Genomic DNA, 57,671 nt, shown 5'->3' with positions numbered 1-57,671 from the left:
TGACGACCCGTTTTCCTTCGACAACACCGCGGACGGCGGACAGCTTCATTCTGACGCCTTGCTCACGGAGAGCCTGTGACGGCTGGATAAACGTTCTGCCGACATAACGGTTTTTAATGAGACCGAGTTCGTACGGGATGCCCGTCGCCTCGGCATAGCCGATGGCCGCAGAAATACTGGAATCAGGCACGCCTGTGACGACATCCGCTTCAACCGCGGACTCCCGGGCAAGCATTTTCCCGAGGTTTTTCCGGGCGCTGTGCACGTTAATGCCGTCGATATTGCTGTCAGGTCTTGAGAAATAAATGTACTCCATGCTGCAGATGGAACGGTTGATATTCATGGAAAAACGCTCTGATTTCAAGCCTTCATCGTTGATGATCAGCATTTCGCCCGGCTCTACCTCACGAAGGTACGTTGCGCCGACAACATCAAATGCGCACGTTTCTGAAGCGACCACATAAGCATCGCCCATGATGCCGATTGACAGCGGTCTGAGTCCGTTCGGGTCAAGCGCTACGATCATCTCTGTTTCAGTCATGATTAAAAAGGCATAAGCGCCTTTCAGCATAGATAGCGAATTTTTGATTTGATCCTTCAGCGAAAAGTGTCCGCTGCGTTTAATCAGATGAGCCAGCACTTCCGTATCGGAGGAAGTCTGAAAAATGCTCCCTTGGTTTTCAAGCTGCTGCTTCAGCTGTGTGGCGTTGACCAGGTTTCCGTTATGGGCGAGCGCGAGGCTGCCGTTGTTTTGCGAACGGAACAGGAGCGGCTGAACATTTTCATATCCGCCTCCTCCAGCCGTTGCGTAACGAACATGCCCGATCGCGCCTTTTCCCTTTACTTTGCTGAGCTCGCCGTTTTGAAATACTTCAGTGATCAGCCCTTGGCCTTTGTGCGCCGTCAGTTTTTCACCGTCAGTCGCGACAATTCCCGCGCCTTCCTGTCCTCTGTGCTGGAGGCTGTGGAGGCCGTAATACGTAATTTGCGGGGCTTCTTCATGTCCCCAGATGCCAAACACACCGCATTCTTCATTCAGGCCTTTGATTTCAGCAAGCATGGAATAGCTCCTTTCCACGCGCGCTCAAGTTCTTTCGTTTGCGCGTGAACCAATTGTTGTCCGTCCTGGTTTTGAATCGCCAGAAGTCCGTCAGCCGTTACCTCACCGATATGAACCGCATCAGCCGCAGCCGCTTCAAACGCCGCTTGGTGTTCTTTTTTGACCGAAACGACGAAGCGTGATTGAGATTCAGAGAATAATAATGCCGCTTCCCCTTCAACAGTCACGTTGGCGCCAAGGTTTTCCGTCGTCATGACACTTTCTGCAATCGCTACGCCTAAGCCGCCTTCAGATACGTCATGCGCGGATTGAACGAAACCTTTTTTAATCGCGTCAAGCAATGCTTTTTGGCGTGACAGCTCTATATCAAGATCGATTTGCGGCGCTTTGCCGTAAATGCGGCCTTCTGTCATTTTTTGCAGTTCGCTTCCGGCAAACTCAGGTTTTGTTTCGCCGATCACGTATACAAGATCTCCCGCTTGTTTGAAATGCTGTGTCGTAATATGAGCGGTATCTTCAATTAAGCCGACCATGCCGATAACAGGCGTCGGGTAGATGGCCGTTCCGTTCGATTCATTATAAAGTGATACGTTACCGCCGATGACGGGTGTGCTGAGAACATTGCACGCCTCGCTGATGCCGTCGGCCGCTTTTTCGATCTGCCAGAAAATTTCAGGTTTTTCCGGGTTTCCGAAATTCAGATTATCCGTGACCGCAAGCGGTTCGGCGCCGGAGCATACGATGTTGCGCGCCGCTTCGGCAACGGCGATTTTTCCGCCTTCTTCTGGATCAAGATATAAATAACGGGCGTTGCAATCCGTCGTCATCGCCAGCGCTTTTTTCGTGCCGCGGATTCTGAGCACTCCCGCGTCAGAGCCCGGAGCGACCACCGTATTTGTGCGCACCATGTAGTCATATTGATCATACACCCACTCTTTGCTGGCAATTGTCGGCTGCTGCAGCAGGGCAAAAAGCGTCTCTGTCCCATCTTTTACTTCAGGCGCGGGAACTTCTGTTTCCTGAAACTCGCGGTAGTACGCGGGTTCTGCTGACGGTTTGTGGTATACAGGCGCTTCTTCCGCCAGTGCGTCGACCGGAAGTTCGCAAACAACCTCTCCGTTATGGCGGAGGCGGAGCATTTTATCATCCGTCACATGACCTACGGAAACCGCTTCAAGGTCATATTTATCAAAAATATCGACAATTTCCTGTTCACGTCCGCGTTCAATGACGAGAAGCATGCGTTCCTGAGACTCGGAAAGCATCATTTCGTAAGCGGTCATACCCGTTTCCCGCTGCGGAATGAGATCAAGGTTCATTTCAATGCCGGAGCCGGCTTTGCTTGCCATTTCAGCACTCGAACTTGTCAGACCGGCCGCCCCCATATCCTGAATGCCGACTAAGGCATCGCATTGGATGACTTCAAGGCATGCTTCCAGGAGAAGTTTTTCCATGAAAGGATCGCCGACCTGCACCGCGGAACGTTTTTCTTCAGATGAATCTGACATTTCTTCTGATGCGAAAGTAGCGCCGTGTATGCCGTCGCGGCCCGTTTTAGCGCCGACGTACATGACCGTGTTGCCGACACCTTTCGCCTGGCCTTTTTTAATATCTTTATGATCAATCAAGCCGACGCACATTGCATTGACAAGCGGATTGCCCTCATAGCTTGCGTCAAACTGCACTTCTCCGCCGACCGTCGGGATGCCGATACAGTTTCCGTATCCCGCGATTCCCGCCACTACTTCTTCAAACAAGTACTTCACACGAGGTGAAGTGAGTTCACCAAATCGAAGAGAGTTTAATACAGCTATCGGACGGGCGCCCATTGAGAAAACGTCACGGATAATGCCGCCCACTCCCGTCGCAGCACCTTGGTATGGCTCAAGCGCTGACGGGTGGTTATGAGATTCAATTTTGAACACGACCGCCTGATTGTCACCGATGTCAACGATTCCCGCGCCTTCTCCGGGACCCTGCAGCACGCGTTCGCCGCTAGTCGGGAATTTGCGTAAAACCGGTTTTGAGTTTTTATAGCTGCAGTGCTCTGACCACATCACGGAAAAAATCCCGATTTCCGTGTAGTTCGGCAATCTTCCGATAATAGATTCAATGAGTGCGAACTCGTCATCACTGACACCCATTTGCTGATAGAGTTTCTCTTCTTTTATTTGTTCTTTACTTGGTTCAAGCAGTAGCGACATGAGTTTCCCTCCAATTTTTCACGATAGACCGGAACAATGTAAGACCGTCTGCGCTGCCGAGCAGTTCATCGACTGCGCGCTCAGGGTGAGGCATCATGCCTAATACGTTGCCTTTCTCATTCACGACGCCGGCAATGCCGCTGACGCTTCCGTTAATATCGCCGCCGTATGTGAAGGCGATTTGATTGTTTTCTTTTAATCTTTCAAGCGTTTCGTCATCACAGTAGAAATTGCCTTCGCCGTGGGCAACCGGAATCGTAATCGATTGTCCTTTTTCATAGGAAGATGTGAATAACGTATCGCCGTTCTGTACGATTAATTCAACCGGGCGGCATATGAACTTTAAATCTTTGTTGCGTCTCATGGCGCCGGGCAGAAGTCCGAGCTCCTGCAGAATCTGGAATCCGTTGCAGACGCCGAGAACCGGTTTTCCTTCGGCAGCCGCTTTTTTCACGGCCGGCATGATGTTTGCGAATCTGGCGATGGCGCCGCATCTCAAGTAGTCGCCGTATGAAAACCCGCCGGGGATGAGCACGCCGTCAAATCCGTCAAGGCTTGTTTCCTCGTGCCAGACATACTCGACTTCTTCGCCGAGTTCGTCCTTTACGGCGTGAAACATATCAATATCACAGTTGGAGCCGGGTAACACAATCACCGCAAATTTCACTGTGCGACAACCTCCTCAACTTCATATCGGTAGTCTTCAATGACTGTATTGGCAAGGAGCTTTTCACACATTTCTTTCACGAGCGCGTCAAGATCGCGGTCAGATTTTTCGATCGTCAGCTCCATGTATTTTCCGATGCGCACATCCTGCACTTCATTGTAGGTCATGCTGTGCAATGCATGCTGCACTGCGCTTCCTTGAGGATCGAGCACACTTTCTTTTAAGCTGACATAAACTTTCACTTTATACATGATGAATGCCTCCCAGTCTTTTGAAAATCTCTTCATATGCGTCGGTTAAGCTTCCCAGGTTCCGTCTGAACAAATCTTTATCGAGCTTTTCGTTTGTGTCTTTGTCCCACAGACGGCACGTGTCAGGAGAAATTTCATCCGCTAAAAGCACCCGTCCCTCTGCGTCTAAGCCGAATTCCAGCTTAAAATCTATTAATCTGACCCCGCAGTCTTCAAAAATATGCTGAAGTTCTTGATTCACCTGGTTTGTAATCGATTTGATCGTTTCGACATGCTCAGGAGCCGCCGCTTTTAAGAGCCGGATATGATCTTCTGTGATGAGCGGATCGCCGAGTGCGTCATCCTTATAGTAAAATTCGATAATCGGCTGCGGGAGCTCTGTTCCTTCCGGGATGCCGAGACGTTTCGACATGCTTCCGGCGGCAATGTTTCTGACCACGACTTCAAGCGGAATGATGCTCACTTTTTTGATGAGCTGCTCTGATTCTGAAACACGCTCCACAAAGTGGTTGTCAATTCCTTTGGCATGCAGATGTTTGAAAATCAGGCTTGAAATTTCATTGTTCAGACGGCCCTTTCCGCTGATCTCCGCTTTTTTCTCACCGTTAAAGGCTGTTGCGGAATCCTTGTAGACCACGCGGAGAATCTGTTCGTCTTCAGTTTGATAAATTCGCTTCGCTTTTCCTTCATAAAGAAGATTATTGTTCACAATATTCACGGAAGGCCTCCTAACCCGAATGTTGGGAATATTCAATCTACGGCGGCTGAAGAAGCCGCCTCCGGCTGGCTTCTTCTATAAACCTAAACGCTCAAAGATCAAGTCGACGTTTTTCAGATGATAATTGTAGTCAAAGCAATCGGCAATCTGTTCCGGTGTGAGGCGGGACGTGATTTTTTCCTCCGCTTCGACAAGCTGGCGGAACGGAACTTGTTTTTCCCACGCTTCCATCGCTTTCGGCTGAACCGTGTCATATGCTTCTTCACGAGGCAGACCCGTGTCAATTAAAGCGAGCAGCACGCGCTGAGAATAGATTAAACCGAGTGTGCGGTCCATGTTGCGTTTCATATTTTCCGGGAATACCGTTAAGTTTTTGACGATGTTGCTGAATCGGTTCAGCATGTAATTCAGCGCGATTGTCGCGTCAGGAAGAATGATGCGCTCAGCTGATGAATGAGAAATATCACGCTCATGCCATAACGGTACATTTTCGTATGCCGTCAGCATGTACCCGCGGATCACGCGCGCCATGCCTGTCATATTTTCCGACCCGATCGGATTCCGTTTATGAGGCATAGCCGATGAGCCTTTTTGTCCTTTAGCAAAAAACTCTTCCACTTCACGTGTTTCACTCTTTTGGAGACCGCGGATTTCCACTGCGAATTTTTCAATGCTCGTCGCGATCAAAGCCAGTGCCGCCATGTAATCCGCATGACGGTCGCGCTGTAATGTCTGAGTGGAAATCGGCGCCGCTTTCAGCCCGAGTTTTTCACAGACATACTGCTCTACGAACGGATCAATATTTGCATATGTGCCGACCGCGCCGGAAAGCTTCCCGACTTCGATCCCTTCTTTTGCCTGCTTGAAACGTTCAAGGTTGCGTTTCATTTCTTCGTGCCAAAGCGCGAGCTTCAGGCCGAAAGTCGTCGGTTCCGCGTGTACGCCGTGCGTGCGGCCCATCATGACCGTGTATTTATGTTCTTTCGCTTTTTCTTTTATAATGTCAACAAATCTCTCAATGTCCTTGAGCAAGATCTCATTCGCCTGTTTTAATAGATAGGAAAGAGCGGTATCCACGACATCTGTTGACGTCAGGCCGTAGTGAACCCATTTTCTTTCTTCGCCTAATGATTCTGAAACCGCGCGGGTAAATGCAACGACGTCATGGCGCGTATCCTGCTCGATTTCCAAAATGCGGTTGATGTCAAAAGACGCGTTTTCGCGCATGACCTTGACGTCTTCTTTCGGAATGACGCCAAGCTCAGCCCAGGCTTCACAGGCTAAAATCTCGACTTCCAGCCATGCCTGGTATCTGTTTTCGTCCGTCCAGATCGCGGACATTTCAGGTCTTGAATAACGTTCGATCATTATGCTCGTCCTCCGTCTCTTTTCATCCATATGTTCGTGATGTCCTGAATCCATGTTTCATCAGGCTTCCGCAAAAATGTCATATGCCCCATTTTGCGGCCTTTTTTAATCTCATGTTTTCCGTACAGGTACAGTTTGGCTTCTTTTAAAAGCTCCGTATGCTCCTCCGCAAGCTTCACTTCCTCACCGAGCAGATTCACCATCATTCCCGGTTTGAGAAGATCGGTTCTGCCGAGAGGAAGTCCGCAGACCGCTCTGATGTGCTGTTCGAATTGGCTCGTTTCACAAAGGTCGAGCGTATAATGCCCGGAGTTGTGAGGACGCGGCGCCAGTTCATTGATCAAAAGGTCTCCGTCTTCTGTGACGAACATTTCCACCGCAAGCGGCCCGACAAGCTCCAATTTCTCCGCGAGCTGAACGGCAAGCGCCTCTGCCCGCTTTTGAACCGTTTCCTCCGCTCTCGCGGGCACGATGCTTTGGAACAGAATATTATTTTTGTGGATATTTTCAGCAGCCGGAAAGGTTGAAATCTCACCGTGCACCGATCTCGTCACGATAACGGAAAGCTCCATCCGGAACGATACCCAGCTTTCCAGTATGCACGTGCCGTTTTCTAGCAGGGCGGCCGCTTCGTCTGTCTGTCCTTCTTCCTTAATGACAAATTGGCCTTTGCCGTCATATCCGCCGCGGCATGTTTTCAGCACCGCCGGGAGCCCCAGTGCCTGAACAGCTTCCTCAAGCTCCCGTCCGCTGTTTACGATCCGATAAGGAGCGACTTGACAGCCTGCTGACTGAATCGCCTTTTTTTCCGTTTCCCTGTTTTGGGTGATAAGCAGCAGCTCGCTTCCCTGGGGAAGATATGCATGTTCTTTGAGCCAGTTGAGCGCCTCGTAATCGATATTTTCAAATTCGTACGTAATGATGTCACTGACTCCGGCCAATTTTTGAATCGCTTCACGGTCATTATACTGGGCGGTAATCTCAATATCGGCGATCTGTCCGCATGGCGAGTCTTTCACGGGATCGACGACTGCGACTTTATAGCCCATCTGTTTTGCGGCGACAGCCATCATTTTTCCGAGCTGTCCGCCTCCGATAATGCCGATGACGGCGCCGGGATAAATCGTTTTTTTATCAGACAAGCTGATCACTGCTTTCCAGCACCGTTTGTTTTGTCGCATTTCTTCTCGCCTCTAGTTTATCCGCAATGTCACCGTCAAATGCCGACAAAATCTGCGCGGCTAACAGACCCGCGTTCACTGCGCCCGCTTTTCCGATCGCCGTCGTCGCGACCGGCACGCCTCCGGGCATCTGTACGATAGACAGAAGAGAATCAAGCCCGTTAAGCGATTTTGTCTGAACCGGTACGCCGATCACCGGAAGTGTCGTTTTGGCCGCCGTCATACCCGGCAGATGCGCCGCTCCACCGGCTCCGGCAATAATGACTTTTAAGCCTCTGTCTCTGGCGCTTTCTGCATATTCAAACATCAAATCAGGCGTCCGATGCGCGGATACTACCTGTTTTTCATAAGGAATGTGAAGTTCGTCAAGTATGTCGCATGCATGTTTCATTGTCTCCCAATCGGAGGTGCTTCCCATGATGATTCCTGCTAGCGGCTGCATTCTGTTCCCACCTTCTCATGCTTTGTTTTTCAGAAAAAAAAGCCCGGCTTATATTGCAACTATGAGGAAGCAATACAAACCGGGCATGGCGCGCGTATCGTCAGTCGTTCGCTTCTGCGATATCCATGTCAGCTGTTTATCACTTTCCTGCATAGTCCGGCCGTTTACGGCAGCCGGGTAGAAACTTATGGGCCATATTCCCAAGATTATATGAGGTCGTGTTTTGATTTCATGTTTATCTTAACAACGGACTTGGATAATGTCAACGACATTATCGAACGATATAAAAATTCTTTCTTTTAATGTTCGTGTTTAGATCAATTTCCCTTCAAATACGATTTTTTTCCCGCAAGGAACGACTTGAATTGATCCATTTTCTTTCTTTTCTGTAAAGATGGGCTCTTCCATCCGCCTGACGGGCATATAACCCTCTTCCTTCATTAAAGTGAGAATGGTGTCAATCGTTTCATGTTCCGTTACTTCAAACCGTTTCTTTTTTGGCTTTGTCATTCCTTAATTCTCCTCTTCTTCACTGCTTTCACCCAGAATCCGCCGTGGATCGTTTTCGGCTCAAAGGCGATGATAAACGCTTTTTCATCAAGCGTTTTAATCGTATCATACAGCTGAAGCTCATATTTGCGCGGCGTCAGAATCTGCATGGCGGTCCGGTCTCCTTCAAGTCCGCCCGCAACCCAGCTTGTAACACCGTATCCTTTTTCCCGGAGCTGTTTCGGCAGGTCCAGATCAAGCTCCTTCGTAATGACGTTGACTGTTATGTAGCCGAGCGCCAGTTTTTCTTCAATCTTCATTCCCACTATGACGCCGAGGCCGTAGCCGAGCGCATAGGCAATGACGTTTTGAATTTGATTCAGATTGTCGAGCACAAGACTCAGACCGGTCACATACACAAGGATTTCAATTGTACTGATGCCTGCGGCGAAATAGCGCTGTCCCTTTAATGTCAGAATCATCCTGATCGTAAAGAAAGAGACATATATAATGTTAATGATGAGAATAATGAGAACCATACCTATACTGTTGGATAAAATTGTCTGCATCACTGATTCCCCTCCTCTGACTTTGAAAAGCCAATCTTTCAATTAAGGATAGTTTACCCTCTTTTCATCATTTTCAAAAGAAAAAAAAGCCCGCCCCGCAAGGCAGACTCTCAAGCTCTTATCAGTGAAGCTCGGCTTTTTTCAATCGTTTGACGGCTTCATATTCCTTCTCAAGTTCACTCAGCGTGTACCCGGACAGTTCCTGAACATGGTCTTGATAAAACCCTGAGCGGATCAGTTTTGTCCTCAGGTGCTGTTTTTTCCGATTAATGGCTTCTCGCAACAACGGGGCCATCTTCATCATCCCTTTCCGAATCATAAAGAGTAGTGCCGCTTTCGAATTGCTGTTGCTCTCATCATATCTCGGCCGGGTCCTCAAAACAACACGCTTCATTAGAAAAATTTGTAAACATTGTGAAAGACAAATTTCGACTTATAAAGGAATCAGCGAAGCAGTAAAGTACTCGGAAATGAGCGGCCATGTCACAGCCGTAAAAACGAGCATGATGATGACCGCCGCGGAAATACAGTACATCACGTCAGCCGCAGGCTTTTCAGCCGATTTGTATAGAATCTGCACAAACTGCACCATCGCCGAGGCGGCCAGAAACAAGGTCAGCGCCGTAAACACCACGGTGATGACCGGCAGATTCAATATCGCGAAAATCATCCACACGATAGAGCAGGCGACAGCCGGAACCAAAAGCGATCCGACCCCCGCGGCCGCATCCCGCATCGTAATTTTCTGCTTCATCATATAACGTGATACAAGCCAGACCGCGCCGGCCGCAGCGGCAAAAAAGACGAGCGTATACACGAGAACGACGGTAAAGCCGTCAAAAAACGTATGATGCCGCTCCCCGTATCCGAGAGGCCTTTGCTGGCTTGCCCTCAGCTGAAACCAATTTCCGATTGAGAAAAAGATACTGAATACAAGCATTGAAATAAGAGCATATTTAAAGCGGGAAAAGCCGTCTTCCCCAACGACCTTCACCGGTGATGTCAAAATGCGCAGCGCGAAACGGCAATAACGTTTGACCGCGGCCCATGCAGAAGCGAGTTTTTCCGTAAAAGCCGGAGCCGGGCGCCGTTCCTTTTCTTTTTTCTTTTGCTTTTGATAACGTCCCGCATTTCTGGACATTCTCGACAGCGGTTCTTCATCAGTTCCCTGATGCTGTTTTTCTTCTTCCAACGTTTCTTTTCTTTCTTCCGTCATGTCAGCAACTCCTATCAAAAAAATACGGCGGAATTTGTTTAGCAAGAAAATAAAACACTTATATAAGGTACCGAAGCGGCCTTAAACAGTCAAGCGGTTTTCTTCACCCGGACACCCACATGACGTTTTATATTATGTATTGGTTTTACGGAATAGGACAAAAACAAAAAACCGGCTTTCCCCAGCCGGTTTTTCCGTTATTTCAAGAAGATGAAATACAGGATAAAGATGACGAACAGCCCGTACATAATCGGGTGAACGCTTTTTCCTTTTCCTTTGCAGATCATTGTAATCGGGTAGAAAATAAAACCGATCGCAATCCCCGTCGCAATACTGTACGTCAGCGGCATCATAATCATCGTTAAAAATGCCGGAACAGCCACCTCGAATTTATCCCAGGCGATCTTACCGAGCGGCGCCACCATCAGCGCGCCGACGATAATTAAAGCCGGAGCCGTCACATTCGTGGTGACAACTGACAGAAGCGGCGAGAAAAACATCGCCAGCAAAAAGAGAATGCCCGTCACAACAGCCGCGAAGCCGGAGCGCGCCCCCGCCGCAACGCCTGAGCTGGATTCAACATAAGAAGTCGTTGTAGACGTACCGAGCACGGCTCCGATAACGATTGATGTTGAATCCGCCAAAAGCGCTCTTCCCGCACGCGGAAGTTTGTTTTCCTTCATCAGCCCGGCCTGTGTCGCTACAGCTACCAGCGTACCGGCCGTATCGAAAAATCCGACGAACAGGAAAGTTAAAATGACAATCAGCATTTGTACGGAGAAGATATCCGGAAGGTGCATCCACGCCTGTCCGAAAGTCGGCGCAAGACTCGGCACGCTGCCGACAATGTGTGTCGGAACCGGAATCAGCCCGCAGATCATACCGGCAACCGCCGTCAAAAGCATTCCGATAAACACGCCGCCGTTTACGCGAAGCACCATCAGAATGACCGTCACAATAACACCGAAAACCGTCAGCAGCACAGGGCCGCTGTGAATATTGCCGATAGACACCAAAGTCGATGAGTTCGCTTCAATAATGCCCGAACCCTGCAAACCGACAAATGTGATAAACAAACCGATACCCGCGCCGACCGCCAATTTCAGCTCAGGCGGAATCGCATTAATGATTTTTTCCCGCAATCCCGTCAGTGAAAGCGCCACGAAGATAATTCCGGAAATCAAGACGCCGGAAAGCGCAGCCTGCCATGAAATCCCCATGCCGAGTACGACAGAGAAGGCAAAAAACGCATTTAATCCCATACCCGGCGCAATCGCGATCGGATACTTTGCAATAAGCCCCATTAAAATACAGCCGGCCGCAGATGCCAAGGCTGTAGCGGTGAACACCGCGCCCTGATCAATTTTTAATGCTTCGGGAAATCCTTTCACACCGTTTAAAGACAATGTCAGCGGATTGACGAACAGAATGTACGCCATTGACAAAAAGGTCGTTAAACCGCCGATGATTTCATTACGATAGCTTGTCCCCAGCTCATCAAACTGAAAAAATTGCTTCAAGCCAATTGCCTCCTTCATTCTCTCCCATTTATTCTGCCCGTTATCCGCCAAATAAAAAACGCCCCAAATACATTTGGGACGCTTGACTACATACGTTCAGTCTGAATAAATAAGAATGGATTATTTATATCAAACGATTGAGATTGATCCGTAGTCAAGCCATTTACGGTAGCTTGGTAGAAACTTGCGGGCCATATCCCCGCCATTATACGATATCTGCATATTTGATTTCTGAGTCTATTGTATCAATTCAATTTTGAAAACTCAATAAAAAAACGAACAATCCAGTTAAAAAAAATTGGTTTATTCGTTAATTGACCAAAAATGGAAGACGGCAAGGGCCGCCTTCCCGGCATCATTTTCCGTTCGCAGGCCGAACCGGCACCGCGAATGTGATCCCCTTGTCATCCGCCAGCAAGTTCATAACCGTTTGATTGACGTACAAAGCATATGAATCGAATGAGAAATCGCGCAATGAATAGTCTTTATCGGATGAATCATCTAATTCAAAAACGGATTCCATTTCACCCTTTTTAAGATTCGTGACTTTCGCCTTATTCCCTTTCAGATAATAGCCTTTTTCATACTCATTAAGCGATGGCCAAGTTTTCATTTTTTTCGTATTGCCGAGACCGATTGATTCACCGACATTCATCAGCTGATCTTCATCCGCCTTGCTTACATCAATTCCGCTGAATTGATAATCGACAATTACCCGTCTGTCTTGCTGTTTGATCTTTTTGATGGTGATGCCGACATGATGATGTTTCGTTTTATAACTGACGGGCAGTTTTGTTTTCAGAGGCACGATTTCTCCCGGCTCTGATTCTGTTTTTATATCGCCCGTTATGAAAAGTGTTTTCGCTTTCGGGTCTATCGGTTTGCTGAATTGAGTTTGGCCGCGTATTCTTTTCCCGCCGCCGGGAAGATTCTTCCTGCCGCCAAGTTCAATATTCGACATCGTCATTTCATAATGGTTTCCAGCATCATCCGTTGCTTCGTCAATCGAGATGGCATCATTTTTGGCTGCATCATAGAAGTCGATAGAATACAGGAGGGCCGATCCCATCGTTCCGTTTTCCGCCCGGATATCGAAAAAGCGGTATAATCCGTGATTTACATTCACAGCTTTCGTTCCTTCAAGAGAAACGGACTTTTGTTTTTTAATAGGGAGTGTAAAGCGCCAGTTTCCGGGGATATCCTTGATTTGTGTAATGACAAGCGGAAGCTTATCACCGTCTTTCAGCTTTGAGCCGTCCGTGAACAGGCGAAGCTGCCCCGCGTACCGCCCGTCTTTCATTTTTTTCATATCACTGCTGTCATAATCCTCTGCTAACATATTCCGTGGATCTTTATAATCGACTTGAAAAGAGATGCTCTCCTCATCTGATTTCAAATTATCAACGATAAAGTTATAAACGAGCTGTCCGCTGTCGTAATACACACTTTTCACTTTCACCGTGATTCCGCGTGATTCCGCTTTTTCGTTCAGTTTTGTCACCAAATTGCTTTTAAACAGCGCAGAACCTGCCTTATCCTGAAACAGACTGTAAATTTGTCCGGCAACAGGAATGTTTCCCATAGCGGTGTTAACGGAGGGCATGAACAAGCCTGAGGACAGATACAGAATAAACAGAGCAGCAGCAACCGCGAGGCCGTTTATCACTTTTCGTCCCCATCTCCGTCTGACGGCGCCTTCTTTTCCGGCACGGACAGCAGCGCTGTGTATCACGTTTTTCAACTCAGCTTTCGGCACGTCAATGTCCTGATACAATTGCTTCATTTGATGCTTTTCCATATGTGTTTATCCTCCTTTTCCAGTTCCTGCTTCAATGCTTTTCTCGCCCTGTGGAGATGCGTTTTTACAGTGCCTTCCGCCATACCGGTCTGTTCAGCGATCATACCAATCGAGAAATCTTGAAAATAATAAAGCTGAATGGTCAGCTGTATATGTTCGTCAAGCGTTTCCAGAGCATTCCGAAGATCTATGTATTCTTCAATGTTCTTATTCTCCGCGCGCGTATCGTGCTGCGGCTCAAACGGAATGACGTCTCCGTGCTTTTTCCTCATCGCAAAAATCGTATGAAGCAGAATCCGGATCAGCCACGTTTTAAAATATTTCGGCTCCTTCAGCTGTGCGATATGAAGAAAAGCCTTGTAAGCCGTTTCCTGAACAGCGTCCAGTGTATCTTCCTTGTGATGCAAATAAAGATAAGCTGTTTTATATAAAGTCTCCTGATGGGTTGTGATCAGTTTTTCAAAGGCTGCGGCATCACCTTTTTTCGCCTTTTTGATCAATCGTTCTTCCTTCACCTTATCCACCTCCTATGCTGTTAGATATGAATCGGGGCAAAACGGTTTCAAAAAGATGAAAAAAAAACGCCTCTTTTTTAAAAGAGACGTTTTTTATCTTCATTTATTCCCACTCAATCGTTGCAGGCGGCTTGCTCGTAATGTCATACACGACGCGGTTGATGTGTTTCACTTCGTTGACGATCCGTGTTGAAATCACTTCAAGCACATCCCAAGGGATACGCGCCCAGTCAGATGTCATGCCGTCAATTGATGTTACGGCACGGATACCGATTGTGTAATCATACGTTCTCGCATCTCCCATGACGCCGACGCTGCGGATGTCAGGAAGAACCGTGAAGTACTGCCAGATGTCGCGCTCAAGGCCGTGGTTCGCCACTTCTTCACGCAGAATCGCGTCTGATTCACGAACGATCTCAAGTTTTTCTTCCGTTACTTCACCGAGTACGCGGATGCCAAGTCCAGGGCCCGGGAACGGCTGACGCCATACGATATCATCCGGAAGGCCGAGCTCTGTGCCAAGCGCGCGCACTTCGTCTTTGAAAAGGGTGTTCAGCGGCTCGATCAGTTCAAACTGCATATCTTCAGGAAGTCCGCCGACATTGTGATGCGATTTGATCGTTTGCGCCGTTGCAGTACCGCTCTCGATAATATCCGTGTAAAGCGTTCCTTGCGCAAGGTAATCGATGCCTTTCAGCTTGTCCGCTTCATCATCAAATACGTAAATGAATTCGTTGCCGATGATTTTGCGTTTTTGCTCAGGATCAGAAACACCTTTCAGCTTGTTTAAGAATCTGTCTTTCGCATCAACTTTAATGACATTCATATTAAAGCCTTCGCTGAACGTTTTCATGACGCCTTCAGCTTCGCCTTTACGAAGCAGGCCGTGATCGACGAAAATACAAGTCAGCTGGTCGCCGATCGCTTTATGAATTAAAGCAGCCACAACAGAGGAATCAACACCGCCGCTTAGCGCGCAAAGAACCTGCTTGTCTCCGACTGTTTCGCGGATTTTTTGCATTTCGATTTCGATAAAGTTTTCCATTGACCATTCGCCTTTACATTCACAAGGCCCGAAGACAAAGTTTTTCAGAAGGTCATTTCCGTATTCTGAATGACGGACTTCCGGATGGAACTGCACACCGTACCATTTTTTGTCTTTTTTGCTCATCGCCGAGTTCGGGCAGTGATGGCTCGTCGCGTCTACCGTAAATCCTTCCGGCACTTGTACGACTAAGTCGCCGTGGCTCATCCAGACAACTTGTTCTTCCGGAAGATCCTTGAACAAGTCAGGAGTTCCTTGAATCTGAATGTTCGCTTTTCCGTATTCGCGCTGGCTTGCCGCCTCGACTTTCCCTCCGAGGTAATGAGTCATCAGCTGCATGCCGTAGCAGATGCCCAATACAGGAATATCGAGTTCAAAGATTTTTTCATCACAGCGGAAAGATCCTTCATCATATACACTGTTCGGTCCGCCTGAAAGGATAATTCCTTTTGGATTCATTTCTTTGATTTCCTCAGCTGTCAACGTATGGGGATGCAGCTCGCTATATACGCCAAATTCACGGATCCGGCGGGTAATCAGCTGGTTATACTGACTGCCGAAATCAAGAACAAGAATCATTTCATTCACTAACTTCGTCATGGTTGTCACCTAATCTCCTCTAAGTTTTTGACACAGAAAAAACGGAGGACACACGTTCAGCCCTCTGTCGGCAAGACTTGTCCGGAAGCCCGGCTTTTTAACGCTCCCGGGCTCCCATTTAACATTCATATATTCTAACAACAGGACGATATGCGGTCAAGACTATCTTCTTTTAATTATATTTTCCCACAACTGTCCCGATTCATTCCAAAGCTTTGCGGCATTATCGCTGCGGTATAAAGCACGCTCATAGCGCAGCGTCAGCTCGGACATGTCGTTTGTATGGTGCGCCTCGTCAACCCTTGCGGCAAAATCGCGGAGCGTTTCTCCGTCTCCCCTGCTGAACCCTTTTCGTTTCAGCTGGCGGAGCAGCGCGGCATATGCGTCGAAAAAGACGTCTTCATCCGTTCGCCGCTTCAATCTGGCTGCTGTAACGTGCGGAATCCAGCGCGCCCGGAACAGCCAGGCGAGTGCCGCCGCGGCTGAAATTACGATGACGATGGCTGCATACGGCCACAGGTGTGCCGCGGTTTTGTTGCGGATCACAGGCTGCGGTGCCGCGCTGTGATCCCGCTTTTTCGGTGTTTCTTCTTTTTCCGGCTTTGTTTCCTGACGCTGCTTGTCAGACGGTGAATCCGAATTCCCCGCTGAGCCTCCGCTGTCTTTTGCCGCGGTATGATTTTGCTCTGACGTAAACTCCGTCGGATTGGTGAAGCCTTTTGTCGGCTCAAACGTCACCCAGCCCTGATCGGGAAAATACACTTCTACCCACGAATGGGCGTTGTTGTTTGTGACTTCATAAATGTGGCCGTTATGGTCGCCTGCCCCTTTATATTCACCGGATGTATAGCCCTTCACCCAACGGGCGGGAATTCCCGCAGAGCGGAGCAGCACGGCCATTGCCGATGAAAAGTTATCACAATATCCTCTTTTCGTTTCAAACAGAAATTGATCGACATAATCCTGATTGTGCTCCGGAACCGCGACATCCTGTGTATTATACGAAAATGCGGAAGATCCGAGATAATCCTCGATCGCCTTCGCTTTATCGAACATATTATGATGATTCCGCGTCAGTCTGTCCGCAAGCTGTCGCACTCTTTTCGGAAGGCTGTCGGGGACCTGTAAATACCGGTCATTGAATTGATTCTGCTCACGGTATCGTTTCACTTTCACTTTTCTGAGATCATTCAGCTTAAAGACGGGCGCCTGAAAAGTCACCGTGTACCGTCCCATATTACGGATGTTGCCCACTTGTTCACTGACCGGCGTAATTTGCTCGGTGTTTCCGTTCATTTCAAGCAGAATCGAGTGCTTCGGTTTAATATTGGAGACGCCGATCGGATACATGACGTGATTATAGAGATAATTCTCATCAATGGACACCTGTGCCGTATACCGTCTCGTCTGCACACTCCGGTCAAACCATATATCTTCCACATTGCCGCCGTTCAGTTTATAGGACATGCCCTGATCGGTCTCCACCCAGCCTTTCCCCGTGTATGTATCTTTCGTTTCCACCCGGAAGTACGCCCGTTCTTTTCCCTTCCATGTAAAAACCGGCGTATCATCCTCCTGAAAAGGACCGCCCAATGTTTCATCATGATTGCCGTAGCCGATTTTGCTTTCGGCGGCGGGCACTTCTTTGTGGTTTGTGATTTTTTTTAGAAACGGCACGGGATCCGGCCAGTTCGGGTCTGATTTCGGAGCCGCCAGACCGAACACGACGGAAGCGCAGATAAACAGCATCAGCGGCAGAAACCATTTGAGTATCAATCTTTTTTTAAACGCTATGTGTTCCGTAAGCCGGATGCGCTCCATATACAAAAGCCCCATCATCAAAAAGCCGATAAAGACGATCCGGATGACGGCGTACGCGGCATCATAAGGAGTAAACGTATCAAGCACGGTGATATACGCCACCGTCATGATAAAAAAGAATAATATTTTCCGCTGATAGATCACCCAGTAATGCAGCAAATACACGAGCAGCCATAAAAGCACAAAAAACAGCAACGTGCGGAATGACGGATTCATATCATTCCATCTTCCGGTCCCGATGTGGCGGGCATTTTGCATCACGTCCCGCAAAAAAGAAACGAGCCATTCCGGCTGAAAAATAGAACCTTTATAAAACAGGATGTGAATACTGATCAACGTAAACAGAATGCAGGACGGCACGGTGACGTACCACCTCATCCGGAAGAATGACAGCAGAAATGCCAAACCGATAAAAACGATGAAAAAACCGGTATGTTTTGTATCCGTAAAATTGTGCAGCGGCCTGAGCCATTCCCATAACAATAAAAAAGCGAGAAAATAAAACAGCAGTAGACTCAGCCTGCTTCCCTGGTTCTCGTCATGCGGCATGGCGCGCCACCTCTCTTTCTAAACAACATGGGACACCCGTTTGTCCCTGATCATTTGCACCTTAATATTTTTCTGAGCGAAGATGAGAGCGAGTTTCCGTTCTTTCTCCGAAAGCGCGGCATTCGTTTCTTTCGCCAAAAACACCGTCATGTCAGCACGGCCGGGCTCAGCCTGTTTGAGAAGGTCTTCTGTAAGACTGCCCGTCACGACGGCAACGGAAGCTTTACCCAGTTCTTTCCCTAAACGCCCGCCTGCATCGGCTTCTTCCGACTCTGAAGCTGATGCCAGGTAACGCAGCATCTGTCTGAAATGCCGCTCTCCCTCCCGGACGGGAAATACAGTCCGGTCGCTCCCCAATGAAATAAATCCTGCGGGAGAGCCCTTCACAAGCGCCGTGTAAAGCAGGGATGCCGAAGCTGACACCGCGGCTTCAAACGAAGGGGACGGCCTGCAGTCCAAAAGGAGAATCATATTCATACTCTGCAGCGGGTCAAATTCCTTCGTCATCAGCTCATTTCGACGCGCCGATGTTTTCCAGTCAAGTGCGGAAAACCGGTCGCCCGGCTGATAATTTCTGACGCTCGCAGCCATTGCTGTGCGGTGTACCTGAAACGGAGCACCGGCACCCGCACCCTCTTCTCCGGATGCAGCCTGCGGCTTATAGTGAACAGGCCCGTACGCCGGGAAAACCAGAACCGTATCCGTTACGGAAAACGACGCTGTCTTGTCCAAAAGCCCGAGAACATCTCCCGTCCGCACTCTGATCGTATGTAAATGATGCTCTCCGCGCGGCACCTGCGGCAGCTCATATTGTAACGTCAGCTTCCTTTGAAACCACGGAAACACAAGCTGTTTCGCACTGCGCCTCTCACCAAGCGTTTCCGGCATCACATCTTCAATGACCATATATGTCAGCGGAAACGGCAGGCGCCTCGTCAGCCTGATGGTGACAGACAGCCTGTCGCCTGAGGTTAACTGGGCGGAGGACACGTCACGCGTCACCTGAAACGCCCGCAGCGGGTACACAGCGACCAGCCCGGCGTAAACGGTAAACGGCAAAAACGCATAAAATAAAAACCAGCTCACAAATCCGCCCTGAAACATGGCATAAGAAAAGACAGCCGCCGTCAGTACGGCCAACATAAGCAGCTTCCAGCCATATAGAAGCCAATGCATCTTCTTTCTCATTAGCGGACCGACATCCTTTGAACGGGAACTTTTTCCGTTTGCATGATGTCTTCTATAACCGCTTCCGGCGTCACATCGTTAAATTTCGCCTCGGCGGTCAAGATCATTCTGTGCGGCAGCGTATACGGAGCCAAATACTGGACGTCATCAGGAATGACGTAATCGCGGTCATGAAGCAGCGCGTACGCCTGCGCGGCTTTCATTAATGAAATTGAACCGCGCGGGCTGACGCCCAGATGTACGGACGGATGCCGGCGGGTATGCTGAGTAATGCCGACGATATACGCTTTAATTCCATCATCCACCCGCACCTGCTCCAGTTTTTGCTGGAGGGTGATGAACTGTTCTTTAGAAATGACGGGCTCGATTGTTTCAAGCGGATTGCGCCCTTCCTGCAAAGACAGAACCCGAAGCTCCTCCTCGGCAGTCGGGTAGCCCATGCGCAGCTTAAATAAAAACCGGTCAAGCTGGGCTTCGGGAAGCGGATACGTTCCTTCATATTCAACCGGGTTTTGTGTGGCCATGACGAAAAACGGCTCAGCCAGCCGCATTGTCTTTCCGTCAATCGTGACATTCCCTTCCTCCATCGCCTCAAGCAGGGAAGACTGAGTTTTCGGAGAGGTTCTGTTAATTTCATCAGCCAGCACGATATTCCCCATGATCGGTCCCGGGCGGTATTCAAATTCCATTGTTTTCGTATTATAAATAGAGACACCCGTCACATCTGACGGCAGAAGATCCGGCGTGAACTGAATCCTCTTAAAGTCAGCTCCGATCAGCTTGGCCAAAGCCCGGACCATCATCGTTTTTCCGACTCCCGGCACGTCTTCCAGCAGCACATGCCCTTTTGCGAGAATGGCGGCCAGACTGAGTATGGCGATATCCCGTTTTCCTATGATGATGTTTTCAATATGCTCAACGGCTTTCTCCAGCAGCGGATGCAGCTCTTCTTTATAAGCCATTCTTCTCCTCCTAGTCATCTCTCAAATTTCAATTATCGTAACCTAACTTTACCACAAAATATAAACAGTATAAAAAAACGTTTCCAGCGAATTGTTTCCAGTCCGAAAAAGGAAAAAAGCTCCCTTTAGAAAGGAAGCTTTATTTCAGCTGGAGAGGCTCCATATGAACGTGTGAATGGTCAATGGCATATTCCTCTTTCATCCCGGCACTACTGCTGTACGGATGAGAAAAAAATGTCATATTTTCTTACATCATTTTCAACTGTCTGTGGCATTTATGATAGAATAATACTTGTCGGAATATTCAGCATAAACAAACCAAAAGGAGGCAAAGAATGAATCAGCCTAACTCTTTATCTAAGGGATTAAAAACCCGGCATATGACCATGATTTCAATTGCCGGCGTGATCGGCGCCGGATTATTTGTCGGAAGCGGATCAGTCATTCATTCCACCGGACCCGGAGCGATTGTCTCCTACGCTTTAGCAGGATTATTAGTGATTTTTATTATGAGAATGCTGGGGGAAATGTCCTCCGTCAACCCGACAAGCGGTTCGTTTTCACAGTACGCGCATGACGCCATCGGTCCTTGGGCCGGTTTTACGATCGGATGGCTGTATTGGTTTTTCTGGGTCATCGTCATTGCCATTGAAGCCATTGCAGGCGCCGGAATCATACAGTACTGGTTCCCGGGCATTCCGTTATGGCTGACGAGTCTGCTTCTGACCGTGCTGTTAACACTGACGAATATTTATTCAGTTAAATCGTTCGGCGAATTTGAATACTGGCTTTCCTTAGTGAAGGTAGCGACGATCGTTGTCTTCTTAATCGCGGGATTTGCGTTCATTTTCGGAATCGTTCCCGGCAGCAAGCCGGTCGGGCTGGAAAATCTGGCGGGCAGCGGCGGATTTTTCCCTAAAGGTCCAAGTTCCGTTCTGCTTGGCATCGTCGTTGTCATTTTTTCTTTCATGGGATCTGAAATCGTCGCAATCGCAGCGGGAGAAACGTCAAATCCGGTCGAATCCGTCACAAAGGCGACCCGCTCAGTCGTTTGGCGGATCATTATTTTTTACGTCGGCTCCATTGCGGTTGTGGTCACACTGCTGCCATGGGATTCAGCCAATATTTTGGAGAGCCCCTTCGTTGCCGTTTTGAGCCATATCGGGGTTCCCGCAGCCGCTCAAATCATGAATTTCATCGTCCTGACAGCCGTTCTGTCCTGCCTGAACTCCGGGCTCTATACGACGTCACGGATGCTGTATTCACTGGCAGAGCGAAATGAAGCGCCGCGGCGTTTTATGAAACTGAGTAAAAGAGGCGTACCGGTTCAAGCCATTATCGCCGGCACCTTTTTCTCCTACATTGCCGTTGTTATGAATTACTTTTCTCCAGACTCCGTATTTTTGTTCCTGGTCAATTCATCAGGGGCGATCGCACTGCTCGTCTATCTCGTCATCGCCGTCTCACATCTGAGAATGAGAAAGAAAATCGAACGGACAAACCCTGAATCTCTTAAAATCAAAATGTGGTTCTATCCGTACTTAACCTACCTGACGATCATCGCCATTTGCGCCATCTTGTTATCTATGCTGTTTATCAGTTCAATGCGGTCTGAATTTCTGCTGACAGGATTTATTACTCTGCTGGTACTTGCCTCATATGTATTCCGCAAAAAACAAAAACCGAAAGAGAGCGCTTCCGAAAGCCGGGTTGCGCAATAACCGCAAACACCCCCCCCTCAAAAAAGGGCGGGTGTTTTTTTAACCAACCTGTTCCAGGCAGCATTAACTGTAGTACAGGATTTCAATAAATGATAAGGACAGGATGAAAAATGGCACTAGAAAAATTTGCAGATGAACTGCCGATTATCGAAACACTCCAGCCGCAGAAGAAATCAGACGGCAGCACGTATTATGAAGTCACCATGAAGGAATGCTTTCACAAGCTGCACCGCGATCTCCCGCCGACCCGGCTTTGGGGGTATAACGGTTTGTTTCCCGGCCCGACGATCGACGTGAACAAAGATGAAAACGTCTATATTAAATGGATGAATGACCTGCCGGATAAGCATTTTCTGCCCGTGGATCATACCATTCACCATTCAGAAAGCGGCCATCAGGAACCCGATGTCAAAACCGTCGTCCATTTACACGGAGGAGCAACGCCGCCGGACAGCGACGGCTACCCGGAAGCCTGGTTCACAAAGGATTTTAAGGAAACGGGTCCTTATTTTGAGAAAGAGGTATACCATTATCCAAACAAACAGCGCGGGGCTCTGTTATGGTATCACGATCACGCCATGGCGATTACGAGGCTCAATGTGTACGCCGGGCTTGCCGGGATGTATATCATCCGCGAGCGAAAAGAAAAGCAGCTGAAGCTTCCCTCCGGAGAGTACGACGTACCGCTTATGATTTTGGACCGCACGTTAAATGACGACGGTTCCTTGTCTTATCCAAGCGGACCTGCTAATCCTTCCGAAACGCTGCCCGACCCTTCCATCGTCCCGTTTTTTTGCGGAAATACCATTCTTGTCAACGGAAAAGCATGGCCGTATATGGAAGTTGAACCGCGGACATATCGCTTCCGCATTCTTAATGCCTCCAATACGAGAACATTTTCTCTCTCGCTCAATAACGGCGGGAAGTTTATCCAAATCGGTTCTGACGGCGGACTGCTTCCCCGCTCTGTCAAAACACAATCTATCAGCTTAGCCCCGGCCGAGCGGTATGATGTGCTCATCGATTTCTCCGCCTTTGACGGAGAACATATCATTTTAACGAACGGCACCGGCTGCGGGGGCGACGTCGATCCGGATACAGACGCCAATGTGATGCAATTCCGCGTCACAAAACCGCTGAAGGGAGAAGACACAAGCCGGAAGCCTAAATATCTTTCAACAATGCCTAATGTAACATCAAAAAGAATACACAACATCAGGACACTTAAACTCACAAATACGCAAGACAAATACGGCCGGCCCGTTTTGACGCTGAATAACAAGCGATGGCATGATCCTGTGACAGAAGCGCCGAAGCTCGGCGCAACGGAAATCTGGTCGATTATCAATCCGATGGGGGGAACCCATCCGATACACCTGCACCTTGTTTCCTTCCAAATCCTTGACCGGCGTCCCTTTGACTTAGAGCGTTATAACAAATTCGGCGACATTGTGTATACAGGCCCCGCCGTCCCGCCTCCTCCAAGTGAAAAAGGCTGGAAAGACACCGTGCAGGCGCACTCGGGGGAAGTCATCAGAATCGCGGCGACTTTCGCTCCTTACAGCGGACGCTACGTATGGCACTGTCATATTTTAGAGCACGAAGATTACGACATGATGAGACCGATGGACGTCACGGATAAGCAGTAAACAAACATCCCCCCCTTTCTCCAGAAGGGGCTTTTTTTATTTATCCAAAAAGAAAAAATAAGAAGGCGCTTTTTTGCATATACTGTAATAACAGGAAGACGATGCACCCTCATTGGAAATCTGGATAGAAAAAGGAATTAGGAGATTAGGGAAAAGTATGAGACAATGAAGGAGTGCACGAAAATTCATAAGGGAAGAAGTGACTTTATGTCTTACTACAACAAACGTAATCAGGAACCGCTGCCTAAAGAAGATGTCAGTACGTGGGAATGCACAAAAGAGGACTGTATCGGCTGGAGCAGAAAGAATTTTGCCGGCAGTGATACCCCGACTTGCCCCCTTTGCGGCAGTAAAATGATCGACGGCGTCCGTTCGTTGGTAAATCTCCAAAACAATAATCAAACGGCATCAAGTTAGACCTCCCTTTTACGAGTCTCAACATAGAGAAGGCCTCCATGTCTCATGAGAGGCCTTTGCGTTATCATGTCCTTTTATGATGCAAAGGAGCAATGAACATGAAAAACGATCGGCAGCAGAAAGATCTGAAGGAAATGGCAAAACGGCGGAAAATGAACCTTGCCGCACAGTCATTCATCGAAACGCTTCATTTTGCCGTTCCGATTCTCCGTTTTTTCAAATGGCTCGCCTCAGCCGCAGCCAGCTTTGTTCATTAAAAAACACCCAGCGGGCGCTGAGTGTTTTTTTCATGATTGGATGACGGAAAAACTATTGATAATGCCGTGGTCATTTTCCCAGACTTTTTCGCATTTTTTCGTATCCAAATGATAAGCATAAATGGTCCGGACCTTCGCATTCCGCCCCGTTTCATCCTTCAGTCGCTTAGCGCCTTTTGCTTCCGCCATGAAATAAATGATGCTGCCGTCTTTAGAAAACTGAGGCTGGGCATCAATCAGCGGAGCGAAGTCCTTCCCGTTTGAGATAATCGTTTTATCTTTTTTCGTTTTGACATTCATCAGACGGATGGACGCTTTTTGTTCCGTCCCTTTTTGTGTATAAGATGTAAAGACAAGGTTCTTTCCGTCCGGTGACACCGCCACGCCGCTGATAAACTGTTCAAGGTTTGTCAGGTCCTGAAGGTGTTCGCCAGCTCCTGCTGCAAACCGGATATTCGTCGGTTCAGGGTCAATCCCCTTCTCATTTGCCTCATCCGTTTTTTGATAATCCTCTTTGACGGAATAATGCAGAAGCGCAAAATCGTTTTGGCTGCGGTTATAAAAGAAGCTGCTTACACTGTCGTCTTTCTCATCGGCGGCAGGATACAGATTTTCATAACGTTTCGTTTTCAAATCAAAAGATGCGAGACGGAAAATATCTTCATCCGCTTTTCCGAGACGGAAATAAATGTGCGTCAGATCCTTTGATAAAAACAGACTGTCAGCGCTTGCCGTTCCTTTATAAAGCACCGTCTTCTTTTTCGTCTTCAGATCAAGCTTATACAGACGCATCTCATTTTCGTCATTATTCCCGACAAAATAGAGCACCTGATGGGCGTCATCCAGCGCAAACGCCGGATATGCCGAAAGCTTTTCCTCGTACAGCACGCGGCCGTCCTCGTAATATTTCGTCATCAGATCTTTGTCTGTAATGGAAACAAGCAGCTTGTCATGGCCGCCGGAGACAACGGCTTTTCCGCCGCCGTCGCTTTTTCCTTTGATCAGTAAAACGGACGCGATGACCGCCGCCGCCAAAACGGCGGCAAGCAACATCCAGATCCATCGTTTCTTCTTCATTATCAATCTCTCCGTCAATCAGAAAAAGCAAGAATCAGAGTCCTTGCTTTTTAAGATGGTCTATTTTAATAGCTGTAGTGTCCGGATACTCTTCCTTTGCTTAACGGATATCCGAGCGCTTTGAACGCTTTCGGGCTGACATCCAATACGGCATTCGGCAGACGGCCTACATCATTTTTATATACTGTGATAACCTTTTTTGGTTTTGCTTTCGCATAAGCTCTGATTTTCGTTCCGTTTCTCGGAACGTCAAATCCTAATTTTGTCGCGCAATCCCAGTGTCCCAGTTTTTTACCGGAAGATCCTTTTTTACCGACTCCATTATACCATGTAATATTTCCGTTCACTTTTTTAGCACTTGCATCAGAAGAGAAACTGATCGCTCCCAGCGTGCTTCCTGCTAAAATCAATAAGGCTAAGAATAACTTCTTCAAGCTTTCGTCCTCCTGATTCTTTATTCTAGGCAAAATTATACACCAAGAAGACGATTATAATATTTCAATCACTTTACATGTTCATTACAACGTGATGAGACATGCACATAACGACGGCACAATTACCTGTTCTATATAATTCCATGGTAAATTATACTACAAAATTTAATTCATTAGCGTTATAATATTCATAGAGTATTTCTGCATTCAATATGGACTTTTTATAAGGCCTATTGATAGTTGCATAATATGATATATTTTGAGAAATCAGGCTTTAGGAAGCACTTTATTCCTTTTAACCGTGGTTCATATTGATCATGTACCTATACTCGTTTCAATCAGACTAGGAGTGATAATCAATGAAAGCGGCAAGATGGCACAATCAAAAAGACATTCGAATCGAAAACATTGATGAACCTAAAGCAGAACCGGGTAAAGTCAAAATTAAAGTCAAATGGTGCGGGATTTGCGGAAGCGACCTTCATGAATATTTGGGAGGCCCGATCTTTATTCCGGTCGGCGAACCTCATCCGTTAACAAACGAAATGGCGCCCGTCACGATGGGTCACGAATTCTCAGGAGAAGTCGTGGAAGTGGGCGAAGGCGTCAAAAATTACAGCGTCGGCGACCGTGTCGTCGTGGAACCGATTTTTGCCACACACGGACATCAGGGAGCCTATAACCTTGATGAACAAATGGGATTCTTAGGCTTAGCCGGAGGCGGCGGCGGATTTTCTGAATATGTATCCGTTGACGAAGAATTGCTGTTTAAGCTTCCTGAAGAGCTTTCTTACGAACAGGGCGCGCTTGTTGAGCCGTCAGCGGTAGCGCTTTACGCCGTCCGCCAAAGCAAATTAAAAGCGGGCGACAAGGCGGCAGTTTTTGGCTGCGGACCGATCGGGCTGCTTGTGATTGAAGCCCTGAAAGCGGCCGGCGCCACAGATATTTACGCGGTTGAACTTTCACCGGAACGTCAGGAAAAAGCGAAAGAACTCGGCGCTATCATCATTGATCCGTCAAAAACGGACGATGTCGTTGAAGAAATCGCTAAACGCACAAACGGCGGCGTTGATGTTTCTTATGAAGTAACGGGCGTTCCTGTCGTTCTCCGCCAGGCGATCCAGTCAACAAACATTGCCGGTGAAACGGTTATCGTCAGCATCTGGGAAAAAGGAGCGGAAATTCATCCGAACGATATCGTCATCAAAGAACGGACCGTAAAAGGGATTATCGGATACCGTGACATCTTCCCTTCCGTTCTTGCACTGATGAAAGAGGGCTACTTCTCAGCAGATAAGCTCGTCACGAAAAAAATCGTGCTCGACGATCTGATTGAAGAAGGCTTCGGCGCTTTAATCAAAGAGAAAAACCAAGTGAAAATCTTAGTCAAACCGAACTAAACCGTTCAGCTGAATATCAGACACATCCGAAAAAGAGCCGTTCCGGCTCTTTTTTTCATCTCATCGTCTTTCCTTCCTTTTCCTTTTAAAAATGATCCCCTCTGCGCAAACTATTTTTCACCCTGTCCCGTCTATCCTTAGGCAGCAGCCTATGATACGTATTTTTTAAAAAGGAGCCCTTTGAAGCAATGAAGAACGAAACAGCCAAAGCGTCGCTTGTGACGTGCATAACTGAGCGCAAGGAAGACTTTTACCGGCTTGCGTACAGTTACGTAAAGAACAAGGATGACGCGTTAGATATTGTTCAGGAATCAATTCAAAAAGCGCTGACATCGGTCGAATCCGTCAAAAACCCCGATGTGATCAAAAGCTGGTTTTATAAAATTTTAGTGCGCACGGCCATTGATTTTCTCCGCAAACAGAAAAAACTGAAAGTGATGGATGATGAAACGATCGAGTTTTTAAGCCGAGGAAAGGAAGATCACTACAAGGACACAGACCTTCACGAAGCGCTTGATGACCTGCCGCATCAATATAAAACCATTATCATTCTGCGTTTCTTTGAAGACCTGAAATTAGAAGAAATCGCGGACATCACGGGGGAAAACATCAACACCGTCAAAACACGCCTTTACAGGGGGCTGAAGCTCATGCGCATTCAGCTGACGAAGGAGGATCTTTCTTAATGGAAAAGAGATTAGAACAATTAAGAGAAGAGTATAAAAGTGTGCCCATTCCTAAGGAACTGGACAGCATTGTCAAAAAAGCCCTTCAGCAAAAACCGAAGAAAAAACGAATCGTGATGTGGCCGACATCCGCGGCAGTCGCTGCGGCCGTCTTATTTACCGCCGTTGTCAATATCAACCCGGATGCCGCACAAGCCATGTCTAAAATCCCCGTCATCGGCAAAGTCGTCCAAGCCATCACATTCACGGAGATGAAGGAAGAAAAGAACCAATCAAGCATTGATGTGAAAACGCCCGCTCTGTCCGGACTTTCCGATCATAAACTCGAAGACAGCATCAACCGGCATTATATGAAAGAAAGCAAAGAGCTGTATCAGGAATTTATGAAGGCGACCTCAAAAAGCAAAAAAGGCCACCTCAGTATTTACAGCGATTATGAAACCGTTACTGACACAGCGGATCTGATCTCAATCCGCCGTGATATCGAAAAAACGCAAGCTTCATCTTATACGCAAAGCCGTTACATCACGATTGATAAAAAGAATGAGGCCGTGCTTACGTTAAAGAGTTTATTTAAAGATGACCGTTATATTAAAGTCATCAGCGAAAATATTAAAGAACAAATGAAAAAACAGATGAAAGAAGATCCGAATAAAATATACTGGGTCGAAGAAGATGATATGACGGAGCCTTTTAAAGCCATCCGCGCCGACCAGAATTTTTATATTACAGATAAGCACAAACTTGTTATTTCATTTGATGAATACGAAGCGGCACCCGGATATATGGGCGTTACAGAGTTTACAATACCGACCTCCGTCATCTCCAAGCTGCTTGTCGGAGACCGCTACATCAGATAAAGAAAGAAAAAAATCCATGATATCCGCAGATCATGGATTTTTTCTTTCGTCCCGCAACAGCCAAGATGCATAAGGGACCCTTTTCATATAACAGACGCCGGACGGGGACTGAAAAGTTTAAGAAAATCACAGCATTTCATACATTTTTTCTGAAACAAAATCCCCTTCCGAATGCGTCTAATTAACGGAACAAATGGAAGACTGTACAGAAATCAGCTATAGCTATCCGCAAAACAGCGAGAATTTCCGCACACATTATTGGAGGAATACCATGTCAGACAAGTCACTGCATCACCGCTATATTCCCGGACTGGATGGACTTCGCGCCTTTGCCGTCCTCGCAGTTATCGCATATCATCTGAATTTTAACTGGGCCGACGGCGGTTTCATTGGTGTTGATATCTTTTTTGTTTTATCGGGATATTTAATTACATCTATTATATTGCCTGCCCAAGGCAATGCCATCACCCTTGATTTGCGTGATTTTTGGGTGCGCCGGATCAGACGGCTTCTGCCGGCGGCTTATCTCATGATTATCACGACGGTCATTTGGGTCGTATTGTTTAACAGCGAGCTCCTGCATACCGTACGCGGAGATGCGGTCTCCTCACTTTTTTACATAAGCAATTGGTGGTTTATCTTTCATCAACTTTCTTATTTCGACAGCTTCGGCTCCCCTTCGCCATTAAAAAACCTTTGGTCGCTGGCGATTGAAGAACAGTTTTATATCATATGGCCCTTCCTGCTGCTTGCGGGAATGTACATATGTAAAACACGGGCCCGGCTTGCGGCCGCGGTCATGTTCCTCGCGTTATGTTCGGCAGTCGTAATGAGTATGTTGTATGTGCCCGGCGGAGATCCGAGCCGCGTCTATTACGGGACGGATACCCGGTCATTTGAATTGCTGATCGGCTGCGCTTTAGCTTTAGTGTGGCCGATGAAACGATTATCTTCCAAACGGCTGCCGAGCAGCATGAAACACCTGCTTCACGGGACGGAGCTTGCCGCTTTTGCCGCGCTGCTGCTTTGCGTCTTTTACACGGATGAATATGAACCCTTCCTGTACAAGGGCGGCATGCTTTTGATCAGCATCACCGCAGCGGTTCTTGTCGCATGTTTATGCCATCCCAGCAGCTTTTTGGGACATGTTCTTTCATGGAAACCGCTTCGCTGGATCGGAACGAGATCATACGGAATCTACCTTTGGCATTACCCGGTTTTCGTACTGAGCACACCCGTGCAGGAAATCGGAAATCCGGTTTATTGGCACTGCGCCGTCAGAATCGGCGCCACTTTCATTCTCGCCGAGCTATCTTACCATTTCATTGAACAGCCGATCCGCACTGCGGGCTTCCGGCCATTTTTACGCCGCGTGTTTCTGAACCGCTTTCTGGAATGGAAGACGTCCTCTGTCATCAGCAGAATGTCGCTCGGTCTCATTCTTGCCGCCATTCTCGTATTTGCAGGCGGGCTGTCAGGGATAGCCGAAGAGAAAAAACAGCCGCAATGGACGTACGCGCAGAGTGATCAGCAAGAAACAGCCGCCTCTTCGCACAAAACGGCCGATCACGATCAGCCTGCAAAAGAAGAAGACAGCAAGAAAAAACACGGCGGCGAAAAAACGGATACCGCGTCAGACAAAAACAAGAAAGAACCAGCAGACAAATCAGAAACGAAGAAAACCGACGAGAAAAAGGAACGGTCATCTCAAAAAAAGGCTGATTCAAAACAAACACAGCCTCAGCAAGACGTGCTGGCCATCGGTGACTCGGTGATGCTGGACATTGCGTCATACCTGCGGCAGTCCCTCCCTCATGTCACCATCGACGGAAAGGTAGGAAGACAAGTCTCTCAAGCACTCCAGCTCACTTCGGAATATGCGTCATTTAATCAGCCGAACAAAGCGGTCATCATCGAGTTAGGGACGAATGGCTATTTCACAAACAGCCAAATTGAATCACTGATCAGCTCCTTTTCAAAAGCCGATATCTATCTTGTCAACACGCGTGTACCGCGGCAGTGGGAAAGCAAAGTAAACGAATCATTGCGCCGGCAGGCCGAGTCACGCAAAAATGTGACCCTTGTCGATTGGCACGCAAAAGCATTGCAGCACCCTGAATACTTCACACCGGACGGCGTCCATCTCATACCTGAGGGATCAAAAGCGCTGACATCCCTCATCGTTCAAACAATGAAATCATGACAAAAAAAGAGGCCCAAAAAAGGCCTCTTTTTCGTATATCGTCAGGCAAGCTTCTGTCCGCAATTCGGGCAAAAATTCGCGCCTTCCGTTTTCGTTCCGCAGTTCGGACAGAATTTCGGCTTAGCCGCTCCTTCCGAGCTGTTTGCCGGCGCCGTCCCCTGATTCTGCTGACTTTGATTTTGCTGCGGCTGGTTCTGCTGATTTTGATTCATTTGGTTCATCATTTGATTTGCCACATTCATTCCCATCATCATGCCCGCCATGTCTGAGGCGGCGCCGCTTCCGCTCATTTTGCCGGATGACATGCCGTCCGTCATGGAAATCTGCTGATAGCGGTTCACATCCCCCACCATGCCGTAAGAAGCGTTTTTCGTAATCATATCCTGAACTTCCTGCGGATAGTTAAAGCTCATAATATTGAATCCCGTAATCGACATGCCGTCTCCGATCAGCTGCATATCAAGATCTTCTTGAATCCCTTTTCCGATTTCAAATGAATTCGACTGCAGATTGAACATGTCTTTTCCTTCTCTGGTGATCCATTTCATCAAAAGCTGATCGAGAATAGACGTAATCCGGATTTTAATGTCCTCCACTAAATAGCTGTCTTTGACACCCGCAATCTTATCAATCAATCCGATATAGTCAATGACCTTGAAGTTAAATGTGCCGTTTGCGCGGATCGGCATACCGCCCGGCATACCTGCCGCCGGAATGTTGATGGCGTTTTTTGTGCCCCACTTCACGGTGAACTCCTTCGTATTCACAAACAGCACTTCCGCCCGCATGCCGCTGTTAAAGCCAAACTTAAACCCTTTTAGTGTCGATAGAAACGGAATGATTTCTGATTCGATATCATAATCGCCGTCATCACGGAAAATCCCTTCAATCTTCCCGTTGTATAAAAAGATGGCATCCTGTCCCGGCCGGATGATCAGACGGCTGCCTTTTTTAATTTCACGGTTGTTCCATTTATAGAAAACCATGTCGTCTCTGAATTCTTCCCATTCCACCACATTTGCTAACTGATTTCTGAAAAAACCCATGTATGCTCAAATCCTTTACATATAATTTAAAAACTTCCCTTGCTTCCGCTGTAACTCGTGCCGCCCCTCGTGACTCCGCCGTCACTGTCATTATCTTTATCTGGCTTTTTTTCTCTTGTAATGTCGGTCCGGATATATGTGTCGTGCTGACTCAGCACTTCAGACGTATCGTGATCCATATACGTGCTGCCGGTGACGGTGACCTTGCCGCCGGAATTGTACACCATCACGGTGACGGCGATTCCGGCCGCTGCTGCAGCGATAATCAGCTGAAACCACCATGTGAGCAGCAGATTGTCGGACTTGTCGTTCGGGCTTTTCCCCATATCTTTATAAGCCATCTTGATGTAAGTCTGAAACGCCTTTTCATAATGGCCTGCGGAAATATCTGACGAGATCGTATTTCTGATCGTATTCAGCCGGCTGCTGTTCAAATACGTCTCCGCCTTTTTATATCCGGAGAGAAATACTTCCCGATCCTTCATATCAATAGTCAATATCGCCGTGCTTCCGCTAAAATGACTGTCATAAAAATCACCGGCATACTGTTCGATCTCCTTACCGCCCGTTCCGTTTGCGGTAAGAATGATAAAATCGGTATGGCGCTTTTCTCCCAGCTTCCCGGCCAATTCCTCAAGTTTCTTCGTTTCATCCTTCGTTAATAAATGAGCATTGTCATAAACATATTGCTTCTGTTCCGCGGCAGACGCCGATGTATGTAAAGAAAAAGACAGCATCAGAAAAAGGACGAAGCAGAAGAGACACGCTTTTTTTATCGATACTTTCATCAAAAACCGCCTCCTATCATAAGTGAGACGAGTCTTAATGCTAAAAACGCACCGGCGGTTATGCCGCCGAACCACGCGGCCACTTTTCCGGCACTGATCGGCGGTTTGCCGACAACCTTACCCGTCTGCCCGTTCATCGCAAAAATGTGCTCAGCCCGCTCATAGTCGTAGCTGACCATCCAGACCGGAAGCAGTACGTAAAAGCTGCTGATTTTATCGGTCTGAATCTGCTCATCCGTAATGTCAGCCGTCGTATACCCGGAGAAGGTGGATCTGATATAAGAATCAATATAATGGCTGATTTTATCCTTCGCCCGCGGAAAGAGATCGTCATCGGTATAATTGTACTTTTCCGCTATATATCCTGCTAAATAGGCCGTATTAAACTCCTTCAGCTCACTGTATGAGTAAGGCTCCAATTTGTCCATTAATTCATCATTCATTTTTTCTGAAGCGTCGACCGGAATTTTGAGATAATCAAGATTGATATCGCGGTACGCGTTGTAATACTCGGTCTCCGTCACCCGGTATTCTCCATCTTCATAGTGATGCACTCTCGTACAAACGGCATTGACCTGAACCTTGCTGTTTAAGTCAAACATCCAAAACGGCACGTACATGCCGGTTATGCTCTTCACCCGATCGGCAGTCATAAATCCTTTCGGTGTCAGACGGCCGTTTCGGCACCACTTTTTAAAAGCGCTCATGGCTTCTTCTTTACTGATCGTAAAAGGAATCACCATCGAAGGCGCGAGATTTCCCGATAATCGGTCGGCGAGAACGGCGGCTCCTCCGCAAAACCCGCACGTCGTGGCCGTCGTTTCCGCCTCAGTCATTAATACCGCGCCGCAGTTCTCACAGCGGTACTCGTTCGCCTCATTTTCGGAAAATCTTGTCGTTATATACTCTTTTGGCAGGCTTTCAATCTGATCCTGCCGCCCGCAGCTGTGACATGTCAGCATGCCGGATGAACTGTCAAAGACCATATCATCGCCGCAGTTCGGGCATTTATAAGAAATGATCATTCTGTTTCTCTCACTTTCTCTTTATATCGGACAAAGCTGCAGCCCGCTGTCTATTGATCTTTACTGAAAAGCATTTTCTGCTTAAGCGCCGCCAACTCATCGTCGACACTGCTTTGATTGCTGTCATATTTAGCCGTCAGCTCGTCAATATCGTCTTTCGGAGACGCGTTCAGCTCAGCCATCGCATTGGCGTGATCAAGCGCCCGGTTGACCTTGTCTTCCATTCTGCCGAAAGCTGTCAGCGATTGGCCCGCATTTGACACAGAGGACCCCAATTTGTTCATTCTCTCCTGTGTTTTTGCCACAGACCACTTCGCTTTGATGGCATTTCTTCGCGACTCAAGCTCTCCGATATCAGCGACAAGCTTGTCATGCATTTTGCGCATTTGAGACGCGTTGGAAGAAGCGAGCTGATAAGCCGCTTGCAGCTCAGTCAGTCTTGATTCAACAGCCGTTTTCCTTTCCAAAAATGTCCGCGCATCGGCTTCATTGCCGGCCTGCAACGCTTTCATCGCATAACTTTCCATCTTTTCGGCATCAGCCTGGCATTCTGTTAATGCTCTTTTCGCCCGCTGTTCCTCAGCCATGACAGAAGCCGTCTCCGCTTTCACTTTTCCTAAATCACTGTTCAGATTCCGTAAATATTGATCAACCATTTTTTCAGGGTTTTCAGCTTTATCCAGCAGCGCATTGATATTGCTTGACATAATGTCTTTAAATCTTCCTAAAATACTCATTTTTCATTTTCCTCCCAAAATTAAATAGTAACAAGTTCACAGTTATATATACTGTTTTTTTCGAAAAAGGTTTCATTTCCTCTTGAATTTATGTATTTTTATATGAAAATAGTCTCATTCAGCCCATTTGTGCCGGCGGAAATTCTTCACGAGCAGATACAGTGAGAACAAAGAATAAACAAACAGCCCGATCATCAACCCGCTCACTAACGGATAATGCTTCGCCGCATACACAAAGAAATCCAGCTGCGAAATCTGTTCCGGACTTGTAATCGTATCCGTCCCATTCAAAAGCTTTGAGAATTTAGCCGTATCATTCCAATCAAACGAATCAGAAACAAGCTCACTCCCCTGATACCAATTGACAGCGGCGAGACAAAGAAAACAAAAAACAGAAAACGCGCATTGCACAATAAGAAAAACATGTTTCATAAAAAACATTCCTCCGCGGTTCAATATCACAGGCCGTCACACTGTACATGACGATAGCAGCAGAAACTTGGTTTTACTCAGAACTGATAAAAACATTATTGTATGTACTTCACAGCGGTTCAATTTACTGGATGCCTTTCTAAAGTATACCGTATATCGAAAAGGGTTTCAGACCTAAATAAAGAGGATGCTTCCCGAAGTCCGATGACTTTCAAGAAACATCCTCCATACTTTACAGTGATACTTCAACCTCTTTTAAGCTCGGCAAAGCATCAATCGCACCGATTTTGGTGCACACGAGCGCCCCCACCTTATTGGCAAATGAGACAATATCACGCAGCTTCGCAAAATCTTCGGCTGCCGTCTGAACCTCATCCGCGCGCGCCAGCTGATACAGCGCCGCGCCGACAAACGCATCGCCCGCTCCCGTTGAGTCTATTGATGTCACCGGAATGCTCGGAATGATGTCAATATCCTTCCCATTTGAAAGAAGGGTCCCGCTTTTCCCTAGTGTCACCGCCACAATACCGGCCCCAAGCTCATGAAGAACCGCAACGCCTTCTTTATGATCCTTCGCACCGCTGATGATCTCAAGCTCTTCGTCACTGACTTTCACAAAATCACTTACGGCAATGGCTTTTTTTGCGGTGTTTATAAACTCTGAAACTCTTCCTTTCCATAAATCCTCACGGTAGTTAGGATCGAAGGAAATAAACTGTCCATTGTCTTTCGCAATCGACATCAGCCGTAAATAGGCCGAGCAAAACGGATCAGATAACAATGCCGTCGCTGATCCGAAATGAAGGATTTTCGCATCGTTTACCTTTTCCAGATCAATATCATCAAGCGTAAACAAAGCGTCCGCTCCTCTGTTAAACACAAAGTCGCGCTCCCCGTTTTGTTTTAATGAAACAAACGCAAGCGTTGTAGGCGCTTTCTCATCCATGACGAGCATAGACGTATCGACATGTACGGCGTCCAATGTCTGCTTCAGAAAGTACCCGAACGGATCTTTGCCTGTTTTTCCGCTGAAAGCCGCGTCTCCGCCCAGCTTAGCAATGGCTGCCGACACATTCGCCGGTGCGCCGCCGGCACTTTTTAAGAAATTGCGCCCTTCCGTCAAATCAACATCCACATCGGTACAAAAGAAATCAATTAACAATTCTCCAATACAAATAACAGATTGGCTTCCCACATTATCACACTCATTTATCAATTCTCGATTATAGTTTCAGTATAGTGCTTTCTGTCATAAATACAACCGTTTACATAGAATATTTTAAATTTTACGTATACTTATCTGGCAGCCCTTTGCTCCAGATCAGACATCATCTGCTGATATTTTTTTTCAGTTAAAGGATAAAAAGAAATAAGAATAATAGACAGCAGAATGAACAATCCCGGAATGAGCGCATTCATATTTTTAATCGCATTCAATGACGAGGCGGTCTGATCGGTATTCGCGGCATATCCGGCGATTCCGAGATAAACGGCCGAAAATGACCCCGCTAACGCAACTCCGAGCTTATTGATGAAACTCATGCTCGAAATCACCACGCCATCAGCCCGGACTCCGGTTTTCCATTCCGCATAATCGACACAATCAGCAACCATTCCCCAAGCAAGTGTATTTAAAGGCGTCGTGAAAAATCCCGAAACGAAAAGCCAAAAGAAAATAAGGGGAATCGAGGAATACGATGTAAACTGAAGGCCCGCATAAGAAATCAGCGATAACGCCGCCGTGATGATCATGACCTGCTTCCGGCCCCGCTTCTTAGAAAAGAAAGGAATAAACAGATTGCTGATCAGCGCTGCGCCGAAAAACAGCACGGTTCCTAAAAACACAAATTCCTTATGGCTGACGTTATACGTAAAATAGTACACCATCGTGCTGAGCTTAATGTTAAACCCGATCGCAAAAGCTAAAAATGAAGAAACCAAAATGAGCAAAGGCTTGTTTCGGAACAAAACAGACAACGTCTTTTTCATTCCTTGTTTTTTTCTTTTTTCAGGCTGAATCCGTTCCCGCACGGTAAAGAAGCTGAACAGATTCAATGCGATGCTCACCGCCGCATAGATAAGCGCCGTCATCTGGAATCCGAACGCCTGATCTTTCCCGCCGATGGCGTCCGCAAGCGGTGTCGCACAGGAAATCGACAACAGAATTCCGATATAAACCAAAATCATCCGGGTCGTCGTCAGAACCGTCCGTTCCTCCACGGAATTCGTCATTCGCCCCGTTAAGCTGTTGACCGGAATCGTCTGCATGCTGAAGGACATCCCAAGCAGAATATAAGTGATGTACGCATAAACCATGTTCCCCGTCTCGCCGAAATGAGGAGTCGTAAAGCATAAGAACGTAAATAACGCAAAAGGAAACGCCACCCACAAAAGATACGGCCTTGCCTTTCCCCATCTTGTATTCGTCTTGTCTAGAATCACGCCCATAATCGGATCAAAAATAGCGTCCAGCACCCTTACGATAAGAAACAAAGCTGCGATGACCGCAGGCTTAATGCCGCCGACATCTGTATAGTAGAATAATAAGTATGCGTTTACAAACTGAAAGATAATATTGTACGACATATCGCCGAATCCGTAGCCGATCCGTTCCATCCAGGACAGGCCGCGATGTTTCGTCTTTACTGCCGCTGCTTTTTCTGTTTCAATCATCATTTCCCACCCCAAGAATCCGTTTTCATTTTCGATAAGCAAGAGGGAGAATGCAAAGATCCTCCCCGTTCACTCAGCGATTTGGATACACCATCACTTTTAAGCATTCATTTTTGTATTGAAAGGCGCGTTCCATCGCCTCTTGCGTCTTTTCCAGCGGATATTGGTCCGTTACAAGATGCTTCGTGTCCACTATGCCGGAAGCGAGAAATTCAATTCCCTTCGGATACGTATTCGCATAACGGAAGATTCCGTATATATCAATCTCGTTATCTGCAATAAACGGCACATTGAGCGGAATCTCGTTCTGAGAAGGCAAACCGACAATCGCCAGTTTTCCGCCCCGGCGCACGGAAGCCAGTGCGGATTGCAATGCCGCCGGATTCCCCGCTGTTTCCCAGGCAGCATCAACGCCTCTGCCATTCGTGATCGTTTTAATTTCTTCACCGGCATCCTGTTCCCGGACATTGATGACATGCGTCGCGCCCATTTTTTTCGCGGCATCTAACCGCAGCGGCTCCAAGTCGGTCACAATGATTGTGCCTGCCCCGTATGCTTTCGCTGCCGCAACGGCCATCAGCCCCACAGGACCCATTCCCATGATCGCAACCGTTGAACCCGGCTGAAGCTTCGTTCTCGCGGCCGCATGAATGCCGACAGAAAACGGTTCGATCAAAGCCGCATCTTCATAGGAAAGTGAATCCGGAATTGAAAAAACAAAGTCCTGACGCATTTTGATATATTGGACAAACGCGCCGTCAACCGGCGGTGTCGCCAAAAACTGTACATCCGGGCAAAGATTATAACGCCCTTCTTTGCACGCTTCACAGCGCCCGCATGTGACACCGGGTTCGACGGCGACCCGGTCTCCTATTTTAAATTGATCGACAGACGATCCGACGTCGGCAATTTCTCCCGCGCATTCATGACCGAGGATAAATGGTTTTTCCACTACATAATTGCCTATTCTGCCATTTGTATAGTAATGCAGATCAGATCCGCAAATTCCGACAGCCATCACCTTAATCAACACTTCATCATGATTGATGTCAGGCACGGGCAATGTTTCGATTTTGATTTCTCTCGTGCTGTGCATAACCGCCGCTTTCATGTTTTGAGGCACTGTGTGAGTCATTTGGCAAAATCCTTTCTCTGCTCTGAAATGTAAGTGCATACATTTTTGTTTTCTCTATTACTTCCCCTATTTTATCTGCTTTTCCATACGTTCAACAGCCTTTCCTGCTGTATAAAAGGACAGCCGCACTGTACTTTTTATTTTTTCATATACAAAAAACACTGAATTGATAAAATAGTACTAATAGGAGGTGCAGGCTAATGGCTGAACTAGAAAACCGGACACAATTTGCAGAACTGCTGGCACCTGCCGTCAAATCGCTGAAACTTCATCCTGATTATAAAGTCAGAAGGAAAAAGAACGAAAAAACAGGACAGTCTTATATCGATCAAATCGCACTCCGAATAGGCGTTTCCTCTAATACGATCAAAAGCTGGATCGGACAGATGGGCGCAAACTACATTCCCGGACGAATTGACGACGGAAAGCTGTTCGGCATGATCTGGATCATTATCGAAAAGACTGACATGGATCCTGAATGGCTGACCGGCCTTCTGGAAACCACCACCATTCCCGTCATCAAACCCGCATTGCCCGTTTGGACGGCGTCTTGTCTAAAAAAAGCAAAAATACGCCGGAAAGACGGATCATTCGGAGCGCCGACTGATGAAGATGTTGAAAAAGCAGTAAAGCGGCTGTTTCATGACAGACCCGGCCATGAAACGAATGCGCTTACAGAACAGCCCGTCACGCATAACTTACCGTCACGCCGGACCGGGAACTTTATCGGACGCGGCTTTGATATAGAGGCGATCCGGCAATGGATGCTGTCTCCGTCACCGGTCTGTTTAATCACAGGCTGGGCCGGCATGGGAAAAACAACAATCGCTCTTGAAGCAGCCTACCTTTGTGCCGGCGGTTCACCAGATTGGCCTGCATTCAACAGCATCATTTGGATCAGCGCTGACTGGAAAGGATTGAGCTTCAGCGATTTTTTAAACACGATCGCCTATCAGCTCGGACGCGCAGAACAAATCGACAAATCCATCAACGAAAAACGGTTCGTCGTCCGTAATGCATTAGCCGCTCATTCAAACGAAAAACCGGTATTGCTGATCGTTGACAGCATTGATACAGCGGAACATGACATTCACGAATTTATCATCGGTCTTCCGGAAGGCGTAAAAGTTCTCCTTACGGCACGGGAAAACGTAAAACAGACATACCGGGACGGCCTCGGGGAACTGGCGGCCATCCAGCTGAGCGGCCTTGAACAAACGGATGCCCTTGAATTTTTCCATCAAGAAGTGCACCGCTGTCTGCAAACATGCAACCTCCCGCAAAAACGGGAAAAGCTGGAGCAGCTGCTGCGGCTATCGCCTGACCTTAAGAATGAATTCATCTCGGCAGCCGCCGGCAACCCGAAGGCCATGGCACTGAGCATTGCATACATGTCAGACGACGACATCCCCGCTCCCCAGCTCATACAAGAGCTTAAACAAGCGGGTTACTCATTATTGGAATTGTTTGAAGTTCTCTTTGGCCGCACATGGGACAGATGTCATGAAGACACACGGAAACTATGGCAGACGCTTTGCTTTTTCGCTAAGCCCCCTGATGAAAAAAGCTTGGCTCAAGCGGCCGGATTAGACGTCCGGCGGTTTCATTACGCGATTGAGCAAATGAGGTCATATGCTTTAATACAGCCGGAACGAAGCGAAGGAAGAATTCAATATGCAGCCCATCAAACCGTTGTCGCTTACGGAGAACAGCACTTATCCGAAAATCACGAATTTGCAAAAGAAGCCCGCAGCCGCTGGGCGCATTATTATATTGATTATGCGGAAACCCATATAAAGCGGGAACAGCCCAATTCTGTCTATTGGAGCTATCTGCTGGGACGGAATTTAGAGCAAATGAAAAAGGAATGGCCGAACATCCTAAAGGTCATCGAATGGTCGAGTGAAACCGGACAACATGACATCCTGATCAAACTCATCATCCGCATCAGCCATTTTCTAAGCAGAATCAACCTGCCCCTGCGAATCGAATACGGATTAAAAGCCGCCGATGCCGCCCGTCAATCAGGCGAACACACGCGGGAAGCTTACTTTCGGATAGACACGGCAGGCTGGGCGCTGATGGAAGTTAATGATGCGGACGAAGCCCTCAGGCAAATAGAAGCCGGCCTGAAGATACTCGAACAATCAGGCGCGCCGGATCACGACGACTTGAAAGTATGGGGAATCGCCCTGCAATCGAGGCTGCTGTTAAAAACCGGAGAACCGGACAAAGCGGCAGCAATGCTGGAAGGCATCAAAGATCAGCCCGTCTCCCCCATTATCCGGCACAGGGTTCTTCTGGTCCACGGCGACCTGAGTTTCGCCCGCTCTCACTACGAAGAAGCCATCACATTATACGAAGCGGCAAACACAACCAGCGCCGCATACGGCGGCGAAAAAACAATAGAAGCCTATTTCAACCTGGGCATGGCTTACGTGAAGTGTGATCAGCTCAAAAAAGCGGAAAAAGCCTTTGAACAAATGCTCTATGACAAACACAACGCCAATCAAGTTGAACTGATCTACTATTATTACGGGATGGCGCAGCTGTTGTATCGTAAAGGAGAGAAAACGAAAGCGATGGAATCGAATCAGAAGGCCATTCGTCTGATTGATTCGTGGGAGCCTGAGATTGGGATTCGGGGTGAGGTGGAGCAGCTGGGTATTCTCATTTAAAAGACAACTACATTGCGGCTAGCGGTACGAGCTTTGAAAAACACTCATGACCTTGTTGTTTTTAAAGATAAAAAGGTATCTTTATCAGTACAGTAAATTGATTAAGATACCTTTATTGAAAAAATTAATATCTCACAGAATGACAAAGTTCTAAAGCTAAACTTTTTAACAACAAGAGGTTAATACTTATACAGCCGTATTAATGCTGTACTGTAATATAATGTTTTAGTTCACCTGACCAATATCTTCCTCCCCAATCCTGTCCAACTTGCACATCATACTTACCTGCAGGAAGATTTTTCGTTGAAAAACTCACACGGAAATTACGTGAACCAATACTATGCAAAATATCTTTTCTGGCAATTACTTTACCTTTATTATTTAATATAATTACTGAAAAGCCATTATCTAAATCCTTAGCCAAAGTACCCGTAACCACAATGGAAGTAGCTCTTTTCGTATATGTATTAGCATCTGTTTTAAATTTGATTGTACCTTTCGAATCCATAGCTAATGCTTCTGACCCACCTGCGAAAATGGCAACTCCCAAAAGTGCTGCTGTAAACAGGGTCATTACTAACTTTTTCATCTTTAGAATTCCTCTTTTCTTTTTAATATTTTAAATTCACAATTATAATAACATATTTTCCTAAGAAACAGAGTTTTTTCCATATCTTTCTGAGAATGAATAAGTATGATAGAAATTTATTAATATTAATGCAAATTTAAGATTCTTGTGAAAAAAATCTTGTTTATTTCAAACTGGAATAAAAATAGAAAGATACTTAGCAAACCTTTAGGTTCTTTTAATCTCTAGAATACCTCTCACATTTATCCCTAGAATTCCAAGCGCCCAAATGGGTATGGGGTAGACACAATATGAATAACAGCATGATAAGTGACACTATCCCTCAATATTTCCTCATCTTTCCCCCTTTCTCTTTCCTTCCATTAAATCAAAAAAAAAATTGAACTTATAATTTGTTGTATATTCTTAAGATCTTAAAATATAGAGTGCCATATTTTTTAAAATGTATGTTACTCTACTCTAAATTTTCTATTCACTTGCTACAAGGTCTAATATTTTATCAGCAAAAGCATTTGCAATAATTTCTCCCTCTTCTTCCGTATAATAAGGGACTTCCATTTGCATTGAACTCCTTGGGGCTACCCTTGCCGCTGTAATATCAGAATTATCTCCAATCATAATATTACTCGCATTCAGTCTCGAATTATTTCATTACTATTAAATTTATTTTTATAAAATAGCTTATATCTTTAGAAAACAAGACTATTATAATACTCTTGAACTGCATTTAAAATTGGCTTAGTTTTATTATTTAATAAGATCTGTGCCATGAAAACTCTTTCTGTCCGCGATAACCTTAAGTATTTACAAAATGATCTAATGTTCCCTGTGTAAGTACAATTACCACACTAAAACTAAGGGTATGCGATTTTTGGCAGAGTACTCAACTCTTCCCTTTACAAAGTTAAATTACGCACAAACCCCTTAATTATTTCTAATCAACATTCTATGGCTGTTGAGTTCAAATATTTCTTAATTCAAACTCTAGTTCTTCTGCCCTTTTTCAAGATCCAAACAAGTAATGCAATAAAAACGACATTAAATATAAACGCAGAAATAACATAAGTTTCATCTGAAACGCCAATATACTTCCCTTTCGATTCTAAGAGATTCCTTACTTGTTTACTCCATAAAGAACCATTCAGCGAACTATCGTCTGCTCCAAATGTAATTTGTGCTGTTTCCTTATTGCTGCTTGTAATATTAACACCATAAAATACTGTATACCTATTGTTATAAAAGATAGGCATATAAGAATAGTCAGAAACTAAAGGCTTTACCTTTTTGGCAGGTAATGATACGTACAAAATCGCAGAGTAATTACCTATCCCTGTTTCAAATTGCTCAGCTTTAATAAACTTCGTATTTGAAGGTAGATCAATATTATAAAAATGCTCAAAAATTTGAATATCTTCTTCCGAAAAATCTGTTAATTGGTAGTAATGCGGATCAATAATACATTTATGAAAATACCATCCATTAAACAATAAAAAAAAGGCACTTATTAAAATTACTAATACTGCCTTATATATAATCTTTAACTGTATCACAATGATATGCGCCCCCTCAATATGCATTATAACGCTTTTCCCAAAAGTAAATCAAAACAGCGATTTACTTTTGGGAAGAATTAATTATTCAAATTTTATTTTTTGTTTAAGGCAATCTGCAAATGCTTGTGCAATTACTTGACCATCCTCTTGGGTATAATTCTTAACATTAAAATGATGTTTAAATTCCAAACATACAGGATTGTTGGTGTTTAAATAGTACTCTGCATCCTTAGTAACTGCTTCAAATGAATTATTAAATCTGTTTTTGAAAAATTGAGAGTATCTTCTACTATAGCCGGTAGTATAGTATTCTTCAAATACCTTGTAAACTGGTTGTGAGTTAATCCCTGTTCTTGTATTCATAGCAAGGTTAACAGCGTCTACATCTCCTAATAAATCTTGAATTCCAAATGTACCAATTTGACCTCCTATTAAATCTATTGCAGCATCATAAGTTGTTTTATAATTAGCATTATAACGAACAGTGTCTCCCCCTACTGTAATTAAATCACCTGCCCATCCTGCAAGATCTTGTATCATTCCTACAGAACTATGAATTATTGCATTAAAAGTGGCCATCATATGTGCGACATCTAGTGTCAGTTTAGAAAATGGATCTATCAGGATTCTCTTTTCTTGTCCCTTCAATACGTTATCAGCTATTTTAACAAAATCTGTGTCAATAAAATCCGCTGTTAAAATCCACAATAAACCATCATATTCATCTTTTCTTAGATACTGGGCAACTAATTCATTTGCCTGTTGAGTAATATTGCCAACCGGATTAGGTTTATTTCCTTCCTTTTCAGTAACATAATCTACTGCTGTATTATATAAAACTTTTAATTGTTCGAAGAACTTATTATTTGTTGCGGAAACAAAATTATTACTATTTTCTTTATTATAAACTATAGAATTAACGCCTTTATTCTTGCCTGATGAGATATTATTATCAATCTCTATTTTCCCAGGTCCGTCCCCTATACTCCTTGTCTTTATTTGGTCAAATGCCCAATCGGTGGGAAGTGAATAGCCACGGTTACCGCTAAATCCTGAAGACATATCACATACAAAACTGCTGACCGAATAACCGGCTGCGGCCACGCGACTACAAACATTTCTCGCGCCATAAATACCAATTTGATAACCACTATTGAGTTGGGCAAATGTCCTTTTAATTGCTTTAAAATAAGGGAGTATGCGACTGGTAACCTCACCGTCAATAGCGTCGTAATCTACAGTAAAATAAATAATAGTATTTTCTTTAAAACCAAATCCCTTAGCCGCACCAACAGCTGCTCTGGCATCGAATACCCCTTGAGTTTCTGTAAAATAAGAAGCTTGAATTGAGTTTCTCTCGTAAATTGGAAATACGCTAAGCCCTGCAGCAAATATAGTCTCTAATTCAGGCAACGTCATCTGATACGATCCAGTAAGGTATCTCCCAACCGTTGTATACCCGTTGGCTTTCAAAGTTGCTGCTCTGGCAGCATTAATTGGTGTGGCACAATCACAAGCTGTTCCTTTCCTATCTTCGTCACCTTTGCTTACTAAAAGAGATGCCCAGGTCTGCATTCCAGCTACTCCATCGGCAGGTAATGCTGAAAACTTTTGAAAATTAATAAGTGCTGTTCTCATATTTTCATCGAAGATACCATCAAATCTTCCTGGATCACGATTATTACAGTACAAAGCATATTGTAAGAGCTTTACTAAATTAGCTTTTGTGCTACCCATTGAGATTGTCGGGCATTTTGATTTTGTAGCAGGTCCAAATGTTCCAGTTGGTTCTGCTATTCCTTCTTCGACCTGGAGTGCATAAATTAAAGCCTCATTAGTTTGTCGGGAGTATCTACCGTCACATGGATTAAGGCCAGTGACCTTATAATATTTCCGATTCAACTCTTGTTGAATATTACGAATTTTGGCATCTCCTACATTTACAAAAGCGTCCATATTTAATAACGCTTTAAAGATTATAGGAGTTGCAATTCCATCTTGGTTAGACAACCCTGCATCAGTTTGAAATTTTTTTATAGCAGCCTTTGTACCATCACCATAGGTTCCTGTAAAACCAGTTGGATTATATCCCTTGCAATACAATGCACCTTGAAGAATCATAATTTCATTTCTTGTTTTTTCATTCGAGGAATTAGATTCAGTTGATAATGTAGGACATTTTGCCATAGTAGCAGGTCCAAATGTTCCAGTAGTTGACGTAATTCCTTCTTCAATTTGTAATCCTGTAATCAAAGCCTCAATCACAGGCCACCCTGTTTTTCCATTTTCATCGATTTTTACATAACCTGGCTTGTTTAAGTAAACAAGATTTACCCATTGTTGAACTTTTCGTACCATTTCATCCATTGTTTCCACTCCTTATTTTTTGTTAGTAAAGTACTTTCATTTAAAGGTGGCAAACGTATGACAAAATAAGAATATCTGCTCTTACTTCAAAAGATGCAAAGAATAAAAATCAGCAAATCGCCTATGAACATAAATTTCTTTTAAAAGATTTGTAACAAAGTCGTATGCCTTGATGCTAACTTGAATAAATTAGAATATTTTTTCGGAATTTGAGTTGAATAATAGAAATTAAAAAAAGCCTCTCACAAATTCATTGAACTTGTGAGAGACTTCGATATGGTGTTACATCTGGCAAACCCTTATGTCAAACAGGGATCATAATTTTTTACATCATTCCGCCCATTCCGCCCATGCCGCCCATGTCAGGCATTCCTGCGCCGCCGGCGTTTTCTTCCGGTTTGTCAGCGACAACGGCTTCAGTTGTTAAGAGCATTGCTGCTACAGAAGCTGCGTTTTGCAGGGCTGAACGTGTAACTTTTGTCGGGTCAACGATACCTTTTTCGATCATGTTTACCCATTCGCCGGTTGCAGCGTTGAAGCCTACGCCGATTTTTTCATTTTTCAGGCGCTCAACGATGACAGATCCTTCAAGTCCTGCATTGTGTGCGATTTGACGGATCGGCTCTTCAAGCGCGCGAAGCACGATGTTGATACCTGTTTGCGCATCGCCTTCAGCTTCCACTGCAGCGACTTTGTTGTATACGTTGACAAGCGCTGTACCACCGCCGGATACGATACCTTCTTCAACAGCTGCGCGAGTTGAGTTGAGGGCGTCTTCGATGCGAAGTTTACGCTCTTTCAGCTCAGTTTCAGTCGCAGCGCCGACTTTGATGACAGCTACGCCGCCGGCAAGTTTCGCAAGACGCTCTTGTAATTTTTCTCTGTCGAATTCAGAAGTTGTTTCTTCCACTTGAGCGCGGATTTGGTTGACGCGAGCAGCGATTTTTTCAGTGTCGCCGGCGCCTTCTACGATTGTTGTGTTTTCTTTCGTTACCACAACTTTAGAAGCGCGTCCCAATTGTCCGATTTCAGTAGATTTCAGGTCAAGGCCTAAGTCTTCTGTGATTACTTCTCCGCCTGTAAGAACAGAGATGTCTTCAAGCATTGCTTTACGGCGGTCACCGAAGCCAGGAGCTTTAACGGCAACAGCGTTGAATGTGCCGCGAAGTTTGTTGACAACGAGTGTAGCAAGAGCTTCACCTTCAACATCTTCAGCGATCAGAAGCAATGGTTTGCCTTGCTGTACAACTTGCTCAAGCACAGGAAGGATTTCTTGAATGTTTGTGATTTTTTTGTCTGTGATTAAGATGTAAGGATTGTCAAGAACCGCTTCCATCTTATCAGAGTCAGTCACCATGTAAGGAGACGCATATCCGCGGTCGAATTGCATACCTTCCACAACTTCAAGCTCAGTTGTGAAGCCTTTAGACTCTTCAATTGTGATGACGCCGTCGTTTCCTACGCGCTCCATTGCTTCAGCGATAAGGCTTCCGACTTCCTCATCAGCAGCAGAGATCGCAGCAACCTGAGCGATAGACTCTTTGCCTTCGATCGGCTTAGAAATTTCTTTTAAGTTTTCGATTGCCACGGTTACGGCTTGTTCCATACCTTTACGCACGCCGACAGGATTAGCTCCCGCAGTTACGTTTTTCAGGCCTTCGCGGATCATAGCCTGCGCAAGCACAGTCGCAGTCGTCGTACCGTCACCGGCAACGTCGTTTGTTTTGCTGGCTACTTCAGCTACAAGCTTCGCACCCATGTTTTCAAACGCATCTTCAAGTTCAATTTCTTTTGCGATTGTCACACCGTCATTTGTAATTAACGGAGAACCGAATTTTTTCTCCAGAACCACGTTGCGTCCTTTTGGCCCTAAAGTTACTTTTACAGCGTCAGCAAGCGCATCGACACCGCGAAGCATAGCGCGGCGTGCTTCTTCACTAAACTTAATATCTTTTGCCATGTTAACGAAACCTCCTCGAATTTTTAAAAATATTTATTTGCTTAGCCGATTACAGCTAAAATGTCGCTTTCACGTAAGATTAAGTATTCAGTACCTTCGTATTTCACTTCAGTACCGGCGTATTTTGAGAAGATAATGCGGTCGCCCTCTTTTACTTCTAAAGCAACGCGCTCTCCGCTTTCCAACACGCGACCTGAACCGGCTGCCACGATTTTGCCTTCTTGCGGCTTTTCTTTTGCAGAATCCGGTAATACGATTCCGCTGGCAGTTTTTTCTTCAGATTCTACGAGTTCAATGACAACGCGATCACCTAATGGCTTTAACAATGTAATAACCTCCTCAATAGTATGAATATGTAATTTTAGCACTCAGCTCTAAAGAGTGCTAACACAGTTATTATAATAAAGAATCTCACTTCCAATTTCAAGTCATAAGAATAAAAAATTTTCACGCTTACATGATTCTCTCTCGCACTGATTTTCTCCTTTTTTCACGTCAAGTTCACTTGTGTTACAATAAGAACAAATAAGTTGATTTTATAGGATAAAGGAGTACATATCATTTGAGAAAACAGTATTGGTATATCATTTTGACATATGTTATCATGCAGCTTTCCGCATTGATCGGCATTCCTTTAATGTACAAATTCGGCTATGCGGGCGGGCACCCTACGAATGCGAATCTCACCATGGCTCAGGGGATTTATTCCGTCGTAAGCTTTTTTATCTGCCTGATTATCGTTCTCTTGATTTTGAGAACCGCGCCGAAACAGACATTAAGAAACGGGAAGAAAGCATCCGCCGGCATGTCCGTTCTCTGGGCGGTCGCGGGAATATGGCTCGCTTTATTTTCTCAGGGAATCGCCGGGATGATTGAGCAGTATGTCTTTCATGTGGGCAGCGGTTCCGAAAACACGAAAGCCATTCTTAACATTATTAAAGCCATGCCGCTCATGATTATCGTTTCTTCTATCGTCGGGCCGATTCTTGAAGAAATCATTTTCCGGAAGATCATCTTCGGTGTATTATATGAAAAAACGAATTTCTTTATCGCCGGACTGATCAGTTCCGTCATTTTCGGCATTGTGCATCAAGACCTCACGCACCTGCTGCTGTATACGGCCATGGGCTTTACCTTTGCGTTCTTGTATGTGCAGACGAAACGGATTATTGTGCCGATATTCGCCCATGTCATGATGAATACCATTGTCGTGGTCATGCAGCTCGGCCCCGCCCAAAAATATATTGAACAGCATAGTGAGCAAATGCAATTAATTATTGGAGGATTGTTTGTATGAGGAACCCAATGACTTGGGGCTTGATTTATTTCGCAGTCGGCTGTATCTTTACGTATTTGGCCGCAAGCTCTCCGGGAAGCATGTGGTCTTTTTATTCCATACTGCTGATGGTTTTCGCCGCTTATAATATCAGCATCTCGTTTAAAATGTTCGCCTTCTCATTTAAAGTGAAGAAAAATCAAAAATAATAAAAGAAAAGCCATTTCTCATCATTGAGAAATGGCTTTTTTTATGCTGATACGTCCTGGTCAGATTCACTGCCGGTCTGCCTTTTCCGATACGCCGCTTTTGAAATCAGGATACTGATCTCGTATAAAATGCAAAGCGGAATGGTAATCATCAAGTGAGACAGCAGCTCAGGCGGCGCAATCATCGCGGCGATCACGAGCAGCACAAAATATGCGTACTTCCTGATCTTCGATAAAAACATCGGCGTGATAACACCGAGTCTCGTTAAAAACATGATCAGCACCGGCATCTGAAACAGCAGCCCGAACGGAATCGTCAGCTGCAGCAGAAAATGAAAGTATTCGGTGATCCCGATCACCTGGTTGACATCCAGGTCATTCGAGACCCGCTTCATAAAATCAACGACCAGCGGAAATAAAATATAATAAGAAAACGACACACCGCCGACAAACAGCACGATCGAAATCGGAATATAGCTGAGTGTTACTTTGCGCTCCTTCTCATACAGACCCGGACTGACAAACGCCCAAATCTGATAGAGAATAATCGGCGAAGTCAAAATGATGCCGATGATAAACGCGAACTGCAAAAAGATAAACAGCGGATCCGTCAGGTTAAAAGCATTAAGGGTGAGCTCTTTTACTTCATCGGCTTTTTGAAGATACACAATGATAGGTTTTGCCAGAAAAAAGCCGGCAATAAAGAAAACCGTAAAGGATAACGCCACAATCAGCAATCGTTTCCGAAGTTCGGCAATATGCTCCACAAGCGTCATTTGATTCACTCTCATACGCGTCATCCTATCTTACTGTTCTTCTTTCTTTTTTTCCTCTTCTTCACCGGCTAATCCCTTAGTAGCGTTCTTAAATTCACGAAGCGTGTCCCCCGCCGCTTTTCCTAATTCGGGAAGCTTCTTCGGACCGAAAATAATCACCGCCACCACACCGATAACCGCCAGGCTTCCAGGACCGATCATGTGCAGCTCCTCCTTTCGCTATTCAATTTCTTCCAAAACAGAATAATGCTTTAAGAAATAAACCAATGATTGAAGCTCTACTGCTAAATCTATATGATGAATTCGAATGTGATCCGGCACATTCAATCGGGCCGGCGTAAAGTTAAGGATTCCCTTGATTCCGAGCGACACGAGCCGGTCGGTGATTGACTGGGCGGCAACCGCCGGAACGGTAAGAATCGCCACGGGTTCATCCTTTATGTGAAGCTCTAAATCATTAAGATCAAAGACAGGCACACCGCCTACCTCAGTTCCTATTTTACTCTGATTCACATCAAAAGCCATAGATATTTTTGTGTTATTATTTTTTGTGAAATTATAGTGAAGAAACGCCGTCCCCAAATTCCCGACACCGATCAAAATGACGTTCGTCGTTTCATCCTGATCCAGTGTTTTTCTGAAAAATGACAGCAGGTAATCCACATTATAGCCGTATCCTTTTTTGCCGAGCGCCCCGAAATAGGAAAAATCCCGGCGGATCGTGGCCGAATCGACTTTTACCGCATCGCTCAGTTCAGCCGATGAAACGCGCTGCTTTCCTGACGCGTGTAAATTCTTTAAAAAGCGATAATAAAGCGGCAGCCGTTTTGCCGTCGCCTGTGGAATTTTTGATTGATCCTTGTTCATGATTGGTCCTCCACTTTATACTCAGATGCATCTCTTTTAAAATCACCGTTTTTGCCTCCTGTTTTTTCCATGAGGCAGGTCGGGCCGATGACCATTCCTTTATCCAGCGCCTTGCACATGTCATACACGGTCAAAGCGCAGACTGAAGCGGAAGTTAGCGCTTCCATTTCCACACCTGTACTCCCTTTCGTTTTTACGCTTGCCTGTATATGAAGAACGGCTTCGGAATCCTTTTCCTCCCAGCCGAATGAAATGTCGACGCTGCTTAAAGAAAGCGGGTGGCACATCGGGATAATCGCTGACGTCTGCTTTGCGGCCATAATTCCTGCCACCTGTGCGACAGCCAGCACGTCTCCTTTTCCGATCTCGCGGTTTTTTATTCTGCTGTACACGTCATGTTTCATGTGTACGCTGGATATCGCAGCGGCAGTACGGACTGTTGAAGATTTATCGCTTATATCCACCATGCGGGCACGGCCTTCTTCATTAAAATGAGAAAATCCATTCATATTTAAACTCTCCTTACTTCTGATCATACACTATTTTCTCCCTGATGTCTTATCCTATAATGTTCCAATTCTGATGTATTGTTTGCTGACAGCAGGTTGATAAGCTACACTTAACTTATTATAACAGAGGTGAAATAATATGATGATCTTACAAATTAATCAGCTATCCAAATCTTTTGGCGCTGATCCTATTTTAAACAATATAAAGCTTGAAGTCAGATCTCGGGATCGCATCGCCATAGTAGGCAGAAACGGAGCCGGCAAATCAACTCTCCTTAAAATTATCGCAGGTCACCTTTCATATGAAAAGGGTGAATTAATTAAACCGAAAGAATTAACGATGGGATATCTTGCCCAGCACACAGGCTTGGAATCCCAGCTTACCATAAAAGAAGAACTGCTGAGCGTTTTTGATTTCCTGAAAGCAATGGAAAAAGAGATGCGCTCTATTGAAGAAAAGATGGCCACGGCCGCCCCGGCGGAGCTTGAGACGCTGATGAAAACCTATGACAGGCTTCAGCAGGATTTCAAGGATAAAGGCGGCTATCAATATGAAGCGGACGTCCGATCTATCCTTCACGGCCTCGGCTTCGGAAAATTTGACGATTCCGTGAAAGTGCAAAGCCTGAGCGGCGGTCAGAAAACAAGGCTTGCGCTCGGAAAACTGCTGCTGACCCAGCCTGATCTGCTTATTCTGGATGAACCGACGAACCATCTCGACATCGATACGCTTACATGGCTTGAGCATTATTTACAGGGATATTCAGGCGCAATCCTGATCGTTTCCCACGACAGATACTTTCTTGATAAAGTCGTCAGCCAAGTGTACGAGGTCTCACGGACAGAAAGCAAAAAATACCTCGGCAACTACAGCGCCTATTTAGAACAAAAAGCTGAGCAGTATGAGAAAGACCTGAAGCTGTATGAAAAACAGCAGGACGAAATCGCCAAGCTTCAAGATTTTGTCGACCGCAATCTGGCCAGAGCTTCTACAACGAAAAGAGCCCAAAGCAGACGAAAACAGCTTGAACGGATGGACGTCATGGCAAAGCCGCTCGGGGATGAGAAATCCGCCGCCTTCCGTTTTGACATTACAAAACAGAGCGGAAACGACGTCCTGCGCGTACAGGATGTTTCCATCAGCTATGACGGCCAGCCGCCGCTCTTGAAAAACCTGACCTTCGGCATTACAAGAGGCGAAAGCGCCGCCCTCGTCGGACCGAACGGAATCGGCAAATCAACCTTGCTGAAAACGATTATGAACACGATCAGTCCGGAATCCGGGTCGATCACGTACGGTTCCAATGTCACAATCGGCTATTACGATCAGGAGCAGGCTGAACTGACATCGTCCAAACGCGTGCTGGACGAGCTGTGGGATGAATATCCGGACATGCCGGAAAAAGAGATCAGAACATGCCTCGGCAACTTTCTGTTCAGCGGAGACGATGTCCTGAAACCGGTCCGTTCGTTAAGCGGCGGGGAGAAAGCAAGAGTCGCGCTTGCCAAGCTGATGCTTCAAAAAGCAAACTTTCTCATCCTTGATGAGCCGACAAACCACCTTGACCTGGACAGTAAAGAGGTGCTGGAAAACGCCCTGATCGACTACCCGGGAACACTGTTATTTGTATCGCATGACCGCTACTTTATTAACAGGATCGCCACAAGAGTGCTGGAGCTGTCACCTGATCATGCAGAAGAATATTTGGGAGACTATGACTATTACACCGAGAAAAAAGCACAGCAGCTGGAACTGGAAGAAATGAAGCGGCAGGAAAAGGAGCAGGCTCAGCCTGCCGGCAAGGTCAAACAGGATACGAAAAGAACTTACGAGGAAGAAAAAGAATGGAAGAAGAAAGAACGGCAGCGCCTGAGACGCATTGAAGAAATCGAAGCGGCCGTCTCATCCGCCGAAGAGAAAATCAGTGCCAATGAGGAGCTGCTGTGCGATCCTGACGTGTATCAGGATCATGAAAAAGTACAGACCATTCACGCGGAGAATGAAGCCCTGAATCAAGAGCTCGAAAACTTATTAGCAGAATGGGAGGAACTCTCCTCAGAAGAATAGAAAAAGTCAAGCACCTCTTTAAGGGGTGCTTTTTTATCCACAGCTATCCTCCTTGTCAGCCATTTAAGTAAGCGTTTTATACACACTATCCACAAAATTTTCTGACTTTATCCACTTTACTAACAACTTTCAGTCCCTTATCCCAGACTGGATTTCTGAATATATTCACAATCCTGTGGATATGTTAGAATTATCTGTTAATAAGTAAAAAAAGCCTCACGTTTTACAACGTGAGACGATCAAAGGATGTTAATTCCAAACCGGGCTGTCCGTTCATATCGTACGAGCCCCGGATCCCCTTTTCAAAAGCAACGGTTCCGGCAGCCGCAATCATCGCTGCATTGTCCGTGCATAAAGAAAGCGGCGGGATGATAAGCTCGGGATCTCCCGAATGGCTGAATTCCTGCTGCAGTGCGGCTCTCAACCCTTTGTTAGCGGCTACGCCCCCTGCAAGCAGCACTTGTTTAACCCCGTATTCTTTCGCGGCCTTAGAGGTTTTTGCCGTCAGTACATCAATGACACTCTGCTGAAAGCTTGCGGCAAGATCCTCCGGAGGAATCACCTCATTTTTTTGCGAGGCGTTATGAAGCGTGTTAATCACGGCTGATTTCAGGCCGCTGAAGCTGAAATTGTAAGACCCTTCTTCCAGCCACGCACGCGGAAGCGGAATGGAATCCGTTCCCGCAGCAGCCAGCTTATCAATCTGCGGCCCTCCCGGATAAGGAAGCCCCATCGTTCTTGCCACTTTGTCGTAAGCTTCGCCTGCGGCATCATCCAGCGTTTCACCGATAACCTCGAATGAACCGTGCTCTTTCATATAAACCAATTCCGTATGTCCGCCTGACACAACCAAAGCAAGCGCCGGGAACTGAAGCTCTCCTATCAGCCTGTTTGCATAAATATGGCCCGCAATGTGATGGACGCCGACTAACGGTATTTGATGGGCAAAGCTTAACGCCTTTGCCGCATTGACCCCGATTAACAGGGCTCCGACAAGTCCGGGTCCTTCCGTTACGGCAATCGCATCAAGATCATCAAAGCCCATCTCCGCCTTCGAAAGAGCTTCCTCAATCACAAGGGTAATCTGCTCCACATGATGTCTGGACGCTATTTCAGGCACGACCCCGCCGAAACGTTTATGGCTTTCAATTTGAGAAGCGACAACGTTTGAAATGATGTCTTTTCCGTTTTTCACGACTGAGGCCGCAGTTTCATCACAGCTTGTTTCGATTCCTAATACATAAATATCTTGTTTTTCACTCATGTAATGTCACCCACATTAATAACGCATCTTCCCCGTTATCTGTATAGTATTGTTTTCTGATTCCTCCGGCCTGAAGACCGAATTTCTTATATAAGGATTGGGCGGGATGATTTGAGACCCTGACTTCGAGAGAGAGCCTTCTTGCCTTTTTTTCTCTGCACAATTCTATTGCAGAGCGAAACAGCGCTTCTCCCAACGATTGGCCCCGATATTCCGGCTTAATGGCTATATTCGTAATCTGCGCGTCATCTATAATAATCCAGATTCCGCAATACCCCGCCAGACAGCCGTCCTTTTCAATGACAAGGTAGTGGGCATACGGATTTTCCAAAAGCTCATGATAAAATGAATCCTTCGTCCACGGAGAAGTAAAGGATGCTGTTTTAATTTCATAAATTTGATCAATATCTTCCGGCCGCATGCTTCGTATCGCCGTTTTCGTTTTCATCCCTATCACCCTATTTTTGAGATTCCATCCATTTCGCTTCAGCCTCTGCCAGACGCAAATAATCCGGAACAAGGCTGTGGACATCCGTCTCTTCTTTTTCCAAGCCTAAAAACGCCAGCTCTGACGGCCGCGGATTATGCTGTGCAGCCGTTCCTATCACTGCTTGAGATGTCAATTCATGCAGAATGGTTTCTTCATGAATGGCTGTATCGTGCCCTAAAAATAAAACCGGAGACGCTTTTTCTTTCAGCATGTCGAGCCAATCAGTCAAAAGGACATTCTGATCAGGAAGAACGGATTGTAAGCGGCCGTCCTGATATTCATAAAGTCCCGTATATACCTGTCCGCGCCGGGCATCAAATAACGGGCAGATCAGTCCTTGAAAGTGCCGTCCGTTAGCCGCCAGCACCTCCAGGCTCGAGACAGCGGAAACCGGAAGCTTCAGCGACCATGCTAATGTTTTTGCCAGCGTCACACCGATTCTGACACCTGTGTACGATCCCGGTCCTTTCGCCACCGCTATTTTCGTAAGGTCCTGCGGTGTTAGGCCGCAATCCTTCAGCAATGAATTGACAGCAGGCATCGCCCGCACGGAATGATTCTTTTTTAAATATGTAATATACTCCGCCATCACCGTTTTCTCTCGAACGAGCGCGGCACCCAGCGTGTAATTTGACGTATCAATTGCCAGTATTGTCATGTTTATTTATCTCCTCACAAAGCGTTTCATACCGTGTTCCGTAAGCCGTAAAGGTAATGTCCCTTGCCTCATCACCGGCTCTCTTGATGACGATCTGCAACCGTTCAGCAGGCAGCTGATCCTGAATTAAATGAGCCCATTCAATTAAACAGACGCCTTGTCCCTCAAAATATTCTTCAAGCCCTAAGTCTTCGCTTTCATCCTCCATACGATACACATCCATATGATATAGAGGAATCGAACCGTCATGGTATTCTTTTATAATTGTAAAAGTCGGGCTGTTTACCACTCTCGTGATTCCCAGTCCTTCGGCAAAACCCTTTGTAAAAGTCGTTTTTCCCGCGCCTAAGTCGCCTTCCAGTGTCAAAATGTCTCCCGGCTTTGCCAAAGAAGCGGCAAGCTTGGCTACGGCTTTCGTTTCTTCGGGGTTTTTCGTTCTCCATTGTAATGTCTTCAAAGTGAGTCACCCGTCTTATTTAAAATGATTGTATCCTTTTTTCTCAAGGACGATTTGTCTCTGATCATTGGCTGTCAAAAGAACACATGCTTCCTTCCGTTCAGATACCGCCCCTATCTTCGCAATCGGAATGCCCGATTGAGTGCAGTAATCAAGCAGCGAAATCCACTCTTGCTGAGAAACCGTTCCAACCAATTCAAAATCTTCACCGCCGAATAACACCCATTTCTTCCACTCAGAATCTGCCTCAGGCAAATCCGGATGCACCGGCAGAAGTTGTTCTTCAATTTCTATCGTAACTGAACTTGCCGCAGCTATTTCATGCAGCTCACTGGCCAATCCGTCACTGATATCATTCAGAGCCGCGCGCTGAAGCTGAGAGCAGAAGCGGCCGACTTGAACTCTCGGAACGGGCCGTTTATGTTTTTGGATAAAATAATCACTCGTATGAAAAGCAGAAGGATGTGTTTCTCCCAACAAAAGAGACAGTCCTGCTGCGGACGAGCCGATATCCCCCGTAACAAACACAACATCCCCGGGTCTTGCCGAGCTTCGCAGACAAGCGCAATCCTTCTCAACTTCTCCGATGACAGTAACGGTAATTACGGCTTGACCGGAAGCGGAGACGGTATCTCCCCCGATCAAATCCATTTGATATAGTTTCGCCAGTTCCGCCATTCCTTCATACATTGCCTGGACGTCAGCTTTCTGCCAGCAAGAAGGAACCGCTAGAGACACCAAATAAAACTTCGGAATGCCTCCCATCGCCGCCACGTCACTAATGTTAACAGCAAGCGCCTTATAACCGATATCATGAGGAGAGGAATACTCTAATTTAAAATGGACATTCTCCACCATTGTATCAAGGCAGACAATTTGCTGCATGTGGGGTGACGCTGTATAAACCGCACCATCATCACCGATCCCTACATCGACGGAAGGATGATAATGCGAATGCGGTGTAATACTGTGAATCAAATCAAACTCATCCATATATCTCCCGTCTCCCTTTCTGACGCTCTTGTGAAATACAGCTCTTTCTAGTGTATCGGATTATGTTTCAATATCCAAGACTTTAACGATATAAAAGAAAGCTTGGTTAGATACCAAGCTGCCAGCATTAAAAGAAAACACAAAAAAAACGAAAACATGATCGTTTCGTTTACAATAAAAATGGCGGTCCGGACGGGACTCGAACCCGCGACCTCCTGCGTGACAGGCAGGCATTCTAACCAACTGAACTACCG

The 57,671-nt window shown here is 46.2% G+C and carries 55 protein-coding genes and 2 riboswitches (1 of these 57 running past the window's edge); of the genes, 12 read left to right on the top strand and 43 right to left on the bottom strand.

What is annotated here, in order from left to right; genetic code table 11:
• The 19 genes from purF to AC2CGA_RS16945 form a co-directional block, all read right to left on the bottom strand.
• Window positions 1-1,060, bottom strand: partial view of an amidophosphoribosyltransferase gene (gene purF / locus AC2CGA_RS17035; protein ID WP_003155754.1) — the 5' portion only. It extends 371 nt beyond the left edge of the window; 1,060 of the gene's 1,431 nt are visible here — the first part of the coding sequence; it begins with the start codon at window positions 1,058-1,060; its stop codon lies off the left edge, out of view.
• Window positions 1,036-3,264, bottom strand: coding sequence for a phosphoribosylformylglycinamidine synthase subunit PurL (gene purL / locus AC2CGA_RS17030; protein WP_003155755.1), 2,229 nt, complete (start codon window positions 3,262-3,264; stop codon window positions 1,036-1,038). Before purL ends, purF begins: the two co-directional genes overlap by 25 nt.
• A complete protein-coding gene (gene purQ, locus AC2CGA_RS17025; protein ID WP_015388591.1) occupies window positions 3,248-3,931 on the bottom strand; it encodes a phosphoribosylformylglycinamidine synthase subunit PurQ in 684 nt (227 codons plus the stop codon). Before purQ ends, purL begins: the two co-directional genes overlap by 17 nt.
• A complete protein-coding gene (gene purS / locus AC2CGA_RS17020) occupies window positions 3,928-4,182 on the bottom strand; it encodes a phosphoribosylformylglycinamidine synthase subunit PurS (protein WP_003155758.1) in 255 nt (84 codons plus the stop codon). The genes purQ and purS overlap by 4 nt, the downstream gene beginning before the upstream one ends.
• Complete coding sequence (purC, locus tag AC2CGA_RS17015) at window positions 4,175-4,900, bottom strand: phosphoribosylaminoimidazolesuccinocarboxamide synthase (protein WP_088037573.1); 726 nt, start codon at window positions 4,898-4,900, stop codon at window positions 4,175-4,177. The genes purS and purC overlap by 8 nt, the downstream gene beginning before the upstream one ends.
• A 75-nt stretch (window positions 4,901-4,975) precedes the next feature.
• Entirely contained in the window at window positions 4,976-6,268 is a 1,293-nt protein-coding gene (gene purB, locus AC2CGA_RS17010; protein ID WP_007408896.1) for an adenylosuccinate lyase, read from the bottom strand.
• Window positions 6,268-7,449, bottom strand: coding sequence for a 5-(carboxyamino)imidazole ribonucleotide synthase (gene purK / locus AC2CGA_RS17005; RefSeq protein WP_014304544.1), 1,182 nt, complete (start codon window positions 7,447-7,449; stop codon window positions 6,268-6,270). Before purK ends, purB begins: the two co-directional genes overlap by 1 nt.
• Window positions 7,403-7,891 carry a 5-(carboxyamino)imidazole ribonucleotide mutase gene (gene purE, locus AC2CGA_RS17000; RefSeq protein ID WP_003155768.1) on the bottom strand — a complete coding sequence of 163 codons (489 nt, stop codon included), beginning with the start codon at window positions 7,889-7,891 and terminating at the stop codon, window positions 7,403-7,405. Before purE ends, purK begins: the two co-directional genes overlap by 47 nt.
• Window positions 7,892-8,023: 132 nt before the next feature.
• Window positions 8,024-8,125, bottom strand: a riboswitch (purine riboswitch).
• A 78-nt stretch (window positions 8,126-8,203) separates the two neighbouring features.
• Window positions 8,204-8,401, bottom strand: a complete 198-nt coding sequence (locus AC2CGA_RS16995; RefSeq protein WP_003155772.1) for an NETI motif-containing protein — start codon at window positions 8,399-8,401, stop codon at window positions 8,204-8,206.
• A complete protein-coding gene (locus AC2CGA_RS16990) occupies window positions 8,398-8,952 on the bottom strand; it encodes a DUF2179 domain-containing protein (RefSeq protein ID WP_003155773.1) in 555 nt (184 codons plus the stop codon). The genes AC2CGA_RS16995 and AC2CGA_RS16990 overlap by 4 nt, the downstream gene beginning before the upstream one ends.
• Before the next feature lie 118 nt (window positions 8,953-9,070).
• Entirely contained in the window at window positions 9,071-9,244 is a 174-nt protein-coding gene (locus tag AC2CGA_RS16985) for a Fur-regulated basic protein FbpA (RefSeq protein ID WP_003155777.1), read from the bottom strand.
• A 138-nt stretch (window positions 9,245-9,382) separates the two neighbouring features.
• On the bottom strand, window positions 9,383-10,165 hold the full coding sequence (locus tag AC2CGA_RS16980) for a hypothetical protein (protein ID WP_014304542.1): 783 nt from the start codon (window positions 10,163-10,165) through the stop codon (window positions 9,383-9,385).
• Window positions 10,166-10,362: 197 nt separating this feature from the next.
• Window positions 10,363-11,685, bottom strand: coding sequence for an NCS2 family permease (locus tag AC2CGA_RS16975; protein ID WP_003155780.1), 1,323 nt, complete (start codon window positions 11,683-11,685; stop codon window positions 10,363-10,365).
• Window positions 11,686-11,816: 131 nt separating this feature from the next.
• Window positions 11,817-11,918: riboswitch (purine riboswitch) on the bottom strand.
• Window positions 11,919-12,040: 122 nt separating this feature from the next.
• On the bottom strand, window positions 12,041-13,483 hold the full coding sequence (locus tag AC2CGA_RS16970) for a DUF4179 domain-containing protein (protein ID WP_139885618.1): 1,443 nt from the start codon (window positions 13,481-13,483) through the stop codon (window positions 12,041-12,043).
• Window positions 13,465-13,998 carry a sigma-70 family RNA polymerase sigma factor gene (locus AC2CGA_RS16965; RefSeq protein ID WP_003155783.1) on the bottom strand — a complete coding sequence of 178 codons (534 nt, stop codon included), beginning with the start codon at window positions 13,996-13,998 and terminating at the stop codon, window positions 13,465-13,467. Before AC2CGA_RS16965 ends, AC2CGA_RS16970 begins: the two co-directional genes overlap by 19 nt.
• Window positions 13,999-14,101: 103 nt before the next feature.
• Window positions 14,102-15,643, bottom strand: a complete 1,542-nt coding sequence (gene guaA / locus AC2CGA_RS16960; RefSeq protein ID WP_003155784.1) for a glutamine-hydrolyzing GMP synthase — start codon at window positions 15,641-15,643, stop codon at window positions 14,102-14,104.
• A gap of 162 nt (window positions 15,644-15,805) precedes the next feature.
• Window positions 15,806-18,013 (bottom strand): DUF4129 domain-containing transglutaminase family protein, encoded by a 2,208-nt coding sequence (locus tag AC2CGA_RS16955; RefSeq protein ID WP_014304540.1) that lies wholly within the window; start codon window positions 18,011-18,013, stop codon window positions 15,806-15,808.
• 18 nt (window positions 18,014-18,031) lie between these two features.
• Window positions 18,032-19,201: a DUF58 domain-containing protein gene (locus tag AC2CGA_RS16950; protein ID WP_139885617.1), complete on the bottom strand. Its 1,170-nt coding sequence runs from the start codon at window positions 19,199-19,201 to the stop codon at window positions 18,032-18,034.
• Window positions 19,201-20,163 (bottom strand): AAA family ATPase, encoded by a 963-nt coding sequence (locus AC2CGA_RS16945; protein ID WP_025853956.1) that lies wholly within the window; start codon window positions 20,161-20,163, stop codon window positions 19,201-19,203. Before AC2CGA_RS16945 ends, AC2CGA_RS16950 begins: the two co-directional genes overlap by 1 nt.
• 335 nt (window positions 20,164-20,498) lie before the next feature.
• On the opposite strand from AC2CGA_RS16945, the gene gabP reads away from it, so the two are divergent.
• The 4 genes from gabP (at window position 20,499) to AC2CGA_RS16925 (ending at window position 24,207) form a co-directional block, all read left to right on the top strand.
• On the top strand, window positions 20,499-21,884 hold the full coding sequence (gene gabP, locus AC2CGA_RS16940; RefSeq protein WP_012116987.1) for a GABA permease: 1,386 nt from the start codon (window positions 20,499-20,501) through the stop codon (window positions 21,882-21,884).
• Between the two features lie 110 nt (window positions 21,885-21,994).
• The gene (gene cotA, locus AC2CGA_RS16935; protein WP_003155789.1) at window positions 21,995-23,533 is read left to right on the top strand and encodes an outer spore coat copper-dependent laccase CotA; all 1,539 of its coding nucleotides are present in this window, start codon (window positions 21,995-21,997) and stop codon (window positions 23,531-23,533) included.
• A 207-nt stretch (window positions 23,534-23,740) separates the two neighbouring features.
• On the top strand, window positions 23,741-23,950 hold the full coding sequence (locus AC2CGA_RS16930) for a cold-shock protein (RefSeq protein WP_007408879.1): 210 nt from the start codon (window positions 23,741-23,743) through the stop codon (window positions 23,948-23,950).
• 98 nt (window positions 23,951-24,048) lie between these two features.
• Window positions 24,049-24,207 carry a hypothetical protein gene (locus AC2CGA_RS16925; protein ID WP_003155794.1) on the top strand — a complete coding sequence of 53 codons (159 nt, stop codon included), beginning with the start codon at window positions 24,049-24,051 and terminating at the stop codon, window positions 24,205-24,207.
• A gap of 30 nt (window positions 24,208-24,237) precedes the next feature.
• Here the strand turns inward: AC2CGA_RS16925 and AC2CGA_RS16920 are convergent, their stop codons facing one another.
• On the bottom strand, window positions 24,238-25,284 hold the full coding sequence (locus AC2CGA_RS16920) for a TolB family protein (protein ID WP_063174574.1): 1,047 nt from the start codon (window positions 25,282-25,284) through the stop codon (window positions 24,238-24,240).
• A 65-nt stretch (window positions 25,285-25,349) separates the two neighbouring features.
• Complete coding sequence (locus AC2CGA_RS16915; RefSeq protein WP_003155798.1) at window positions 25,350-25,718, bottom strand: septal ring lytic transglycosylase RlpA family protein; 369 nt, start codon at window positions 25,716-25,718, stop codon at window positions 25,350-25,352.
• A 359-nt stretch (window positions 25,719-26,077) separates the two neighbouring features.
• Between AC2CGA_RS16915 and AC2CGA_RS16910 the strand changes: the two genes are divergently transcribed.
• The 4 genes from AC2CGA_RS16910 (at window position 26,078) to AC2CGA_RS16895 (ending at window position 30,867) form a co-directional block, all read left to right on the top strand.
• Window positions 26,078-27,118, top strand: a complete 1,041-nt coding sequence (locus AC2CGA_RS16910; protein WP_003155800.1) for a 2,3-butanediol dehydrogenase — start codon at window positions 26,078-26,080, stop codon at window positions 27,116-27,118.
• 188 nt (window positions 27,119-27,306) lie between these two features.
• Window positions 27,307-27,804 (top strand): RNA polymerase sigma factor SigV, encoded by a 498-nt coding sequence (gene sigV, locus AC2CGA_RS16905; protein WP_003155802.1) that lies wholly within the window; start codon window positions 27,307-27,309, stop codon window positions 27,802-27,804.
• Complete coding sequence (gene rsiV, locus AC2CGA_RS16900) at window positions 27,804-28,664, top strand: anti-sigma-V factor RsiV (RefSeq protein ID WP_484480250.1); 861 nt, start codon at window positions 27,804-27,806, stop codon at window positions 28,662-28,664. Before sigV ends, rsiV begins: the two co-directional genes overlap by 1 nt.
• Before the next feature lie 271 nt (window positions 28,665-28,935).
• The gene (locus AC2CGA_RS16895; RefSeq protein WP_083058850.1) at window positions 28,936-30,867 is read left to right on the top strand and encodes an acyltransferase family protein; all 1,932 of its coding nucleotides are present in this window, start codon (window positions 28,936-28,938) and stop codon (window positions 30,865-30,867) included.
• A 41-nt stretch (window positions 30,868-30,908) separates the two neighbouring features.
• On the opposite strand, the gene AC2CGA_RS16890 is transcribed toward AC2CGA_RS16895, so the two are convergent.
• The 8 genes from AC2CGA_RS16890 to gutB form a co-directional block, all read right to left on the bottom strand.
• Window positions 30,909-31,913, bottom strand: a complete 1,005-nt coding sequence (locus tag AC2CGA_RS16890) for an SPFH domain-containing protein (protein WP_003155808.1) — start codon at window positions 31,911-31,913, stop codon at window positions 30,909-30,911.
• Window positions 31,914-31,939: 26 nt separating this feature from the next.
• The gene (locus AC2CGA_RS16885; protein WP_367627722.1) at window positions 31,940-32,701 is read right to left on the bottom strand and encodes a TPM domain-containing protein; all 762 of its coding nucleotides are present in this window, start codon (window positions 32,699-32,701) and stop codon (window positions 31,940-31,942) included.
• Window positions 32,701-33,726, bottom strand: a complete 1,026-nt coding sequence (locus tag AC2CGA_RS16880) for a TFIIB-type zinc ribbon-containing protein (protein WP_007408871.1) — start codon at window positions 33,724-33,726, stop codon at window positions 32,701-32,703. The genes AC2CGA_RS16885 and AC2CGA_RS16880 overlap by 1 nt, the downstream gene beginning before the upstream one ends.
• 50 nt (window positions 33,727-33,776) lie before the next feature.
• The gene (locus AC2CGA_RS16875; protein ID WP_003155814.1) at window positions 33,777-34,463 is read right to left on the bottom strand and encodes a PspA/IM30 family protein; all 687 of its coding nucleotides are present in this window, start codon (window positions 34,461-34,463) and stop codon (window positions 33,777-33,779) included.
• 114 nt (window positions 34,464-34,577) lie between these two features.
• Window positions 34,578-34,895 carry a YjdJ family protein gene (locus AC2CGA_RS16870; protein WP_003155816.1) on the bottom strand — a complete coding sequence of 106 codons (318 nt, stop codon included), beginning with the start codon at window positions 34,893-34,895 and terminating at the stop codon, window positions 34,578-34,580.
• A gap of 232 nt (window positions 34,896-35,127) precedes the next feature.
• On the bottom strand, window positions 35,128-36,090 hold the full coding sequence (locus AC2CGA_RS16865) for a carbohydrate kinase family protein (RefSeq protein ID WP_115996175.1): 963 nt from the start codon (window positions 36,088-36,090) through the stop codon (window positions 35,128-35,130).
• 101 nt (window positions 36,091-36,191) lie between these two features.
• Window positions 36,192-37,568, bottom strand: a complete 1,377-nt coding sequence (locus AC2CGA_RS16860; protein ID WP_046560190.1) for an MFS transporter — start codon at window positions 37,566-37,568, stop codon at window positions 36,192-36,194.
• Between the two features lie 73 nt (window positions 37,569-37,641).
• The gene (gene gutB, locus AC2CGA_RS16855) at window positions 37,642-38,703 is read right to left on the bottom strand and encodes a sorbitol dehydrogenase (RefSeq protein WP_003155821.1); all 1,062 of its coding nucleotides are present in this window, start codon (window positions 38,701-38,703) and stop codon (window positions 37,642-37,644) included.
• A gap of 200 nt (window positions 38,704-38,903) precedes the next feature.
• On the opposite strand from gutB, the gene AC2CGA_RS16850 reads away from it, so the two are divergent.
• Window positions 38,904-41,381: an NB-ARC domain-containing protein gene (locus AC2CGA_RS16850; protein ID WP_484480249.1), complete on the top strand. Its 2,478-nt coding sequence runs from the start codon at window positions 38,904-38,906 to the stop codon at window positions 41,379-41,381.
• A 199-nt stretch (window positions 41,382-41,580) separates the two neighbouring features.
• On the opposite strand, the gene AC2CGA_RS16845 is transcribed toward AC2CGA_RS16850, so the two are convergent.
• The 5 genes from AC2CGA_RS16845 to groES all read right to left on the bottom strand — a co-directional run bounded on the left by AC2CGA_RS16845 (window position 41,581) and on the right by groES (window position 48,176).
• On the bottom strand, window positions 41,581-41,970 hold the full coding sequence (locus AC2CGA_RS16845) for a hypothetical protein (protein ID WP_003155825.1): 390 nt from the start codon (window positions 41,968-41,970) through the stop codon (window positions 41,581-41,583).
• Between the two features lie 977 nt (window positions 41,971-42,947).
• On the bottom strand, window positions 42,948-43,547 hold the full coding sequence (locus AC2CGA_RS16840; RefSeq protein ID WP_043866881.1) for a hypothetical protein: 600 nt from the start codon (window positions 43,545-43,547) through the stop codon (window positions 42,948-42,950).
• A gap of 57 nt (window positions 43,548-43,604) precedes the next feature.
• A complete protein-coding gene (locus AC2CGA_RS16835; protein WP_043866880.1) occupies window positions 43,605-45,890 on the bottom strand; it encodes a glycoside hydrolase domain-containing protein in 2,286 nt (761 codons plus the stop codon).
• 325 nt (window positions 45,891-46,215) lie between these two features.
• A complete protein-coding gene (groL, locus tag AC2CGA_RS16830; RefSeq protein ID WP_003155941.1) occupies window positions 46,216-47,850 on the bottom strand; it encodes a chaperonin GroEL in 1,635 nt (544 codons plus the stop codon).
• Window positions 47,851-47,891: 41 nt separating this feature from the next.
• Window positions 47,892-48,176 carry a co-chaperone GroES gene (gene groES / locus AC2CGA_RS16825; protein WP_003155970.1) on the bottom strand — a complete coding sequence of 95 codons (285 nt, stop codon included), beginning with the start codon at window positions 48,174-48,176 and terminating at the stop codon, window positions 47,892-47,894.
• Window positions 48,177-48,412: 236 nt separating this feature from the next.
• Between groES and AC2CGA_RS16820 the strand changes: the two genes are divergently transcribed.
• Both AC2CGA_RS16820 and AC2CGA_RS16815 read left to right on the top strand, forming a co-directional pair.
• Window positions 48,413-49,147 carry a CPBP family intramembrane glutamic endopeptidase gene (locus AC2CGA_RS16820; RefSeq protein WP_003155972.1) on the top strand — a complete coding sequence of 245 codons (735 nt, stop codon included), beginning with the start codon at window positions 48,413-48,415 and terminating at the stop codon, window positions 49,145-49,147.
• Window positions 49,144-49,335 (top strand): YdiK family protein, encoded by a 192-nt coding sequence (locus AC2CGA_RS16815; protein ID WP_003155975.1) that lies wholly within the window; start codon window positions 49,144-49,146, stop codon window positions 49,333-49,335. Before AC2CGA_RS16820 ends, AC2CGA_RS16815 begins: the two co-directional genes overlap by 4 nt.
• Before the next feature lie 41 nt (window positions 49,336-49,376).
• Here the strand turns inward: AC2CGA_RS16815 and tatC are convergent, their stop codons facing one another.
• The 4 genes from tatC to moaC are packed head-to-tail and all read right to left on the bottom strand — an operon-like array spanning window position 49,377 to window position 51,487.
• Window positions 49,377-50,135 carry a twin-arginine translocase subunit TatC gene (gene tatC / locus AC2CGA_RS16810; protein WP_088005343.1) on the bottom strand — a complete coding sequence of 253 codons (759 nt, stop codon included), beginning with the start codon at window positions 50,133-50,135 and terminating at the stop codon, window positions 49,377-49,379.
• A gap of 6 nt (window positions 50,136-50,141) precedes the next feature.
• Window positions 50,142-50,312: a twin-arginine translocase TatA/TatE family subunit gene (locus AC2CGA_RS16805; protein ID WP_003155981.1), complete on the bottom strand. Its 171-nt coding sequence runs from the start codon at window positions 50,310-50,312 to the stop codon at window positions 50,142-50,144.
• Window positions 50,313-50,330: 18 nt separating this feature from the next.
• The gene (locus tag AC2CGA_RS16800; protein ID WP_003155984.1) at window positions 50,331-50,978 is read right to left on the bottom strand and encodes a redox-sensing transcriptional repressor Rex; all 648 of its coding nucleotides are present in this window, start codon (window positions 50,976-50,978) and stop codon (window positions 50,331-50,333) included.
• On the bottom strand, window positions 50,975-51,487 hold the full coding sequence (gene moaC, locus AC2CGA_RS16795) for a cyclic pyranopterin monophosphate synthase MoaC (RefSeq protein WP_003155986.1): 513 nt from the start codon (window positions 51,485-51,487) through the stop codon (window positions 50,975-50,977). Before moaC ends, AC2CGA_RS16800 begins: the two co-directional genes overlap by 4 nt.
• 139 nt (window positions 51,488-51,626) lie before the next feature.
• Here moaC and AC2CGA_RS16790 point away from each other — a divergent pair, with 139 nt between their 5' ends.
• On the top strand, window positions 51,627-53,555 hold the full coding sequence (locus tag AC2CGA_RS16790; protein ID WP_020953910.1) for an ABC-F family ATP-binding cassette domain-containing protein: 1,929 nt from the start codon (window positions 51,627-51,629) through the stop codon (window positions 53,553-53,555).
• A gap of 223 nt (window positions 53,556-53,778) precedes the next feature.
• Here the strand turns inward: AC2CGA_RS16790 and tsaD are convergent, their stop codons facing one another.
• The 5 genes from tsaD to thiL are packed head-to-tail and all read right to left on the bottom strand — an operon-like array spanning window position 53,779 to window position 57,417.
• Window positions 53,779-54,819 (bottom strand): tRNA (adenosine(37)-N6)-threonylcarbamoyltransferase complex transferase subunit TsaD, encoded by a 1,041-nt coding sequence (gene tsaD / locus AC2CGA_RS16785; RefSeq protein ID WP_063174569.1) that lies wholly within the window; start codon window positions 54,817-54,819, stop codon window positions 53,779-53,781.
• Entirely contained in the window at window positions 54,812-55,267 is a 456-nt protein-coding gene (rimI, locus tag AC2CGA_RS16780) for a ribosomal protein S18-alanine N-acetyltransferase (protein WP_484480248.1), read from the bottom strand. The genes tsaD and rimI overlap by 8 nt, the downstream gene beginning before the upstream one ends.
• Window positions 55,268-55,277: 10 nt before the next feature.
• Window positions 55,278-55,967: a tRNA (adenosine(37)-N6)-threonylcarbamoyltransferase complex dimerization subunit type 1 TsaB gene (gene tsaB, locus AC2CGA_RS16775; protein WP_095318551.1), complete on the bottom strand. Its 690-nt coding sequence runs from the start codon at window positions 55,965-55,967 to the stop codon at window positions 55,278-55,280.
• Window positions 55,948-56,424 carry a tRNA (adenosine(37)-N6)-threonylcarbamoyltransferase complex ATPase subunit type 1 TsaE gene (tsaE, locus tag AC2CGA_RS16770; RefSeq protein WP_095318550.1) on the bottom strand — a complete coding sequence of 159 codons (477 nt, stop codon included), beginning with the start codon at window positions 56,422-56,424 and terminating at the stop codon, window positions 55,948-55,950. Before tsaE ends, tsaB begins: the two co-directional genes overlap by 20 nt.
• Window positions 56,425-56,439: 15 nt before the next feature.
• A complete protein-coding gene (thiL, locus tag AC2CGA_RS16765) occupies window positions 56,440-57,417 on the bottom strand; it encodes a thiamine-phosphate kinase (protein ID WP_015388615.1) in 978 nt (325 codons plus the stop codon).
• Window positions 57,418-57,671: the final 254 nt, after the last annotated feature.

Source organism: Bacillus sp. SYZHCR11, assembly GCF_057196865.1.
Note: the sequence above shows the minus strand (reverse complement) of the source record. Positions and strands in the feature narration are given on the sequence as shown.

Coding starts and splice junctions, on each gene's coding strand:
- rsiV (WP_484480250.1), top strand. CDS start 27,804: ATGGAAAAGAGATTAGAACAATTAAGAGAAGAGTATAAAAGTGTGCCC.
- AC2CGA_RS16945 (WP_025853956.1), bottom strand. CDS start 20,163: ATGGCTTATAAAGAAGAGCTGCATCCGCTGCTGGAGAAAGCCGTTGAG.
- AC2CGA_RS16985 (WP_003155777.1), bottom strand. CDS start 9,244: ATGGCCCCGTTGTTGCGAGAAGCCATTAATCGGAAAAAACAGCACCTG.
- gabP (WP_012116987.1), top strand. CDS start 20,499: ATGAATCAGCCTAACTCTTTATCTAAGGGATTAAAAACCCGGCATATG.
- rimI (WP_484480248.1), bottom strand. CDS start 55,267: ATGAAAACGAAAACGGCGATACGAAGCATGCGGCCGGAAGATATTGAT.
- AC2CGA_RS16920 (WP_063174574.1), bottom strand. CDS start 25,284: ATGAAGAAGAAACGATGGATCTGGATGTTGCTTGCCGCCGTTTTGGCG.
- AC2CGA_RS16850 (WP_484480249.1), top strand. CDS start 38,904: ATGGCTGAACTAGAAAACCGGACACAATTTGCAGAACTGCTGGCACCT.
- AC2CGA_RS16800 (WP_003155984.1), bottom strand. CDS start 50,978: ATGAACAAGGATCAATCAAAAATTCCACAGGCGACGGCAAAACGGCTG.
- purS (WP_003155758.1), bottom strand. CDS start 4,182: ATGTATAAAGTGAAAGTTTATGTCAGCTTAAAAGAAAGTGTGCTCGAT.
- purB (WP_007408896.1), bottom strand. CDS start 6,268: ATGATCGAACGTTATTCAAGACCTGAAATGTCCGCGATCTGGACGGAC.
- AC2CGA_RS16805 (WP_003155981.1), bottom strand. CDS start 50,312: ATGATCGGTCCTGGAAGCCTGGCGGTTATCGGTGTGGTGGCGGTGATT.
- AC2CGA_RS16860 (WP_046560190.1), bottom strand. CDS start 37,568: ATGATTGAAACAGAAAAAGCAGCGGCAGTAAAGACGAAACATCGCGGC.
- AC2CGA_RS16790 (WP_020953910.1), top strand. CDS start 51,627: ATGATGATCTTACAAATTAATCAGCTATCCAAATCTTTTGGCGCTGAT.
- AC2CGA_RS16835 (WP_043866880.1), bottom strand. CDS start 45,890: ATGGATGAAATGGTACGAAAAGTTCAACAATGGGTAAATCTTGTTTAC.
- purE (WP_003155768.1), bottom strand. CDS start 7,891: ATGCAGCCGCTAGCAGGAATCATCATGGGAAGCACCTCCGATTGGGAG.
- groL (WP_003155941.1), bottom strand. CDS start 47,850: ATGGCAAAAGATATTAAGTTTAGTGAAGAAGCACGCCGCGCTATGCTT.
- thiL (WP_015388615.1), bottom strand. CDS start 57,417: ATGGATGAGTTTGATTTGATTCACAGTATTACACCGCATTCGCATTAT.
- AC2CGA_RS16995 (WP_003155772.1), bottom strand. CDS start 8,401: ATGACAAAGCCAAAAAAGAAACGGTTTGAAGTAACGGAACATGAAACG.
- sigV (WP_003155802.1), top strand. CDS start 27,307: ATGAAGAACGAAACAGCCAAAGCGTCGCTTGTGACGTGCATAACTGAG.
- AC2CGA_RS16890 (WP_003155808.1), bottom strand. CDS start 31,913: ATGGGTTTTTTCAGAAATCAGTTAGCAAATGTGGTGGAATGGGAAGAA.
- AC2CGA_RS16815 (WP_003155975.1), top strand. CDS start 49,144: ATGAGGAACCCAATGACTTGGGGCTTGATTTATTTCGCAGTCGGCTGT.
- AC2CGA_RS16910 (WP_003155800.1), top strand. CDS start 26,078: ATGAAAGCGGCAAGATGGCACAATCAAAAAGACATTCGAATCGAAAAC.
- AC2CGA_RS16875 (WP_003155814.1), bottom strand. CDS start 34,463: ATGAGTATTTTAGGAAGATTTAAAGACATTATGTCAAGCAATATCAAT.
- AC2CGA_RS16950 (WP_139885617.1), bottom strand. CDS start 19,201: ATGAGAAAGAAGATGCATTGGCTTCTATATGGCTGGAAGCTGCTTATG.
- guaA (WP_003155784.1), bottom strand. CDS start 15,643: ATGACGAAGTTAGTGAATGAAATGATTCTTGTTCTTGATTTCGGCAGT.
- AC2CGA_RS16970 (WP_139885618.1), bottom strand. CDS start 13,483: ATGGAAAAGCATCAAATGAAGCAATTGTATCAGGACATTGACGTGCCG.
- AC2CGA_RS16870 (WP_003155816.1), bottom strand. CDS start 34,895: ATGAAACATGTTTTTCTTATTGTGCAATGCGCGTTTTCTGTTTTTTGT.
- AC2CGA_RS16895 (WP_083058850.1), top strand. CDS start 28,936: ATGTCAGACAAGTCACTGCATCACCGCTATATTCCCGGACTGGATGGA.
- purK (WP_014304544.1), bottom strand. CDS start 7,449: ATGCGACAAAACAAACGGTGCTGGAAAGCAGTGATCAGCTTGTCTGAT.
- AC2CGA_RS16925 (WP_003155794.1), top strand. CDS start 24,049: ATGAAAAACGATCGGCAGCAGAAAGATCTGAAGGAAATGGCAAAACGG.
- AC2CGA_RS16930 (WP_007408879.1), top strand. CDS start 23,741: ATGTCTTACTACAACAAACGTAATCAGGAACCGCTGCCTAAAGAAGAT.
- purL (WP_003155755.1), bottom strand. CDS start 3,264: ATGTCGCTACTGCTTGAACCAAGTAAAGAACAAATAAAAGAAGAGAAA.
- tatC (WP_088005343.1), bottom strand. CDS start 50,135: ATGACGCGTATGAGAGTGAATCAAATGACGCTTGTGGAGCATATTGCC.
- AC2CGA_RS16880 (WP_007408871.1), bottom strand. CDS start 33,726: ATGATCATTTCTTATAAATGCCCGAACTGCGGCGATGATATGGTCTTT.
- tsaD (WP_063174569.1), bottom strand. CDS start 54,819: ATGAGTGAAAAACAAGATATTTATGTATTAGGAATCGAAACAAGCTGT.
- AC2CGA_RS16955 (WP_014304540.1), bottom strand. CDS start 18,013: ATGCCGCATGACGAGAACCAGGGAAGCAGGCTGAGTCTACTGCTGTTT.
- AC2CGA_RS16840 (WP_043866881.1), bottom strand. CDS start 43,547: ATGCATATTGAGGGGGCGCATATCATTGTGATACAGTTAAAGATTATA.
- moaC (WP_003155986.1), bottom strand. CDS start 51,487: ATGAATGGATTTTCTCATTTTAATGAAGAAGGCCGTGCCCGCATGGTG.
- AC2CGA_RS16885 (WP_367627722.1), bottom strand. CDS start 32,701: ATGAAAGTATCGATAAAAAAAGCGTGTCTCTTCTGCTTCGTCCTTTTT.
- AC2CGA_RS16980 (WP_014304542.1), bottom strand. CDS start 10,165: ATGACGGAAGAAAGAAAAGAAACGTTGGAAGAAGAAAAACAGCATCAG.
- cotA (WP_003155789.1), top strand. CDS start 21,995: ATGGCACTAGAAAAATTTGCAGATGAACTGCCGATTATCGAAACACTC.
- tsaB (WP_095318551.1), bottom strand. CDS start 55,967: ATGACAATACTGGCAATTGATACGTCAAATTACACGCTGGGTGCCGCG.
- AC2CGA_RS16845 (WP_003155825.1), bottom strand. CDS start 41,970: ATGAAAAAGTTAGTAATGACCCTGTTTACAGCAGCACTTTTGGGAGTT.
- gutB (WP_003155821.1), bottom strand. CDS start 38,703: ATGACTCACACAGTGCCTCAAAACATGAAAGCGGCGGTTATGCACAGC.